This is a genomic window from Rhizobium sp. L9 (genome assembly GCF_002531885.1).
In the GTDB taxonomy this organism is placed as follows: Bacteria; Pseudomonadota; Alphaproteobacteria; order Rhizobiales; family Rhizobiaceae; genus Rhizobium.
The window spans coordinates 1-57,671 of the sequence record NZ_NWSZ01000032.1 but is presented as its reverse complement, the minus strand read 5'-3'; the positions used below and the strand labels follow the sequence as shown (position 1 = coordinate 57,671).

45 protein-coding genes, 15 pseudogenes and 1 other annotated feature (1 of these 61 running past the window's edge) are annotated in these 57,671 nt (G+C 58.8%); of the genes and pseudogenes, 32 read left to right on the top strand and 28 right to left on the bottom strand.

Going from position 1 to position 57,671, the window contains the following annotated elements:
* The 8 genes from CO660_RS27410 to CO660_RS27375 form a co-directional block, all read right to left on the bottom strand.
* Positions 1-1,915, bottom strand: the 5' portion of a protein-coding gene (locus CO660_RS27410; protein ID WP_167358583.1) for an AAA family ATPase. Its footprint begins 1,295 nt before the window's first position; only the first 1,915 of its 3,210 coding nucleotides appear in the window; its start codon is at positions 1,913-1,915; its stop codon lies off the left edge, out of view.
* Positions 1,916-2,073: 158 nt separating this feature from the next.
* A complete protein-coding gene (locus CO660_RS27405) occupies positions 2,074-4,146 on the bottom strand; it encodes a trypsin-like peptidase domain-containing protein (protein WP_064820001.1) in 2,073 nt (690 codons plus the stop codon).
* An 8-nt stretch (positions 4,147-4,154) separates the two neighbouring features.
* Entirely contained in the window at positions 4,155-6,947 is a 2,793-nt protein-coding gene (locus tag CO660_RS27400) for a S8 family serine peptidase (protein WP_125462012.1), read from the bottom strand.
* Positions 6,948-7,167: 220 nt separating this feature from the next.
* Complete coding sequence (gene dcd / locus CO660_RS27395; protein WP_016737368.1) at positions 7,168-7,764, bottom strand: dCTP deaminase; 597 nt, start codon at positions 7,762-7,764, stop codon at positions 7,168-7,170.
* Between the two features lie 5 nt (positions 7,765-7,769).
* Positions 7,770-9,020 (bottom strand): hypothetical protein, encoded by a 1,251-nt coding sequence (locus tag CO660_RS27390; RefSeq protein ID WP_016737369.1) that lies wholly within the window; start codon positions 9,018-9,020, stop codon positions 7,770-7,772.
* Positions 9,001-9,417, bottom strand: coding sequence for a hypothetical protein (locus CO660_RS27385; RefSeq protein WP_016737370.1), 417 nt, complete (start codon positions 9,415-9,417; stop codon positions 9,001-9,003). Before CO660_RS27385 ends, CO660_RS27390 begins: the two co-directional genes overlap by 20 nt.
* Before the next feature lie 462 nt (positions 9,418-9,879).
* The gene (locus CO660_RS27380) at positions 9,880-10,548 is read right to left on the bottom strand and encodes a Fic family protein (RefSeq protein WP_016737371.1); all 669 of its coding nucleotides are present in this window, start codon (positions 10,546-10,548) and stop codon (positions 9,880-9,882) included.
* Complete coding sequence (locus CO660_RS27375) at positions 10,541-10,723, bottom strand: hypothetical protein (RefSeq protein ID WP_009991623.1); 183 nt, start codon at positions 10,721-10,723, stop codon at positions 10,541-10,543. The genes CO660_RS27380 and CO660_RS27375 overlap by 8 nt, the downstream gene beginning before the upstream one ends.
* Before the next feature lie 452 nt (positions 10,724-11,175).
* On the opposite strand from CO660_RS27375, the gene CO660_RS32945 reads away from it, so the two are divergent.
* The 6 genes from CO660_RS32945 to CO660_RS27350 all read left to right on the top strand — a co-directional run bounded on the left by CO660_RS32945 (position 11,176) and on the right by CO660_RS27350 (position 18,188).
* Positions 11,176-11,415: a hypothetical protein gene (locus CO660_RS32945; protein WP_125462013.1), complete on the top strand. Its 240-nt coding sequence runs from the start codon at positions 11,176-11,178 to the stop codon at positions 11,413-11,415.
* A 75-nt stretch (positions 11,416-11,490) separates the two neighbouring features.
* Positions 11,491-11,697 carry a hypothetical protein gene (locus CO660_RS33455; protein ID WP_016737373.1) on the top strand — a complete coding sequence of 69 codons (207 nt, stop codon included), beginning with the start codon at positions 11,491-11,493 and terminating at the stop codon, positions 11,695-11,697.
* Positions 11,672-14,500, top strand: coding sequence for a peroxidase family protein (locus CO660_RS27365; RefSeq protein ID WP_199287286.1), 2,829 nt, complete (start codon positions 11,672-11,674; stop codon positions 14,498-14,500). The genes CO660_RS33455 and CO660_RS27365 overlap by 26 nt, the downstream gene beginning before the upstream one ends.
* A 10-nt stretch (positions 14,501-14,510) precedes the next feature.
* Positions 14,511-16,169 (top strand): cytochrome c, encoded by a 1,659-nt coding sequence (locus CO660_RS27360; protein ID WP_016737375.1) that lies wholly within the window; start codon positions 14,511-14,513, stop codon positions 16,167-16,169.
* Between the two features lie 16 nt (positions 16,170-16,185).
* Complete coding sequence (locus tag CO660_RS27355; RefSeq protein ID WP_009991263.1) at positions 16,186-16,773, top strand: hypothetical protein; 588 nt, start codon at positions 16,186-16,188, stop codon at positions 16,771-16,773.
* 50 nt (positions 16,774-16,823) lie between these two features.
* Positions 16,824-18,188 carry a hypothetical protein gene (locus CO660_RS27350; RefSeq protein WP_016737376.1) on the top strand — a complete coding sequence of 455 codons (1,365 nt, stop codon included), beginning with the start codon at positions 16,824-16,826 and terminating at the stop codon, positions 18,186-18,188.
* A 28-nt stretch (positions 18,189-18,216) separates the two neighbouring features.
* On the opposite strand, the pseudogene CO660_RS27345 reads toward CO660_RS27350, so the two are convergent.
* Positions 18,217-18,465 (bottom strand): annotated as a pseudogene (locus CO660_RS27345) (DNA polymerase IV); the annotation flags it as partial.
* 56 nt (positions 18,466-18,521) lie between these two features.
* Between CO660_RS27345 and CO660_RS27340 the strand changes: the two are divergent.
* Positions 18,522-19,754: pseudogene (locus CO660_RS27340) on the top strand (IS3 family transposase).
* Positions 18,807-18,923 (top strand) — a sequence feature (AL1L pseudoknot). (Overlaps the previous pseudogene by 117 nt.)
* A gap of 1 nt (position 19,755) precedes the next feature.
* Here the strand turns inward: CO660_RS27340 and CO660_RS27335 are convergent.
* Positions 19,756-19,947, bottom strand: a complete 192-nt coding sequence (locus CO660_RS27335) for a hypothetical protein (RefSeq protein WP_016737380.1) — start codon at positions 19,945-19,947, stop codon at positions 19,756-19,758.
* 544 nt (positions 19,948-20,491) lie between these two features.
* On the opposite strand from CO660_RS27335, the gene CO660_RS27330 reads away from it, so the two are divergent.
* The 4 genes from CO660_RS27330 to CO660_RS27315 all read left to right on the top strand — a co-directional run bounded on the left by CO660_RS27330 (position 20,492) and on the right by CO660_RS27315 (position 25,041).
* Positions 20,492-22,087: a M4 family metallopeptidase gene (locus CO660_RS27330; RefSeq protein ID WP_176536397.1), complete on the top strand. Its 1,596-nt coding sequence runs from the start codon at positions 20,492-20,494 to the stop codon at positions 22,085-22,087.
* A 63-nt stretch (positions 22,088-22,150) separates the two neighbouring features.
* Positions 22,151-22,549 (top strand): hypothetical protein, encoded by a 399-nt coding sequence (locus CO660_RS27325; RefSeq protein WP_016737382.1) that lies wholly within the window; start codon positions 22,151-22,153, stop codon positions 22,547-22,549.
* Between the two features lie 72 nt (positions 22,550-22,621).
* Complete coding sequence (locus tag CO660_RS27320) at positions 22,622-24,223, top strand: tyrosinase family protein (RefSeq protein WP_016737383.1); 1,602 nt, start codon at positions 22,622-22,624, stop codon at positions 24,221-24,223.
* A gap of 116 nt (positions 24,224-24,339) precedes the next feature.
* Positions 24,340-25,041: a DUF2182 domain-containing protein gene (locus CO660_RS27315; protein ID WP_225884162.1), complete on the top strand. Its 702-nt coding sequence runs from the start codon at positions 24,340-24,342 to the stop codon at positions 25,039-25,041.
* 203 nt (positions 25,042-25,244) lie between these two features.
* On the opposite strand, the gene CO660_RS27310 is transcribed toward CO660_RS27315, so the two are convergent.
* On the bottom strand, positions 25,245-25,970 hold the full coding sequence (locus CO660_RS27310; protein ID WP_016737385.1) for a DUF2726 domain-containing protein: 726 nt from the start codon (positions 25,968-25,970) through the stop codon (positions 25,245-25,247).
* Positions 25,971-26,568: 598 nt separating this feature from the next.
* Here CO660_RS27310 and CO660_RS27305 point away from each other — a divergent pair.
* The 4 genes and pseudogenes from CO660_RS27305 to CO660_RS34550 all read left to right on the top strand — a co-directional run.
* Positions 26,569-27,243, top strand: a complete 675-nt coding sequence (locus CO660_RS27305; protein WP_008534132.1) for a transcriptional regulator — start codon at positions 26,569-26,571, stop codon at positions 27,241-27,243.
* Between the two features lie 127 nt (positions 27,244-27,370).
* Positions 27,371-27,924: pseudogene (locus tag CO660_RS27300) on the top strand (hypothetical protein).
* Positions 27,925-28,059: 135 nt separating this feature from the next.
* On the top strand, positions 28,060-29,154 hold the full coding sequence (locus CO660_RS27295; RefSeq protein ID WP_012489416.1) for a GSU2403 family nucleotidyltransferase fold protein: 1,095 nt from the start codon (positions 28,060-28,062) through the stop codon (positions 29,152-29,154).
* Positions 29,155-29,321: 167 nt separating this feature from the next.
* Positions 29,322-30,160 (top strand): annotated as a pseudogene (locus CO660_RS34550) (HAD-IC family P-type ATPase); the annotation flags it as partial.
* 77 nt (positions 30,161-30,237) lie between these two features.
* On the opposite strand, the gene CO660_RS27285 reads toward CO660_RS34550, so the two are convergent.
* Positions 30,238-31,059: a universal stress protein gene (locus tag CO660_RS27285; protein ID WP_008534144.1), complete on the bottom strand. Its 822-nt coding sequence runs from the start codon at positions 31,057-31,059 to the stop codon at positions 30,238-30,240.
* Positions 31,060-31,188: 129 nt separating this feature from the next.
* On the opposite strand from CO660_RS27285, the pseudogene CO660_RS27280 reads away from it, so the two are divergent.
* A pseudogene (locus CO660_RS27280) lies at positions 31,189-31,644 on the top strand (pyridoxamine 5'-phosphate oxidase family protein).
* Between the two features lie 151 nt (positions 31,645-31,795).
* Here the strand turns inward: CO660_RS27280 and CO660_RS34040 are convergent.
* Positions 31,796-31,954 (bottom strand): annotated as a pseudogene (locus CO660_RS34040) (alcohol dehydrogenase); the annotation flags it as partial.
* Between CO660_RS34040 and CO660_RS27270 the strand changes: the two are divergent.
* From CO660_RS27270 to CO660_RS27260, 3 genes and pseudogenes are all read left to right on the top strand, one after another.
* Positions 31,953-32,195 (top strand): annotated as a pseudogene (locus CO660_RS27270) (alcohol dehydrogenase); the annotation flags it as partial. The pseudogenes CO660_RS34040 and CO660_RS27270 sit on opposite strands and share 2 nt — an antisense overlap.
* A 108-nt stretch (positions 32,196-32,303) precedes the next feature.
* Entirely contained in the window at positions 32,304-33,659 is a 1,356-nt protein-coding gene (locus CO660_RS27265) for a trypsin-like peptidase domain-containing protein (protein ID WP_016737390.1), read from the top strand.
* A 123-nt stretch (positions 33,660-33,782) separates the two neighbouring features.
* Complete coding sequence (locus CO660_RS27260; RefSeq protein ID WP_012489422.1) at positions 33,783-34,430, top strand: BON domain-containing protein; 648 nt, start codon at positions 33,783-33,785, stop codon at positions 34,428-34,430.
* On the opposite strand, the gene CO660_RS27255 is transcribed toward CO660_RS27260, so the two are convergent.
* A complete protein-coding gene (locus tag CO660_RS27255) occupies positions 34,396-35,274 on the bottom strand; it encodes a response regulator (RefSeq protein WP_016737392.1) in 879 nt (292 codons plus the stop codon). The two genes, CO660_RS27260 and CO660_RS27255, sit on opposite strands and share 35 nt — an antisense overlap.
* 774 nt (positions 35,275-36,048) lie before the next feature.
* On the opposite strand from CO660_RS27255, the gene CO660_RS33450 reads away from it, so the two are divergent.
* On the top strand, positions 36,049-36,186 hold the full coding sequence (locus CO660_RS33450) for a hypothetical protein (RefSeq protein ID WP_257784652.1): 138 nt from the start codon (positions 36,049-36,051) through the stop codon (positions 36,184-36,186).
* Between the two features lie 220 nt (positions 36,187-36,406).
* Here CO660_RS33450 and CO660_RS27245 read toward each other — a convergent pair whose 3' ends face one another.
* The gene (locus tag CO660_RS27245; RefSeq protein ID WP_008534153.1) at positions 36,407-37,459 is read right to left on the bottom strand and encodes a type III polyketide synthase; all 1,053 of its coding nucleotides are present in this window, start codon (positions 37,457-37,459) and stop codon (positions 36,407-36,409) included.
* Between the two features lie 270 nt (positions 37,460-37,729).
* Between CO660_RS27245 and CO660_RS27240 the strand changes: the two genes are divergently transcribed.
* From CO660_RS27240 to CO660_RS33445, 3 genes are all read left to right on the top strand, one after another.
* The gene (locus CO660_RS27240; RefSeq protein ID WP_008534154.1) at positions 37,730-37,939 is read left to right on the top strand and encodes a CBS domain-containing protein; all 210 of its coding nucleotides are present in this window, start codon (positions 37,730-37,732) and stop codon (positions 37,937-37,939) included.
* Positions 37,940-38,093: 154 nt separating this feature from the next.
* Positions 38,094-38,351, top strand: coding sequence for a BON domain-containing protein (locus tag CO660_RS27235; protein WP_008534156.1), 258 nt, complete (start codon positions 38,094-38,096; stop codon positions 38,349-38,351).
* Positions 38,352-38,390: 39 nt separating this feature from the next.
* The gene (locus CO660_RS33445) at positions 38,391-38,534 is read left to right on the top strand and encodes a hypothetical protein (protein WP_016737394.1); all 144 of its coding nucleotides are present in this window, start codon (positions 38,391-38,393) and stop codon (positions 38,532-38,534) included.
* Between the two features lie 598 nt (positions 38,535-39,132).
* Here the strand turns inward: CO660_RS33445 and CO660_RS27220 are convergent.
* The 7 genes and pseudogenes from CO660_RS27220 to CO660_RS34020 form a co-directional block, all read right to left on the bottom strand.
* Positions 39,133-39,527, bottom strand: a pseudogene (locus CO660_RS27220) (transposase); the annotation flags it as partial.
* A gap of 178 nt (positions 39,528-39,705) precedes the next feature.
* Positions 39,706-40,030 (bottom strand): annotated as a pseudogene (locus tag CO660_RS27215) (xanthine dehydrogenase family protein molybdopterin-binding subunit); the annotation flags it as partial.
* Positions 40,027-40,788, bottom strand: coding sequence for an N-acyl homoserine lactonase family protein (locus CO660_RS27210; protein ID WP_004674371.1), 762 nt, complete (start codon positions 40,786-40,788; stop codon positions 40,027-40,029). The pseudogene CO660_RS27215 and the gene CO660_RS27210, both read right to left, overlap by 4 nt.
* Before the next feature lies 1 nt (position 40,789).
* Positions 40,790-41,029, bottom strand: coding sequence for a 2Fe-2S iron-sulfur cluster-binding protein (locus CO660_RS34545; RefSeq protein WP_237358375.1), 240 nt, complete (start codon positions 41,027-41,029; stop codon positions 40,790-40,792).
* 225 nt (positions 41,030-41,254) lie between these two features.
* Positions 41,255-41,404, bottom strand: a complete 150-nt coding sequence (locus tag CO660_RS34030; protein ID WP_237353190.1) for a hypothetical protein — start codon at positions 41,402-41,404, stop codon at positions 41,255-41,257.
* 268 nt (positions 41,405-41,672) lie between these two features.
* Positions 41,673-41,891, bottom strand: a pseudogene (locus CO660_RS34025) (FAD binding domain-containing protein); the annotation flags it as partial.
* A gap of 278 nt (positions 41,892-42,169) precedes the next feature.
* Positions 42,170-42,250, bottom strand: a pseudogene (locus CO660_RS34020) (transposase domain-containing protein); the annotation flags it as partial.
* Between the two features lie 209 nt (positions 42,251-42,459).
* On the opposite strand from CO660_RS34020, the gene CO660_RS27195 reads away from it, so the two are divergent.
* The 4 genes and pseudogenes from CO660_RS27195 to CO660_RS27175 all read left to right on the top strand — a co-directional run.
* Entirely contained in the window at positions 42,460-42,927 is a 468-nt protein-coding gene (locus CO660_RS27195) for an avidin/streptavidin family protein (protein WP_004674376.1), read from the top strand.
* Between the two features lie 313 nt (positions 42,928-43,240).
* A pseudogene (gene tnpB, locus CO660_RS27185) lies at positions 43,241-43,372 on the top strand (IS66 family insertion sequence element accessory protein TnpB); the annotation flags it as partial.
* Positions 43,373-43,698: 326 nt separating this feature from the next.
* Positions 43,699-43,986, top strand: a complete 288-nt coding sequence (locus CO660_RS27180) for a hypothetical protein (RefSeq protein ID WP_008534161.1) — start codon at positions 43,699-43,701, stop codon at positions 43,984-43,986.
* 47 nt (positions 43,987-44,033) lie between these two features.
* Positions 44,034-44,701: pseudogene (locus tag CO660_RS27175) on the top strand (IS66 family transposase zinc-finger binding domain-containing protein); the annotation flags it as partial.
* 77 nt (positions 44,702-44,778) lie between these two features.
* On the opposite strand, the gene CO660_RS27170 reads toward CO660_RS27175, so the two are convergent.
* The 5 genes from CO660_RS27170 to CO660_RS27155 all read right to left on the bottom strand — a co-directional run bounded on the left by CO660_RS27170 (position 44,779) and on the right by CO660_RS27155 (position 49,357).
* Positions 44,779-45,171 carry a hypothetical protein gene (locus tag CO660_RS27170; RefSeq protein ID WP_004674379.1) on the bottom strand — a complete coding sequence of 131 codons (393 nt, stop codon included), beginning with the start codon at positions 45,169-45,171 and terminating at the stop codon, positions 44,779-44,781.
* A gap of 26 nt (positions 45,172-45,197) precedes the next feature.
* Positions 45,198-47,147 (bottom strand): multicopper oxidase domain-containing protein, encoded by a 1,950-nt coding sequence (locus CO660_RS27165; protein ID WP_016737399.1) that lies wholly within the window; start codon positions 47,145-47,147, stop codon positions 45,198-45,200.
* Positions 47,148-47,627: 480 nt separating this feature from the next.
* Positions 47,628-47,750 carry a hypothetical protein gene (locus CO660_RS34365; protein ID WP_009982859.1) on the bottom strand — a complete coding sequence of 41 codons (123 nt, stop codon included), beginning with the start codon at positions 47,748-47,750 and terminating at the stop codon, positions 47,628-47,630.
* 22 nt (positions 47,751-47,772) lie between these two features.
* Positions 47,773-48,474, bottom strand: coding sequence for a RibD family protein (locus tag CO660_RS27160; protein ID WP_008534164.1), 702 nt, complete (start codon positions 48,472-48,474; stop codon positions 47,773-47,775).
* A gap of 31 nt (positions 48,475-48,505) precedes the next feature.
* Positions 48,506-49,357, bottom strand: a complete 852-nt coding sequence (locus CO660_RS27155; protein ID WP_008534165.1) for an SDR family NAD(P)-dependent oxidoreductase — start codon at positions 49,355-49,357, stop codon at positions 48,506-48,508.
* A 467-nt stretch (positions 49,358-49,824) separates the two neighbouring features.
* Here CO660_RS27155 and CO660_RS34540 point away from each other — a divergent pair.
* The 4 genes and pseudogenes from CO660_RS34540 to CO660_RS27135 all read left to right on the top strand — a co-directional run bounded on the left by CO660_RS34540 (position 49,825) and on the right by CO660_RS27135 (position 53,752).
* Positions 49,825-50,602 (top strand): annotated as a pseudogene (locus CO660_RS34540) (SDR family NAD(P)-dependent oxidoreductase).
* Between the two features lie 11 nt (positions 50,603-50,613).
* Entirely contained in the window at positions 50,614-51,561 is a 948-nt protein-coding gene (locus CO660_RS34535) for an SDR family oxidoreductase (protein WP_029532352.1), read from the top strand.
* A 131-nt stretch (positions 51,562-51,692) separates the two neighbouring features.
* Positions 51,693-52,598 (top strand): LysR family transcriptional regulator, encoded by a 906-nt coding sequence (locus CO660_RS27140; protein ID WP_004674388.1) that lies wholly within the window; start codon positions 51,693-51,695, stop codon positions 52,596-52,598.
* A gap of 287 nt (positions 52,599-52,885) precedes the next feature.
* Positions 52,886-53,752, top strand: a complete 867-nt coding sequence (locus CO660_RS27135; RefSeq protein ID WP_237353186.1) for an ISAs1 family transposase — start codon at positions 52,886-52,888, stop codon at positions 53,750-53,752.
* Between the two features lie 409 nt (positions 53,753-54,161).
* Here the strand turns inward: CO660_RS27135 and CO660_RS34010 are convergent.
* Positions 54,162-54,342 (bottom strand): annotated as a pseudogene (locus CO660_RS34010) (hypothetical protein); the annotation flags it as partial.
* Positions 54,343-54,810: 468 nt separating this feature from the next.
* Here CO660_RS34010 and CO660_RS27120 point away from each other — a divergent pair.
* Positions 54,811-57,255 carry a glycoside hydrolase family 3 C-terminal domain-containing protein gene (locus CO660_RS27120; RefSeq protein WP_016737400.1) on the top strand — a complete coding sequence of 815 codons (2,445 nt, stop codon included), beginning with the start codon at positions 54,811-54,813 and terminating at the stop codon, positions 57,253-57,255.
* Positions 57,256-57,671 lie beyond the last annotated feature (416 nt).

The following is a 57,671-nucleotide window of genomic DNA, read 5'->3' as shown; positions in this document are numbered from 1 at the left end:
CTGCGGTCTCCTGGTTGGACAGCCCGATGTCCGATTTGTCCTCGCGGCGGAGGATTGCACGCGCCGCAAGCGGCATCGCGAAGACGTCTTCCCCGGCAAGGTCAATCAGGCGGCGCACCAGGCTGGGATCGGTGAGCAGTAAACCGACCTCGCCCAAGAAGGCGTCATGATAGGCTGCGAGAGTTGCAGCGTCCGGCTCGCCAGCCCCACCGCCAGCCCGGTACCAGTTGGCGGCAGCGCGATGGACCGCGCGAACCGTCTCGCGCATGGGGATCTCGGAATTTCCCGCCGGTGACAGGTCGCTGTCGAGCATCGGCAGCATGATGCGCCTGAGGACAGGAACGTGGCGTATTGCGTCATCGCCGGAGCGCTCGACCAGCCAGACTTCACGGGAGAGGGCCTCAAAGAGGTCTATAGATTTCTGCACATCGATTGCGCCAAGTGCTGTCGGACCGGCAAGGACCTCCCGGATAAGTGTGGGCGTGACCACCGTGAGCGCAAGTCCCGGATGTGCCAGTTTGGAAAGGTCGTCCCTGGAAATCAGCCGCTCCCCGGCAGCATCGGTGACGATATGGTCTTTCAACCGGTGCAGAAAGCGGGAATAGAGCACGCGCGTACTGGATGCGGCACCAAGAACCCCTGAGCCTTCGGCAAGCGTGGCAGCCTCCTCGATCTCCGCAGCCGTGCGCCCGCGCGAAAACGCAGCGAGCAACAGGAGCACGATTGGAAACCGCGGAATGGCGCCAACGAGGCGCCGGCTTCGCGCCTGTGTGAAGATTTGGCGATCTGCACGGCTCCTCAGGAACTCGACCGCGGCCTCGGGACCGAGCTCGCCGATCTCCAGGCGTGCTTCGAACCAACGAGCAGCATCACCATCATCGCCCTGGAAGGGATGCGCTCGGCCAGCGACTACCGCCCTTACATCCTTGAACAGCGGACGTCCGTCGTGGCACCGGAGCACTTCGAGTGAGTTCAAGAATTCGAGCACAAGGCCGAACGGCTCCTGGTCCAGAAAAGGGGCCTTCATATTGGAGCGTACCAGGACTTCCTCGAAGGTATCGACGAGGACAACGAGGGTTTGTTCGGCAAACATCCCGTCACCCAAGGCCCGTTGCATTTCCTCGCGCATGGATGAAACAACGTTCAAGCTCTCGGTACCGGAGAGCCGCTCCACGTCGCCGCTCTCTTGAGTGAGCCTGTGCAGATCGTTTCGAGCCGCGTTCCGGATCGCCGATAGACGCTCGGCCGCTGCTGGCCTGGCAAAGCCGATCTGCCGAGTAACCTCGTTCAGCCATTCGCGCTCGCCCCCGAGAGCAACGTTGCGCTGGTCAAAATCAATCCAGACGCAGATCGGACCTGACCAGTCGTCTTTCTGGGTGCGGCGCATTAAATCGGCGACAAGAGCCGACTTGCCCGAGCCGCCTATGCCGGTGACGAGCAGAGGACGAAGGCGTGCGAAGTCGCTTGGCGGTTTGGGGAGCGCGACCAGTGGCTGCTGCAAAAGGCCGCTTTCAATATACTGGTCGAGGGCATGTGCCTCGAGCGCACGGCCAAACAGCTTACGGGGGGCCACAAAGTCCTGCCGGCGTCGCTCGGCCTTGCGCGCCAACATCACGCGCGGGTCTACCGGCGGTTCCCTGACCGGCCAATCCGTCGGCAAGGAACGGACGAAATCGAGCGCCAAGGCCTGTAACATCAGGTCGTCCGTCGACATTTTGCGCGGATCGCCGGCTGCCGCCCCCTTTTTCAACATTGCCTGGAGGACTTGGCCGAAGCGATCAGAAACTTGCGGTTTGGTTTGCCTGACGGTCTGTTCCAGTACCCCCTCGGCGGCCATCTCCCTCAAAGTGTCGCGCCGTGGCTGCGGCCGCAGGCGCCAGAGCACGCGCTTGTCTTCGATGACCTCTTCCATCATCGGCGATAAGAATGCCAGGACACGGTCCTCGAAGGCCTCCTTGTCCTCCGCGCGGACCGGCAGCTGCAGGAAAGCCACCGGATCGAACGTGCCGACGACGGCGGCCCGCCGGCGAAGGACGAGAGCGGCGTTTTCGGGTGTGTCATGTTTGGTTGCGTTCATACACCCATCCGTTTCTTGAGATGGGGGTCGAGGTCGTTGCGGACAACCGCGGCGACGGCCTGCGTCATGCTGAAGGTCTCGCTGACCCGGCTGCTTGCGACCGACGAGACGACGGCGGCAAGGCATTCGCACGCCACGTCCGGCAAGCCGAACCGCCCGTCAACTCGATTGCCTACCCAGGAGGCTACCCGGCTGCTGTCGAGATGCGTCAGCGGCTTTTCGAGGCGTTTGGCCTTGATGCCTTGCAGTGACGGCAGATCGACGTCAACCAGGCCGAGCATGACGAGGCGAAGCGACGGTTCGACGGAGACGTCTGCATAAAGCCGGTCGAGGAGCGTTCGCGTAGTTGTGTCCGGCAGCGCGTGTTTTTCAAGTTCGTCGATGACGAGCCACAATGTTCGCTGGCCAGCGATCCTGACGAGCTCAGCCTTTAGTTCGCCAGCAACGCGCATGACAACGTCGTTGATCTCGGTCGATTGACGATCGGCAGGTAGGCTGCTGTCATCAACGGGGGTCAGGGCGGATGACCGGCCGGCGCTGACAGCCTCAAGGAGGGCGGCTGCAGTGCGGTACGCGTTCTGCATTAGGTTTGCGGCGCTGATCTCGACGATTTCGTGTTCGGCGAGATCAAGAAATTCCCGCAGGATGCGCCTTGAGAAACTTTTGCCGACGCGCTGGAGCGGCTTTCCGTCCACACCGAGATCGGCGCGAACGATGAGTATCTTGACCTTGCCCCGGCTTGCCTCCGCAATCGCCTCCTGCAACTCTCCGCGCCCAATCAATGGATCGCCATTTGACAGCGCTGGTTTGAGTGCTTGGAGAGCACCCATCCGGGCGATGATGGCCGGTCCGGCCTTGGCACGGATACGGCGCAACGGTATGGCGATATTGACGTTCGCGCTTGGCACGGGATCGCCGTTATCGTCGCTGATATCAGAATTGCCGCCATAGGTGACGCCCGCTTGGTGCAGCGCCACCGGCATCATGTCGAAATTGAAGCAAGGTGCGCCGGATGAGCCGCCGATGGAATTTGCGCTATGAAGGATCCTCGCAGATGTCTTCGCGGGAACGCCGCCGAGAAGGTTTGCAGCTGGTAGACCGAGATCGAAACTTCCGTAGGACAGGCGCATCGAAAATTCGCCCGGGTGATGCAGGAGGACCATATTGCCTCTTGGCATAGGCGGGTCTTCGGAGACGATATCATAAAAGCGCCGCTCCAGTCCTGCCGGCTCGGCGATCTCAATCACGGCGAAATCGTCGTACGGCTCGAAATCCGCGCCGTCTGCCGGCCAGTCGCCGGCACCTTCACTGCCGGTTCGCTCGGATCCTTCGGCACTGCTTGCCGCGACCAGCCAGTTCTCGATTACACCGATGCGGATAACACCGCCCGCCTGTGCGGCGCGTGCCGTGAAATCGAATTCCACGCCGAGCCTTGCCGCGCTGCCGGCGGCAGCCTTCCATGATTCTGCCGGGGCGAGCCCTGCGGCCGCAGCCTCTTCGTCGCTCATAGGTTCCAACAGCGAACGAACGACGTGCCAGTTCGTCAGCACGAGGCGCGGCCCGATCAGGAAACCCGTTCCCCGTGTACGCCGGGCACCATCGCGCACAACGATGCGACAGGTGCAGCGTTGTGCGCGCATCACCGCGGCATTGACGTCGTCGGGATCGCGAAAGCGCTCCTGGTCATTAACGATTGCCTCGAAGGTGACGAGCACGCTCGCGCGATCGCGCGCATCCGCAACCAGCGCGGCCGCCATGACCACCCCGCCAGTACCATCATCCTCGCTGCTTGCCTTGAACAGCGTTGCACCGCCTGCGGAACAGAAACCCTGCAGGAACCCTTTATCGCTCGCATAGCGCAGCGCAGCTTCGAAATCGGCGAAATCTCGCTCGCGGCCCGGGCCAAGGGGCGCTGCCCGCTGACGTTTCAAGGCGACGGCCTTGAACGGGATGCGTTCGTCAGGGCTCACCTCGGCAAAGGCGTCGAAGGCCTTTTCGAACGTCTCGCGGGTTACCTTGACCTGACGTGAGAGCCTGCCGGGATCGAGCTCATCAGGACCTTCTGACACGGCGCGCCCTATCTCCATACCATCCGTTCGGTAACATCCGCCCCGATAAATGGCGATTGTTTCACTGCGGCCAGAGAGTGAGCGTAATTGGCGGTCATCACCTGGCCTGCGAAATGCAGGCCAAGGATCGGAAGATCGTTTGAAAAGGTAATGATTGCGGAGCCTGACGAGCCACCCAGCGTTGTCGCGTCATGGCTGAATATCCAGTGATTGCCGTCCGCCTTCACGCCCCCGGCCGCTTGGACGATGGTGCCCGGGCTGAAATATTTCCGGCCATAGTCGAGACCGAAGATCATCGCCAGACGGCCTCCGATCGTCTCAGTAGCTTCCTTGCCGGAAGGATCCTCCAGAGCGGACCGATCAGGACGGGCAGGATAACCGACCACCGCGATATCCTGCAAAGTTGCGGCTTCGCCGGGATCGCCCGTCAGCCCCACGGTCGCGGGGAGCTTCGCGGTAGTGTTCTCCGTTTCGACGTCGAGCACCACCATGTCAAGATGAGCGAAATCGACGCTTCTGCCAATTTGGGCATCACCAGCAGCGGCAACCCCTTTGACCTTGAAACGCAATTCGTTGCCCCTTCCGTTGTCGCTGAAATTGATCGTGACACCGTCACGCATGAACCATTTCGATCCGCTACCTCTCTTGACGACGACGTCCGCGATGGCCTCTGCCACATGGCGGTTGGTCACGACGAGCCCGGGACCGGCGACCCATCCCGTACCGACATGTGCGCCCGCAACGTCGATGCGGCCGACGCTCGCACAAAGGGCGGGCAGATATTGCTTGGCCGCCGTCAGAAGCGCACTCCAATCGGTGAATTCGGCATGCTTCGAGGAGATCGCGCCATCCTCCACCTTGAAGGCTGGGCGGCCCTTCAGCCGGACAAGCGCCTCGGTCACGATTCTGCCTTCGATGGAAAGCGCCGCCTCGCCATCGCTGGCAAGCTGGCGGACGACCGCTTCGGTGCTGTTCAACAGATCGCGGCGTGCGGCGGTTGCCTCAGGGGTACTTTCCGTCTGGGATTCGATCTGCGTCAGCGTGCCTTCGATGAGATCTTGCAAGTCCCTCAGACCCGTCCCGGCAAGACTTGCGCGCGCGTTTTCTGCAGTGCTTTCCTGGCCAGGCTTCAACGGCGCAATTATTGTCAGAGGGTGGCGCGCAGGCGGTGTGGGCGCAAGAATCGGAGCTTGGAGATGTGGAACTGCATTCGCAAATCGCAGGCTTCGTTTCAAGACGGTGGGCGCCTTGGCTTGAAGCCCTGGTGACGGGAGCGGCCGGGCAGGGGTTTCGAGCAGCGCGGAGCGCCCGGCGTCGCCGCGCCTCCAGGCGTCGGCGGCAAGGTAGCTTGCCTCTGCGCCGTAACGCGCCCAAACCACATCCGTGCTCTGGGCATCGGCAAAGACTTGCGCAACGGCGGCGCTCTCCGGCGCATCCGGAACGGCTTCAGGTGCTATTTCATTCCCGGTTGCTGCCGGGATCTTCGCCAGCGCCAAGCGCAGCAAGGCAGCGGCATCGACAACACCGGCACCGTAAAGCCAGCTGTTCCAGCGGGCGGGACGCCGTGCAGTCGCCGTCAGTGCCGCGCGAAAGAGCGCCTGGACGCTGACGCCGCGGCGCTTGGCCTCCGCCCGAACCTTGTCGCGTCCGAACCGCGCAAGCCATAGCGCCGCCACGCCGGCGGTGGTCGTTACCGCGAAGGAGGTCCCCTGCCCACCGCTAACCGTGCCGATGCCGAGATCATTCGGTGTCCTGCGTGCCACGTAGACATTCTCCGCTGGAGCGGCGATCGTCACACTGGGCCCGGCGCTGGTTCCCTTCCACGGTTTGTCGTTCGAATCGACACCGGCCACAGCAATGACACGGTCGTCTGAGGCCGGATAGACGACGAAGTTGACACAATTTCCTGCCGCGGCAAGCACGATCAGTCCCCGATCGACGGCGACGCCGATGGCAGCCGAAATCGATCTTGAGAAGATCCCCCCGAGGCTCATGGTGATGATGTCGGCCTTGATTTTCACGGCGTGAAGGATGGCGGCCGCCACCGGGGTCCCGTCGAATATCTTGACGTCGGTCGTGCAACGGATCGGCACAAGGCTCGCTGCTGGTGCCGTTCCGACCATCTGGCCACGTTCACGGCTTACGACCACACTCGCCGTGGCCGTTCCATGTCCGGGATTGGCAAAAGACGGATCAAGGGGATCAGCGGGGTCCTTATCTCCACCAACGATGTCGATGGCGAGATCGAAGCGAAGCGCCTCGGTATCCAGTTCGGGATGACTGGCGACACCGGTATCGGGCTGAGCGACGATAATGCCCGCACCCTTTTTGGGCGAAATCGCCCAGGCTTCGGGCGCGCGCACCGCCTTTGCCGACCAGTGGAAATCAGTGGGGGCCGACGCCTTCGACCAGCAAAGGGCATCGACAGCCGCTGATTCCGGATTGGTCCGGTCAAGCCTATGGGCATCGGGCTCGGCGTAAAGTGTCGAGCCGATGTCGGGCGTGCAGGACACGAGTTCGAGTTCACCTGCAAGGTAGTCGGCAATCGCGAATAGGCGGTCCGGTGCGATGGTGCGCGCAACGCCAGGAAATTGCAGGACATAGAACGTCGGGAGCAAGGGATCGAGCGGCTGAAGGACGAAGCGGCCGTCTTTCAGCAAACCGGCGATGTGGGCCTCCAACCCGCCAGCGTCATCTGGCCGCTTCAACTCCAGTTCGAAGCGTATAATTCCTGGCCGGAGAACGGGATCTTCGGCGTCGCAGGCTTCACAGACGGAACGCAGGATATCAAGTTCAATCACCGTATCGCCCCCCAAGGATACTACTTTATGTCTCTTATTTTTCGATTTTGCAATGAGGATACGCTGCCATGGTTGTATGAATCAGCAATATAAACAATACTGCTGACATTCTTTACAGCAACGATTGCATGCCGGTTTCAACACGTCTTCCGGGTCTTGTCACATGACCAGCAAGATTATAGAGGCGGGCTCGCTTTCTCCCGTTAACCCTGGTGCCGTATCATTTGCTGCTGAGCCGCCTGAGTACGTCGTCGGACCGGACATTGCCGAGAACCGGCTTCCGGCGGCCGGTAAATTGGCTCTTTGCGAACTTTGCGTCCGGGCCGACGTCGTGGAGGAAGATCTGGCAGATCTCCATTCCCGGCTGCAGGGCGATCGGCACCTCTCCGACGTTACTCAATTCGAGGGCAAGACAGCCAGCAAACCCCGGCTGGATTCCGGCTGCCGTCTCGATAATCAGACCGCGCCGTCCGAGTGACGATTTCCCTGTGACATAGCCGGCGAGATCCGCCGGCAGGCGCATCCACTCCAAGGTCGTCCCGAGTACGAAATTGTGCGGGTGCAGGATGAACTCCTCGCCGAATCGAACGAAATGTTCCTTGGTCGGAACCGGATCCTCATCCGGTTCACTGACGCGCAACAGCGAGGTGCGCGAGTGCCGCAGTGTCCGAAACCATCGGCCGAGACGCAGATCGAGCGACGCGGCGCCCACGGCGGCCAGCCGTCCAAGATCAGGGCGCGGCACGATTGCCAGCATGCCTCCGTCGGCGCCAGGAGCGAGATTGAGCCGGCCGATCAATCCAGTGCTGCTCAACATAGAGATTACCTCGTGCGGGACTCAAATTCCATGACTTCCATGGTTTTGAACACCAGATCGTTGAGGATTTCCAGTCTAGTGTCCTCGCGGAAGTTGAAATTCTTCCAATGCGCCCAGTTGAGCCGGATCGCCCAACCTGCGTTGATCGTATCGCCGATCGAAGTCGTCGATGCTGCCGGTGACAGGGCGCAGAATTGTTTCACAATTCGATCGCGCTCGGCGTCGGAAGGCAAAGCCAGGCCGGTGCGGGCGACGTGACCACTTACGGCGGCGATCAGATCCTCGATCATCGCGGTGGACGCCTGATCTGCCATACGCAGGCAAAACGCCTCGTTGGCCTGTAGCCGCTTCGGCAAATCGATGAAATAGCCCGAGAAGGCCGGCGGCTCGGTGATCCCGAACGCTCTCGCTGCGCTTTCGAGTGCCGTGACCCGCGAGCCCAAGGACGGATAGTAGGCGGCGCGCTCGCCTGTGTGCGGCGCGATCAGGTAGATGAACGAATAAAGGTAGCTTTCACCGAACAGTCGCAGCCCGATGATATCGCAGAAAAGCTCTTCAATCTGGCGCGTGGCCAGCCGGTAGGAGCGCGCCCAGATGCTGCGCAGGAAAAGGTCGCTCAACAGGTCGGCCGGCTTGGTTTGGACGTCGAACAACTGCTGGAATTCACTCCAGCTGTTTTGATATTCGCCAACCAGGCGGCTCTGCAATGTTGCGTCAAGGGCAGAAAGGTGGGGGCTGCGGTGCGGCTTCTTGCGCCAGATGGAATGGCCGAGTTCATGACCGGCAAGAGGAACGATCAACGGGTTGCCGGATTCGGTCGCTGGCAGCCCTATGAACATGAGATTGGGGAATTCGTCAGTAATCGCGGGATAAGTAAACGGCGAAAAGCTCCATTCCGAGCTGACGATCAACTTGGCTTCCGGCCCGTAGATAGTCTGGCTCATGCGCAGAAGCGGATCGTAGATCTCGAACGCATTGCGCACGTTAGTCGAGCGCAGGATAAAGCCGAGAACGGTATAATAGCGCGCTATGTAGGCATTGACCTGCGCGGTTACCTGCTGGCGTATTGTATGGTCAGTCGTTGGCCCGATCCCGGAAAGCCGGTTCAGTTCCCGACCGTAAAGATCGGCCAGCAATTTAAGAGCTTCTCTCGATTCCTGATAGGGAAACTCCGATGTCTGCAGATGCTTGATCTGGTCAATGACCGACAGCAGCTTCTGCCGCACGAAATCGATGTCAAGCGACCCGTTCGTCATATGCCGGCATCCACTCGTCGTCGGGCGCGGGTGTCAGTTCCTCGAGAAGAACCTGATGCAATGACAGGCAGAAGCGCTTGAGGGAGCCAATCTCCTCGCTGCCGGTGCTTTCACCGGCGGCGATGGCTTTTGCCTGCGCGACGAGATCCCTGACCCACTGTTCAAGATCGTTGAAGTTGCTGAGTGAGGCGCCTTCGGTGTGAAAGATCGCTGAGTTGAGGATCTCGACGTTGACCGGGTTTTCACTCAGGGCGAAAAGACTGACAGGCCGTCCGCCACTCGGCGGCGCCTCAAGATAGTGACCGAAGCGCTGGATAGTCGCCAGATCAGCCGGCTGCCGCTTTTCCAACTTGTCGAGCTCGATGGCGGCGTCAAGGGCGAGCGATGGGAAGTCCATGAATTGATTTCCTCGGCTTTGCATTGGTCGCGAACTGTTCCGCCTGTGATATCATCGAAACGGTTTGGTACAGAAATCGAACCGGGACGGACCAGCGAAACTATGAATCCGCGGTGACTCCTCGTCAAGCGTCTAAAACGGACTATGGTGAACGGTGATGCGTACGAATGCTCAATCATCGACTCCCTCCATGGCGAAATCCGGACCTCGACGGGCAAATAGTGAGGACGTGGGGTGCCGAGGCGCCGCAGGCAGCACGACCGCGCCCATTTCACTTTCGGCTGGCAGGACGCAAGCCGGTCGGCCTCTGGAAGAACAGAGAACGTGGGTGCGCGGCGTCCCAAGTGTAGCTGGGCGATCCCCCGCACTGGCCGCGGCTGCTGCGCGCCGCCGCACTACAACAACCACGGTCAGGCCGCCTTTCGGAAGACTTGGTCTGTCGTCCCGGCCACGCCTCCTCGATCAGGAAAGAAAATGCTTTCCCGTCGCGGTCTCCAGGACGCTTGCCAACTGGGTAGCGAGCATGCCCTCAATGAGTTCTTCCATCTTTGTCAGATCGAAGGCACCGTCTTCTGAAGCCGCATCGGCCGCTTCCAAAGCGTCGAAGTACGGGCGCCGGTTATCGACAATCTGGTCCGGGATGGTCTTGACCCCGGGTAGGGGCAATTGAAGCTTTACGCAAAGAACCAAATAGGACACCATGCGCGATGTCCGCCCATTCCCATCACTGAAGGGGTGGATCCAGTTGAGCCGCCACATCACGAACGACGCAAGATGCACGGCTGTCTTTTCGGTCCAGTTGTCGTTGACATAATCGCACAAATCCTCAATGAGTCCAGGGACCTGAAATGCCCCGACAGGCTTGTGCTTACTGCCCTCAATTGAAACTTCAGCGGGCCGGAAGTTGCCGGCATAGATGCTAATGCCTTGCAATGCCTCACGGTGAAGCGACAGTAGCATCGAGGGACGAAGCTTCCATTTTTCCCCTTTGTCGATTGCATCGACAATCATGTCGCGCGCTAGGTCGAACTGGAGAAGGCCGTTGCGGGCTTCGGCTTCGGCGCGCGCCTTCTCATCCATGATCAAATAAGCTTCGGTTGCCACGCTGTGGCGGCGCGTAGCGTCAGTCATGTTTCTTTTGATCTGCCATCTCGTCGGCGACGCGATCGACCAACTCGCGGGTTATCATCTCATTTTCGAAATGAGTGTTGCCGTATGCAAAGCTGCGACGCTGGACTTCAATGTCACTCTTCGACAACTGCACTTTTCTGGCGGCTTCGAGGAGGTTTCTGAGCGGTTCGTTCATTGCAGGCGTCCTTTTTATTTAGGCGTCCATAAAAGCGGTTTTCCTTTGCAAGGCAACCTCGACAAGGATAGAAACATGGAATTGCGCCAAGCTTGTGGAAGAGTGTTGCAACTGCGCTAGCACCATAATGCCGATCGCGACGATTGGCGAGCAGCAAGAAGCGCGGGACGGGATTGGCAACGAGGCTTGGCGTTTCGTTCTTCATTTTTTCTCGCACTGATGCGGGCATCGGTCAGCTCTAAGACCGCCCCGCCCCGGGGGAATGGCTCCGGCAACTGACGGCCTCTGAACTGTTTCGGCTATTGCATCGAGAGGTGCTCCAATGGCCGCAACACTTCCGGCGCGTTGCCTCCCGCTACGAGCAGCGAAGTCTCTGCTTCACAGGTTTCATCGTAAGCGGCGTGCCACTCGCCCCTGACCGAATCGGATATTCGAAGGCAACGGTCGCATCCATGATGGATGCGGCAACTACGGGTCAATTGCGGTCATTCAGCTATCACGAAATCGGTGCACCTTCCCGACGGACAAATGAAAAAGCAGAGAGATTTCCGGATTGGAGCGCAAAGGCGGCAGAGCTGTGCCGCAAAACCTCGGCTGACTATGTCGGGAAGTTGCCGCAACCGCCTCTAACCCTGCGCAAGATGATCGCTTGGCATTTCCGATTGGCTGTATTCAAGCCGCCGACGCTCTGATCGCCTTTGGTTGAAGTCATTAGGCCAACCAGTGCCCCTTGCGATGCCGTCATGGGGAGAAAAAGGTCTTTGCTAATGGCACTTTATTTTCCCATTATTGGTGCTATCATCAAATTCGCAATTTATTCGAGTATCCTGACTGGCGATAAGCTTGCGCAGCCCTGCGTATTGTGTGGGGAGCTACGCCTGCGTTTGAAAATGGCCAGTCGCGCATTCTTGTTTTTCTTAGCAATGCTTTTTGTGCAGGGGGATGTGCATGTCTTCGGGCCATATCTGGCGTGAAAATTACGAGGGAGGAAACCCTGAGGCGGAAGCATTGCTTTTTGCAGAGCTGGCACGCGATATCATGGATGTGCAACTTGCCAATAGGGCGAACGCCCGAGCAAGCGACATAAGTCGCGCGTTTCACGCGAAATGTATACTTGGTGTCGACAATGCGAAACTTCAGATTCTGCCTAATATTCCAGAAGATCTCGAAGTCGGTTTTTTTGAGCGTGGCAAGCAATACGACGTGACCGTGCGGCTTTCCAACGCCAACGGTGTCCGTCAGGCCGACTTCAAGAAGGATATGCGTGGGATAGCGCTACGCGTTAAAGTATCCGAGAACGAATATCACGATTTCCTCGCAACGAATTTTCCGGTTTCTCATGCCCGCAACGCTTATCAATTCGTGGCGTTCGCCAAGGCGATGTCCGGCTCGAAGCTGCTGCTTTTGCCGCGCCTCGTCCTCGCAGTCGGCTTTTCCGAAACCCTCAGGATGCTCAGAAACGTCCTGAGGGGAGCGCGCGTCGTCGACAGCCTAGCCACAGAGGGCTATTGGAGCCGAGGCGCTCTTCTCTGGGGCAATGAAGCAGGTCCAGTTCGGTTCCTGCTGCGTCCAAGCGCCAAGACGACCGCGGCAAAGCCCGCCTCGGCAACTGACCCTGACTTTCTACATCGTGAGATTGCCGAGCGGCTTCGCGAAGGCCCTGTCGAGTTCGATTTCCTGCTGCAGCGCTATGTCGATGAGAAACTTACTCCAATCGAGGATGGTGCGGTCGAGTGGACGGAAGACGCATCGAGGCCGATCGGGGTCGCAACGCTGACCATTCCGTCGCAGGACATCGATGCGGCGCCTGGCAGGGCGATGGAGCGGCTTGTCGACCAGCTTGGCTTCAATCCTTGGAATACGACCGAGACATTTCGCCCGCTGGGCAATCTCAACCGTGTCCGCAAGGCAGCCTATACGGCCAGCTCCGCGCATCGCTTGAACCAACGGTTCCGGGAACGGAAGCCGCTACGCAACATCGTGATTGCCCGGGCTGTCGCGGCCCTGTTTAAGGCGATTAATGCACACGTGCCCTGGTATAGGTTCGGTTGGCGCATGAGCCTGCTTAACATCTCCATTCTCCGGGAAGAGCTACGCACAAAGAACTTGTTTGACACCGAATTGCCGGATGCACCACCGCAGGCGACCCCGCAGCCGCCAGTAATTCCCGAGGCGGTCCGCACTCAGCGGACATTCGACGGTACCTACAACGATCTCTCAAACCCGCGGATGGGTGCGGAGGGAGCGACGTTCGGCCGTACGATGCGAGCGGTCTACAAGCCAGAGCTATTCGGGCAGCCGAACCCAATCGAAGTCAGTCGCCAACTGATGACGCGAAAGGCTTTCATTCCGGCACGCTCGCTAAATGTGCTTGCCGCGGCCTGGATTCAGTTCCAGGTGCATGACTGGGTCAACCACAAGCGCCATAGTCTCGGGAATGCGGAGACCGACATTGCATTGCGAATGCCGAACGGAGAGCTCTGGAAGAGCACCACAGGCGGTCAGCCGGAGGCTTTTATGCGCATTGCTGGCAATGAGGTTTTCCGCATGGCTGCCGGCGGCTACCCCATTTTCAAAAATATGACGACACCGTGGTGGGACGGTTCAGAGGTTTACGGCAATACAGCGGAAAAAGCGCTGGATCTGCGAGACGGAGGTCGTCTTAAGCTCACCGAGGATCTCTATCTGCCGACCGAATTGAACGGCATGAACGTCACTGGCTTCAACGAAAGCTGGTGGCTGGGCCTCAGTATGATGCACACGCTGTTTGCTCGTGAACACAACGTGCTCGCCGAAGCATTGATGCGCGAATATCCGGACTGGGAGCCGGACCGGATCTACAACACCGCTCGATTGATTGTATCGGCTCTGATCGCAAAGATTCACACCATTGAGTGGACGCCAGCTATTCTGGCGACGCGGGCGATCAAAGTCGGCCTGCCGGCGAACTGGTACGGCGCGCCTAAGGACTGGCTCACGCAGCTCGGCATCTGGATGCTCGACACGCACGAACTCAAAGGCATTCCGCAGACTGTGCCCGACCATCACGGCATCCCGTACTCGCTGACGGAGGAATTCGTTTCGGTCTACCGTCTCCATCCGCTCATTCCCGACGATTATCAGTTTTTCAACTATGAGACCGGTGCGCGAACAGAAACATTGGGCTTCGCCGACATTCAAGGTGCGGGAACCGATGCCAAAATGCGGCACCTTCGGCTCCACAATGTCATCTATTCACTCGGAATCGCACATCCCGGTGCAATCACGTTGCATAATTACCCCAATGCGTTACGCCAGTTTAAACGGATGTCAGGCGACGTGGAGGAGATTATCGATCTTTCCGTCGTCGACATCGTCAGGGATAGGCACCGCGGAATTCCTCGCTTCAATGACTTTCGCGAGGCGTTGCACAAGCCGCGTTTAAGCAACTGGGAGGAATTGTCGTCGGATCCAGAAACGGTGCGGGCAATGCAGGTTCTCTATGGCAATATCGACATGGTGGACACCATGGTCGGCCTGCATTCTGAGCCTCCGCCGGACGGTTTCGGCTTCAGCGATACGGCTTTTCGCGTGTTTATTCTGATGGCCTCCCGACGGTTGCAGAGCGACCGTTTTCTCACCGTCGACTTTCGGCCGGAAATCTACTCGCCCCTGGGGCTCGATTGGATCGAGAACAACGGTATGACCAGCATCATCCTGCGTCACTGTCCGCAACTCGCCCCGGTATTGCCGCGCACTGCCAGTGCATTCGCCCCTTTCCGGCCTATCCTGTCTTGAGGGGCACACCATGCCAATTTCCCGCGACAGATTATACCGGCTCTTTCGCTTCCTCTTGGTGAGCGTCAACCTGCTTGTACTCATCACTCTTGTTGCAACGGGGATATTCATCAGGCTCGAAGGCGACTGGGTGCATCCAACTATCCGGGATCCAAAGGATGCGTTCGAAAATGGCACCATCGGCACGGAACTCATGCCGCTACCGGTCGCTTTGGTACTGCCCGACCTGTTTCCCGAGCATTTTCAGCCGGCCGGTGCGGATGCCGGCGATTGGGTGAAGCAATTCGGGTTCTTGCCGTATGACAACCCGGAGGCCAATAACGGTTTGCCACTCGGCTTTGCGACCAGCAACTACCGCCCCGGTTCCGCGGCGCCGTCGCCTGTCCCGTTCGTCGGCTTCAGTTGTGCTCTTTGCCACACCACGCGAATTCGCAAAAGTGAGGAGAGCAAGGGCGTCGTCGTCTACGGACCAGGCAGCGTATCGATCAATCTCTTCGCCTGGATCGATGCATTTCAGGCGGCGGTCTTGACCAGGGTGAAGCCGCAAAGAGATGGCGAAACGGACATGGAACGGCCCTATCGTCTGACCGTCGACAGCATTTGCGATTCGTATAGAGCCAAGACGGGTGAAACGCTGGGCTCGATACAACGCCTGTTGATTGGGCTATGGCTTCGCCAGGTTCGCGCTCGGATCGAGGCAGGATTGCCGCGCTTCGACGAACCGATCGGAAATTACCGATCCCGCGATGCAGACGTAACACCGACGGGTCCAACACGTACCCAACCGTTTCGCACTCTCGTTCGCACTGTGCTCGACCGGCCTGGCAACGATATGCCCGTCTACACGAAGATTGCCACGGTTTTTTCGGAGGATCATCGCGCGCGCGCCCAGTTCGATGGGTCGATCGGCGACATATATGCCCGCAGTTCGCTGGCGGCGCTCGCAGCCGGGGCCACGGTCACTAATATGGCTAAGCCGGAAATTGCCGACAATATCCGCAAAGCGAGCGATTTCACGAAGACGTTGCGTCCGTTGCGCTATTCCGACATGTTCCCGGAAGATGCGGCCTCGATCGATCCTGCACGTATCCTGCAGGGGCGCAAAGTCTACGGGCAATATTGCGCCGCCTGCCACGGCGATCGGGATTCGACCGGGGCTTGGGTCAACGGCGAGAAGACCGGCCAAGTCGTGCCGGCCGGTGAGCTCAACACCGATCCGGAACGCGTGCGGTTTCGTCATTATGGACCTCTCGCCGAAAAAATGTTTGCGCTCTTCCCCGACAAGCACCCGTTCCATTTTAAGCGAGAGGATATTTGGCCCCAGCGTGGACAAGAGGAGGAGACATCCATTAGGGGCTACGTAAACGCGCCGCTGGACGGGATGTTCCTGCGTGCCCCCTACCTCCATAACGGCAGTGTCATGACGTTGGCTGAACTGATTAATCTCAGGAAGCGTAGAGATGTCTTTTATCGGGGCGATAACACCTACGATCCGGCCGACGTCGGCTTTCGCTCTCCGGAAAGCGCTGACGATCGAAATTACTTCACGTTCGATACGACTCAGATCGGCAACTCGAACAGGGGACATGACTATCCATGGGCCTATGACGACCCGAAACGAAATCCGGACGATCTTGCCGCGCTGCTTGACTATTTGAAAATGCTCTAACGTCAGGAACGAGCCCATGAAGGCCATGCCTCCGAACAGTATAACTCTGCCGCAGTTCTCGCTGGCGTTCGTGACGTTTGGCGTACTGCTGGTTCTTGCGCTCCTCTGGCCGGAGACGACGCTGGACGACGTCGATCTCGGTCGCACGAAAGCCACTATCTGGGTGACAAGTCTCATGCTTCTCCCGAGCTTGGCGCTCTATCCCTACCGCACGCTCTCCCAACGCATGGCCAACGTCGTACACTTGTTCTGGACCTTCGCTTATCTGCTTTTTCTTGTTCACGCTTATTGGGCCATATTCGTAATATTCAACGGGCTTAAGGACACCTTCGTGCAGATGGGCATTCCCATTGCCAGCATAAATTTCCTGCTCGTTATCCTGTGGGGCTTGGATGTTTTGCTTCTATGGTTTGCGCCGAGCCGGACCCCGCCCGCGGCGCGCTTCCAGATCGCTGTACGCACGCTTACTTTTCTAATATTCGCGACCACCTTCCTGTTTTTGCGAAGTGGTCCGGTTCATATTCTTGGGATCATTTTTGCGGCCGTGATCTCGCTATCCCTGGCCATTCGGCTGTGGGTACGTGAGCGCGCCGTCCAATACTGAGACGGCCAAGCTGGGTCGTCGACGCCACATTCGGAGGCTGGGGAGGAAACATGAGCAGCGAGGAGACAAACAAAACCGGTTTTGAGCGATTGCTCGAGCGCCCATTAATCCAGACGATTCTTCAACGGCGTACGCACCGGATCGGCCGAGGTGTTCCCCTGATCAAAGCAGGCACCATGACCTATCAATCCACCCAAAAACCGGTGCCACTTACCGACCTCGAAGAGGCAATTTTAATCGCCATGACTGGCCTTACCGGCCTTACAATGCCGGACAGGCCGTTTGAGGATCCTGTCACCGGCGAGTTCGTAATGGCAAAGCCGAATGTCCATATGGAAGGGCGAACGGCCGGCAGCCCCGACAATGCCCAAGGGACATATTTCTTCCTCATCAACGATACCGGCACATACTTCATCGACAGGGTTCCGTTCACCCCACCATTATCGTTCGAACCGGAGGCACTAATCGCACATGCCAAACGAGCGAAAGTGAAAATTAGCAATGGCAGACTGGATACGGCAAACCGCGAATTCCCCGCCTATCTCGATTCCAATCGCTTGCTGTCGAACCTGCCCGGCACGACGGTGCTTTTTCCCGTCGTAGACCTGTCACATCAATATATTAACGGCCTGATGTATCTCTTGACACAGCCCGAAGGACACCGACCAACAATCGTTGACGATCGTAATTTCTATCTTAGGGCCGGCGTAGGAAAATGGGTCAAGAATCGATTTCTCAACGAAGAGATCAAGGTGCCGCTCGGCGTCATCGGTAGCCTACGGACCCAGATCGAAGCAGATTTATTGCTCCAGAATCTCATGTTGGTCGCTGATGCCATGGGCCTAGGAGCCTATATTCACGCCTCCATCAGCCCGCCGGTACTGCTCGGCGATCCAAAATTCCGGGACAGCTACGGTCCGATGCTAGGTTTCGATTTCGCTGTGCCGAAATGGCGACTGCTCGACATTTTACGCTGGCAGGTGCCGCTGCCGAAATACAGCAGCCTCAGGGCACATCCGGTTGGTCTGCGACTGGGAGACCGCGACCTTATCAAGGCGAAGTCCCCCCCGAACTATCAAAACATGAGAGAAGCCGTGGACGAAGTGGTTTCGGCCAAGTTTGGTTCACAGGGGATTTACAAGGATGCGGCCCTTTTCAAGGGAATTTACAAGGATGACTTTGGCGATCGTTACCTAACCGAGGCCGCCGAGTACAGTAGCGACGTGATTGAGTGCGTGACGGACATTTGCGAGTACATATATGATACCCATGGTCGCTTCCCCGCGCATGTCGATGCAATTCATGTTCCCGGCGTGTGGATACAGGTGCATCACGTCGACCTCGAATACTATAACCGTTATTTCAAAAACGCATTGACCGGCGCGCACCACGACCACGACAATCATTGGCATTGACGAGCTTTAGGCCAAATTTGCACGCCGGAACACAGCGAATGCCCTTTCGGGGCGGAAAGATCGGCACCAGCAGAAGGTTGACGATCTCCTTCAGGTCGGCGATTACCGGCAGCGGTGTGGGAACCGTTTTGCTGCGGGTGATCTGGGCGAAATCAGAATATTTCAACTTGAGCGTCACAGTCTTCGCGGCGATCCCGTTGGCCTCGCAATAACTCCACACCTTTTCGATTAGCGGCTCAAGCCCTTCACGGGCCGGGTCGTAGGTATGGAGGTCTTGTCAGAATGAACCGCGCCGAGTTTGCCGGAGCCCCCAACTCGTGAGAAGTAGGGTCTATGACAAGCAAGACGACGAACAAATTCTCTCCTGAAGTTCGTGCCCGCGCCGTTCGGATGGTGACGGAGCATGAAGCCGAACATCCCCCCCCGCTGGGCGGCGGTATCATCGATAGCGGCCAAGATCGGTTGCTCGGCGCATACCCTCCATGAATGGGTGAAGAAGGCCGAGGTCGACAGCGGCAAGCGTGCAGGTTTGCCGAGTGACGTGGCGGAGAAGATGAAGGCTCTGGAGCGAGAGAAACGCGAGCTTCGTCAGGCGAATGAGATTCTACGCAAAGCCTCGGCGTATTTTGCCCAGGCGGAGCTCGACCGCCCACTGAAGCGATGATCTCCTTCATCGACGAACACCGCTCGGTGCTCGGGGTCGAGCCGATCTGCAGACTGCTGCCGATTGCCCCGTCCACCTATTATGAGGTTATCGCCAAGCGCATGGACGTGGACCGCCTATCGGCCCGCGAACGGAATGATATTGCCATGAAAGTCGAGATACGTCGGGTGTTCAACGAGAACTTCCAGGTCTATGGCGTGCGCAAAGTCTGGCGGCAGTTGCAGCGAGAAGGTTACGACATCGCCCGCTGCACCGTCGCTCGGCTTATGAGAATGATGGGGCTTCAAGGCGTCATTCGCGGCAAGCCAGTCAAAACCACCGTGTCGGACAAGTCCGCTCCATGTCCGCTCGACCGGGTGAACCGACAGTTCTTCGCTCCAGCGCCGAACATGCTGTGGTTATCCGATTTCACCTATGTCGCGACCTGGCAGGGCTTCGTTTACGTGGCCTTCGTCATTGATGCCTTCGCCCGCCGTATCGTCGGTTGGCGGGCAAGCCGAACGGCCCATGCGGGCTTTGTGCTCGATGCCCTCGACCAGGCGCTTCATGATCGGCGGCCCGTTAAACGTGGCGCGCTGGTTCATCATTCCGACCGCGGCTCGCAATATGTGTCCATTCGCTATTCCGAACGGCTGGCGGAGGCGGGCACGAGCCGTCTGTCGGAAGCGTTGGCGACAGTTACGACAATGCTCTCGCCGAAACGATCAACGGTCTTTACAAGGCCGAGGTCATCCATCGGCGAGGACCCATGGCGCAACTTCGAAGCCGTGGAGTTCGCCACGCTCGAATGGATCGACTGGTTCAACCACCGCCGTCTTCTGGAACCCATTGGGAATATTCCGCCAGCAGAGGCAGAAGAACGATACTACGCCATGCTGGACGCACCAGCTATGGCCGCATAACTTAAACCAAACGGTCTCCGGCAAACCCGGCGCGGTTCAGTCCCCCCGCTCTTGCTCGCTTAGCAAACACATTCAAAGCCGCAGGAAAAATAGCCAAGATCTCCTCGTCGCCATCATGCTCAAGCTGCTCGTGCTCGCAAGTTGCCTGCTCTCCCAGACCCGCCTCTGAGCCTAAATCCGCCTTGCCGACCAATGCAGATTCTCATCCAGGCGGCTGGTGCGCGTTTTCTCCCTGCAAGGCCTAATGCGGCCACCTGCACACCTATGGATCCATCGTCCCTACAAGTAATAATGAGTGCATGAAATAATTGTACTATGAACGATAAAGCTCTTGATGGTTGCTTGCGTTCGTGTTTTAATAAAACCTATCGTTATAAGGGCATCCACACCATTTCAGTTCTTCCGGATCCTCTCTCGGAGGGGGACGCGACTATGTCGTGACCCTACTCGCGGAGCATGCTGTGCTTTTGTGACTTTGGCGTTGAACCGTAGACGCGGGCAGAACGAACAGGACGTGCGCTACAGATGGCGAGCCGACGAGCATGGATACCTCCGCGAACGATTTAGAAGGGTGTGAGCGATATCGGATTTGACCGAAGCAACACTGCATAGCCGGCGTGCCGCCTGCGACGCGGCTGCCTCTATGGGGATGGGGATTTGCCATGGCAGAGTCACACAGGCCCGGAAACGGGATGAAATCTTTTTCGATGCACGTATCGGACGCCGGATCGGCTCCTATGTTCGCCGCTCTCGCTAAAGAACAGTCTGACCTCCCGACCTTCGCGTTTGAGCCTGCTGCCACACAGGTGGTGGACCCTGAGACTGCGGCCCGTCGATATCTCGGCCATGCGCTCACAAGCAATAGCGTCCCCGACTTTACTGCGCCGTCTGCAGAAAACGCTGACTCTCAATTCAAGGTTATCGGCACAGAAACGGTTCCACTGACCCATACCCGTACCGTCAAATTTCGCCAGGCGTTCCACGACATCCCTGTCTACGGGTCGCTGGTGACCGTGGAGCTGGACGACGACAACAAACTCGTGAGCCTGAATTCGGCGCTGGGGGAGCCGACCAATGTTCCGCCTGTGGCGAAGATTTCGGCCACCAGAGCGGCGTCGGCGGTCGACAAGAAAGGCCAGTTCAAGAAGAAGATCGCCGGTGTCGCGCCCCGTCTCAGTTTCTATTACGAGGCCAAGAAGGACAAATGGCATCTGGCATATATTTTCGAGGACGTCGAGGTGACGATGCCGGAGAGTGCCGGATCCGGTCCGTTGAGGCCGCGTTATTTCGACTACGTGGTGGATGCGAATACCGGGAGGGTGATTGCGGAATTACCGCGTACCCCGACAATGGCCGCCGAGGAGCAGCTCGCCTTCGACGCCCGCAATGTTCAACGGACCATAAATGTCGAAAAAATTGGTGCCCGCGCCGTTCTGAAGGACACGGTGAACAATATCCAGACCTTCGACTTTCGTTTTCGGGATCCGAACGTCAACGATGCCCTGCTGCCGGGGGACGAAATAGGACCTGCCTGGCCGCCTGCCGCAGTCAGCGCGCATGCAAATGCGGCGGCCGTCGCGCATTTCCTCCGTGAAGTCGTGTTGAGGAATAATATCGACAATCGCGGCGGCCCGATGAACGCCAGCATCAATTGCGTCGTCATGCGCGAAAGCCCCGGTGGAAACCAGTGGTTCAACGCCTATTGGAATGGCGTCCAAATGGTCTATGGCCAGGTGCTCAACGGCAACCAGCTTCTCACCCTGGCCGCCGCGCTCGATATCGTCGGGCACGAGATGTTCCATGGCGTGACCGACAATACCTCACGCCTCGAATATGCAGCGCAATCCGGAGCGCTCAACGAATCCTATTCCGATATTTTCGGCATGCTGATCGCCAATAGAGGCAATCCCGATCCCCGCCAATGGGACTGGAGGCTCGGGCAGGGGTTCGCGCGAGGCGGCGGTCCCATCCGCGACATGTCCGATCCCGCGTCGCGGGGCCAGCCTGCACATATGAACCAGTATCGGATCATGCCGGTCACTCAGAATGGCGACTGGGGAGGGGTGCATGTCAACAGCGGTATCCATAACAAGGCGGCTTATCTCATGCTGGTGGCGGAGGAAGGCGGCAGTCTGGTCTTCACGCCAGACGAAGTCGCCGCGGTCTTCTATGTCGCGGTGACGCAGCTGCTCTCGCGCACCTCGCAATTCCGTGACAGTCGTCGGGCTGTCGTCAGTGCGGCACGCACCTTGTTCAGGACCGCTCCATCCGCTCAGCTTGCGCGACGGATTTCGGCGATCGACGCGTCATTCGACGGTGTCGGCATCGCCTGACGCGGGGGGACCCTCTGCCGCTCGCCACATGATTTGAGCATGCTTCACCGAAGGAGGACTATCATGGCGATAAGCTTTTCCGGCATCTGGAGTTATCGAAGCCTGGTGAACAACCCCGACCTTTCCGCATCTTTCGACAGTTTGCGCTTTGGCGCGGGAACGCTGATTTTGTCCGAGCCTGCGCCCGGCAAGATCGGCGGTTCTCTTGGCGGAACCGGCTGGTCTCTTTCCCTCGACGGGGCTGCCACGGACGGCGCGCCGGCGACGCTGAAATGGCAGGGGCGCGGCATGATCGACAACGAGGAATGGGTCTACGACTATCTCGGCTATCCCGTTCCCCGCTGGCCGAACGGCGTGGACCAGATCGACACCATCGTCGGTACGGTTATTCGGACAGTGACCCACTCCAATGGTCAGTCACCCGCGGGTTATACGGCCACGTTCTATGCGGTGCGCGTTTGATGCGGCCGGCCTGAGTGGTCGCGTGCAGTCTGCGGCCAGCAATTCTCGATCGTTTCCTGAGAGGACAGTGCGATGCGCAAACGGGAGAATATCTTTGAGTTGGGAAGTGACTGGGCCGACCCGATCCTCTGGTATGCAAGGGGCGTCAAGGCGATGAAGGCCCGCAAGCTGGAAGATCCGACAAGCTGGAACTTCTATGCGGCGATTCATGGGATGTGGCGCGGGCTCTGGGATTTCTATCAGATCACCGACAGTGCCGATGCGGACCCCAATGCATCCGACACGTCGACCTATCTCGACCAATGTCAGCACCAGAGCTGGTATTTCCTGCCCTGGCATCGCGGGTATCTCCTGGCTCTGGAAAATATGCTCCGGCACGAGATCGAACTGCTCAACGGACCAAGCGCCAGCTGGGCCTTGCCCTATTGGAACTATTTCGGAACCGATCAGGACGTCCTGCCGCCGGCATTCCGCACGGCCAATTGGCCGGATGGCACCGGAGACAATCCGCTGTTTGTCGAACAGCGGTGGGGGGTGCTCAGCAGCAGCACACCATTCGACGTCAGCTCGCAAACCAACCTGAATGCGATGCAGGATCCAGAATTTGCCGGACCCGGCGGCGGGGGCAGTGCCGGATTCGGTGGCGTTGAAACGGGCTTCAGCTGGAGCGGCGAAGAAAGCGGCGGAATCGAATCGGATCCGCACAACATCATCCATGTGCTGGTTGGTGGTGGTCACCCAACCCTGGTGTTTCCGCCAGGTTCGCCTCAGGCCGGGCGCCCATTGCCGGGCCTGATGTCGACTCCGACCGCGGCAGCGCTCGACCCTATCTTTTACCTACATCACTGCAATATCGATCGGTTGTGGGAGAGCTGGAACAAATTTCCCACAGGCAAACCCTTTACTTCGCCGACGGATTGGCAAAATCCGACAGACTCCAAATGGTTGGATGGGCCGGCGAGCATCGGTGAGCGCGAATTTACAATGCCGAACCCAGATAAGACCAAATGGGTTTATACTCCGACGAAAATGCAGGACTTGGCCAGTCTGGGCTATGAATACGACGACCTGACACCCGGCGCGGAGGCCGGACCGATCGTCACCGTCGCCGCACGCATGGAGAGACTGGGCATTGCGCGGAGTTCCGTTGCTGCCACAAGAGGTTTAGACATGCCGACACAGAACAAGGTGGAACTGGTCGCGGCCAGCGACAGCGGCATGTCGCTCGCCGGCAGCGGCACTATGCGCAGCTCTGTCAAGGTCGAGCCGGATGCGAGGGCCAGGGTGAGCCAAAGCCTGAGCGCCAACAGGATCGCCCCGACGGCGCCCGACCGCGTGTTTCTCAATCTCGAGAATGTCACCGGCGTGCATGACGCCGTGATATTCCAGGTCTATGTCGGGCTGCCCGAGGGGGCCGATCCCGCCGGGAACAAGAAATATCTGGCGGGCAGTGTCGCGCTCTTTGGCGTGACGCAGGCGAGCGATCCGGCAGGCAAACATTCCGGAAACGGCATCACATACAAGCTGGAAATCACAGACATTGTCGATAAAATGCACCTCGACGGCGAATTTGATGTCGCCCGCCTGCCGGTAAGTTTCGTCCCGCTCGAAAACATCCCGGATGCGGCGAATATCAAAATCGGCCGGATCAGCATCTATCGGCAATTCGAGTGAGCGTCTTGCGCAGCACCTCTCCTGCGGTGCGCGAGTGGCGCCGCGGTTTTGCGCCACTCGCACTGGCTGCCGGCTCGGCATGGATTCCCCTGGCTGTCGGCGGCGACAGCACCTCCATGCCGACGATCTGTTCCGCTGCTTTCGTCTGGTCCACTCCCTCACCGAAGACTTATGCCTTTTTCTTCAGTTACGTCTCACCTTTGCAGCTGATCGTCAGCTGGGCGATGATGGTGATGGCAATGATGCTGCCGACGCTCTCTGTTCCACTGAGGCATGTGCGCGAGCGCAGCTTCTGGCGCGTGCGGCCGTGGGCCGAGCTGTTGTTTGTCGTCAGTTATCTCGGTACATGGATGGTGGCGGGTATTGCTCTCCTCGGCGTCGCGATCACGCTGCGCCTAGCTTCAACCAGTTCCGCCCTGCCTCTGGTCGCGTGCCTGATCATCGCGTTTATCTGGCAGATTTCACCCTGGAAGCAGGTCGCCCTGAACCGGTGTCATCGCCGCCCCAGCCTGGCCGCCTTTCCGCCGGCGGCCTATGAAAATGTGCTGGCATGGGGGATGACACACGGTCTCTGGTGCATTGCAAGCTGTTGGGGCTTGATGCTGTTGCCCTTGCTTGCGCCGTCGCATCATCTGCCACTCATGGCAATTGTCGCCGTCTACATCTGGGCGGAGCGACTGGAGCCGGCCTGTGCGCCTCGCTGGCAATTCCGGGTGCCTTCAAGGGCCATCAGGCTCATCGCCCGGAACGTTGCGGGATGGCGACAAAGTTCTGGCAGTACATCGATTACGATGGCTTGCGACGAATGCGCCTTGTAGGCTTGGATTCGATTGGTTCGATCACGATGCCAAGGGAACGCCTGCAAGTCCTCGATCGCTGCGCGACTGGCCGGAAACAGATTTTCGCGAACCGCCTGGAGATCGGAGATCATTCCGGGTGTGCCTCAATTACATCGCGGCAAGACAATCGTTTCTTCCTGTCGAAGAGGCTCGGCCGTGCATAGGTTTGTGATGATATCGCTTTAAGTGACACGCGGGTTGTCCACCAGCTTCTCGACCAATCGCCTGAGTTCCGACGGCGTCGTTTGGCCAGCCACCACCTCATAATAGCCGATCCCGGCGCGTCGCAGCGCCTCCTTCTTTACCGCATCACGCGCGGCCGCGGTGCCTTGGTGGTGTGCTCCGCCCTGGTATTCGATGACGTGCCTCGGTTGGCAATTGCCGTCGACGAGGAGCAAGTCGACACGTTTGGAGTTGATGCAACTGTAGGCGTCTGGGTCGGCACTTCGAAGGATCTCGCCCAACGAAACCTGAGCCATCACCTGCCAGGTGGAATTGCAGCCGATCACGACGCTGTCGAGTTCCCGAAACACCCGGGCTTCGCTCTTGTTCAACAATGGCTGAATGGTGAAATTGGAGCGCATCACAATACGCAGTTGATCCGTGGCGTCGACTGGACGCAATGGCTCAGCAGCTGGCGTCTGAAGCCTGGGTTCCTGTATGATGCGCTCGTTCCAGCGCCTTTCCTCCGATCGTGACCTGTTTCTCTCGCGCCACGCCTGTCTGCTCGTCCTGGTTAGGAACTGCTCAACGGACATGCCGATGATAAGGCCGACAAGCAGGGCGGCGATTAGCAGTTCCGGCTTTTCGAAGTCTGCAACAGTTACACCGCTCGAAGCGCCTACTACGGCAGCTCCGATGATCAGCCAAGGTGCCGCAGACAGCACCGACCTTTGGCGATAATGCATGCCCCTCTCCGAATTTCCCGCCAAGATAGTATGACGCTTTTACGATGCGCGGAAAGTCATCCAAAAGAATGAGGGCTCGCACGCATGAAGCTTCCGCCGGCGCACCGATATTGGCTCTAGCGGTCAGTCGCAATCCGCTCGGCCCAGGACATTCCTACGTCGCTGGTACTGGGAGAGCTTTCGAGGCCAGCGGCCGGCTTGTTGCTATGGAGTTCACGTTTTGGGCCAGGAAGATCGCATAATGGATCGAAGGGAACTGGCCCGGCAGGCGAGCAAAGAAAGACAAGGTTGACAGGCGCATTGCTTCTTCGATTGAGGGTTCGGCAGTTAAAATCTTTTAAGACTCCGGCGATGCACAACAAGGAAGCTCGCCGATAAGTTGCCCACGTGCAACTTTTGAATCAGTACGGTTTGACTTCGTTCAGGGCCAATGTAGCCTCACCCGTCTCATCCCCCATTCGACTGGCCACGAATTCTGCTCCTGGAAAGGTGAGGTGGACATTCGAGCGTGGCTATAGACGGGCAGTCCGGTAATCGTTATTTCGGATACACCACCCTATCACCAAATCATCCCGTGAATTTTTCAAGGGCTTTTATATTGAAAAAAGTGCAACGCAGTTTTGCCGTCGAGTACAAAAGCGGCAGACGAAAACTCGATACTAGGTCGAACTCGATCTGGGGCAACGTGGACCTAAAATCCGTCGCTCGCGACCTAGACAAAGAGGCAATGCCGTTTCTGTCGGATAGCTCTCAGAGTGGCAAATCCAACAGCGAAATTTCTCTACCAAAACCAGATCAGGCTGAGTCGTTGTTGACACCGCCTCTTGAGCCGTCGACAACTGCATCAGATACACAGGAGACGAGCATGGCCGACGAGACTGATACTGCAACCAGTGCCGATGTGCCGGCCGTTGTCGAAACGCCAATTACGCCGAAGAAACAGCGCAAACCCAGGGCCAAGAAAGCCGCGGCACTCGAAACCGCGTCAGCTGACACTACGGCAGAGCCAGCAGCTGCTCTGGCCGGCGCCGGTGGTGTGAAGAGGAGAGGGCGCAAGACAAAGGTGGTCGAAGCTGCGGCGAGTGCCAAACGCGCACCGGTGCGCCGCGCTCCAAAGGCTGTGCAGCCGGCGCCTGCCGCGCCGATGACAGCGATCGATGAAATGGCGGACCTCCTGCAGTTAGAAGAGGAAAATCAGCGGCTGCGCAAGCTTCTGGCTGAAAAACTTCGCGCTGAAAATGCCGATCTGCGCAAACGGCTCAAGCTCGATTGATAAAAGCAGCTGGTCAATCGCCGGCCGCATTTCCATGCTTATCAAGAGATAAAATTTGGCGACGGTGAGCTGTTGCCGGAATGAAGACTTACTGCCTGCTTGCGGGATAAAACGCGAGGTCGGATAGATGGCGTCTCCCTGGAAATTTCTTGCCCGACTGGTCTCACCGGGACGCGAACAAAAGCGAGAAAGCGGCTCGACCGAGAAGGTTTCGCCGGAGGCGTTGCCTAGTTCTGGTCCGACTGAAACGCCTGCCGAGGACAGCCTGAATAGCGATGGTCGGCCGGCAGGCGCGGAGCTACCTCGTCACGGTCAACCCGGTGCAATTTCCCTCAAGCCTGTGCATTCCGAAGAAGCCGAAAGCGATGTCCACGACAAGGTCGACGGCGAAGTTGCCGAAATCGTGGAGGTCGCTGATCCCGCTATATCAGGTGGTACTGGTTTCGACGTCACCGCTGCGAATGATGCCGCTAGGCTCAAGCGAATTGCCGAGTCGCACCGCGCGAGCAAAGGAGCCGCAGCAAGGAAGCGGTGGCGATTGCAGACGATCCCCAATTTATCCAAACTGCAAACGGGATGAGCCTCGATGACGAGATCAGGATGCTCAGGGATCAGCTGGCCAGAAAGCTAACGTTGCAAAACGCGCAGTTGAGAAAAATGCTGGAGCGGTTTGAACGATGAGCGTGACGCGCTGCCTGCCTTTTAAGCTTGTTGCAGGTGTCCTTTCAAGGCGATAGAGGCGGCATCCTATCTTGCGACCTATCCTCACGACCGTTATACTGTTTTTGAAAAACAGTATAACCCTGGAGTCGAGCTATGAAGTCCATCGACCTCATGTATCAGACGATGCTCGCTGAGCTCGGTCAGCGCTCGCTCGACGCCGCTTGGACGGCCGATTTCCCTCCGGAGGGTCGGTTCACCCCGGCAAACATCAAGGGGCGCAAGTACTGGTATTTCGACATCCCGGATGGACATGGTGGTACGAAACGTCGTTACGTCGGTTCCGCTGATGATCCGGTTATCGCACAGCGCGTAGCTGATCATAAGCGGGACAAGGACGATCTACGCGCTCGCAGGCGCTTGGTAAATACCCTGACCCGCGAAGGCGGGATGATCGCCCCTGACGCCATGTCGGGCGATATCGTCGAGGCTCTTGCCGATGGCGGTCTCTTTCGGCTCCGGGGTATTCTCATAGGCACGGTGGCCTTTCAGTGCTATTCAGGACTGCTCGGTGTCCGTCTTCCCATGGCTGCGATCCTGACCGGCGATGCTGACATCGCCCAGGACTATGCCATCAGTCGGGAGGTCGAAGATAGTCTGCCTCCGATCCTTGAGTTGCTGCAGGGCGTCGACGCCAGCTTTCGTCCAGTTCCACATCGATCGGGAGCCGCGGTATCGTCAGCGTTTCAGAATGCCGACGGCTACAGGGTTGAGTTCCTGACGTCGAACCGTGGTTCGGATGACTACATCGATCAGCCGGCGAAGATGCCCGCTCTTGGTGGCGCCAGCGCGGATCCACTGCGCTTTCTCGACTTCCTCATAAGGGAACCCGTCAGGACAATGCTGCTCCACCGAAGCGGTGTTCCGGTCGTCGTCCCTGATCCGTCCCGGTATGCCGTCCACAAGCTAATAGTCGCCAGCCGCCGAAACACGGACGGGCAGGGGCCGGCGAAGCGTGAGAAGGACATCCGACAAGCTGCGCTGCTCTTCGAAGCGCTGCAGCAGACAAGGCGATCTACCGACTTGGCGCTCGTCTACAACGAAGCATGGAGGCGCGGGCCTACATGGCGAGAAGGTATTCGAACCGGGGCGGGAATGCTGCCAGCACAAGATGCCGAGCGGCTCAACACGGTCCTGACCGAGGGCGGAAAAAGAAACGGCGAAGAAATTGAACTTCCGTTTGGAGAATAGGCCGTCTTTCAAGGCTAAGCAGTTGATTTGATTCGAAGTCGTGAAGACAATGAAGATGAATATGGTCCTGCGGGGTCCTGTGCCGAATATCTGCATCGCACGGTCTCAGATCTGGCCCCGGCCAGCGCCGGGCAGGCGAAGCGCTGATCTACATAGCAAGGGGGTCAATCGAGAAGATCGCGGTCGGCGACGTGCTCCTGATACGCAAGGGCGACGTCGTACCGGCCGACGGGGCTCTCGTCAGCGAAGTCGCGACGATCGACCAGGCGGTCCTGACCGGAGAGCCTTTAAGGGTGCGCATCGCGAGGGATGGCAACATTTCAAGTGGCGCTACGAACGAGGGGGACGTGATCGAAATCCGCGTTCTAAGTCGCGCCGAGACAGCACCTATGCCGGAATACCGGAATAGTGAGGCTCGTGGAAGCATCGAGGCGCTCCAAGGCGAAGCTGATGCGACTGGCCGACCGGTTCTCGGTGTGGTTCTTGTTCGCCACGGTAGCGATTGCAGGCGTCTCGGCGTTCATGTCCGGAGACCTGTCAAGGATCGTGGCCGTGCTGGTCGTCGCCACGCCCTGTCCGTTGATCCTGGCCGTACCCGTCGCACTTGCGAAGGAGGGCGTTCTGGTGAAGGGTGCGGGACCTCTCGAGGCACTCGTCCAGGCCACCGTGGCGGTGTTCGACAAGACGGGGACGCTCACCGCGGGACAGCCCGAAGTCGGCCACATCGAGGGATCGGAGCATCCTAACAGGATCCTGCGGCTGGCCGCCTCGCTGGACCAGGCGTCGGGCCATGTGGTCGGACGCGCGCTGGTGGACGAGGCGCATAGACGTGGGTTGGGAGTGAGCCGCCCATCGGAGGTGACCGAGACCGCGGGATCCGGAATCGTCGATGGCGTGCGCGTCGGCGTCGGAGGAGACGCCTAACGGGTCAGGCAGCGCAATGCGTGTCAAGGTAGTGTTTGACGGCACGCCGGCTGGCACGATCACGCTCGAAGACCGGCTTCAATACCTTCCGCCAGTCGGCGGGGCATTGCTTTAGGAGGCCATCGACGTCGCGGTCATTCTAAACGCCCTTCGCGCCCTCTAATGGGCGAGAAGCACTAGTAGCTCGGCCTTGACGAGAAGTTCTCGAGTGACGCCGCCGAGGATGAACTCACGAAGCCGCGAATGGCCAAATCCGCCCGCGACCAGAAGGTCCGCCTTTCGTTCCAGCGCGGCCGATTGGATGGCGCCTGTCGCGGTCTCGCCGCCTGCCTGGATCGATACGTCATCCACGTCGAGTCCCGAATGCTTCAACGAAGAGATCAGGAGGGCGCGGTTCGCCTCGTCGATCTCCTTGTCGTCGGTGATCGAGATGACCTGCACCTTGATCGCGCGTTCGATGAAGACCCGTGCGCTGGAAAGGGCGCGCGCTGCGGTGGCGCTGCCGTCCCAGGCGACGGCGATCGTGTCCACACGAGAGTAGACGCTGGTGGCTGGAAATAGCACGAGCGGACGGCCGCTTCCGAATAGCAGCGTTTCGGAGAGTTGCCGGGAGAGCTCCGAGGCTTCGACGATGGAAAGGTCGTAGCACTTGGCAATTTCAGAAAAGCGTTCATAGACGAACGGTTCCCTGACCTCGAATCCGTGGATTCGCACCTCGAAGCCAGTTTCCGAAATAGCGTCGGCGATGTGTCCCCGCAGCGAAGTCCCGCTGTCCCGGCTATACCGTTCTGCTTGTCCCCGCCATGTCTCGACATCGATAACGGTGGGAAAGGGCGGATGGACCTGGGGGATCCGGACTTGTGGGATACTGGCGACGAGATGGGCGTCATTCTGCCTAGCGAGGCCGATAGCATTGTCGATTATGGCGAAGGAACTCGCGTCGGGATAGGTCGACAACGGGAGATGGAACTGCGGCTTCATGCTTGCCTCCTGAGGTTTAACTTCCGTCATGATGCATGCCGCTGAGAGAGTTCGCATTGCGCTTGGTCAAGGCCGCGGCGCAATGAAGCTCCTATAATCGCGCCTTCATCGAAGCTGGAGGACACGGCCATGACGATCAATCTGACGGAGATCAACCCCGGTGAGTGCTACCGCATCCTGGAGAACGAGCGTTTCGGTCATCTGGCATGCTGCAAGGATGGGCAGCTCTACGTGGCGGCGATCTATTTCGCCTTTTCCAACGGCGTCGCCTATAGCTTCACCATGCCCGGCAAGAAGCTCGACTGGATGCGGGGAACGACAAGGTCTGCCTACACATCGAGCAGCGTTCGAGCGCCGGCGGGTGGACGAGCATCGTCGTCGAAGGCAGGTTCGAGGAATTTCCTGACAGCGAGGCGCGACAAAGCGAACGGCTCCACGCGTGGTCTTCTCCAAAAGTATTCGGACTGGTGGGAAATCGGCTCTATAAAGCCCCAGGAGTTCCCCATGCCCGATGGCTCTCCTCATGTCTTCTACGGCATTGCCGTCACGGCCGTGTCGGGACGCAGTGCAGTCAGAACGGAATGACCGTCGATGCTCGAGCCGAACCCGCATCCCACAATCGGAGCACCACATGCCATATCTACGCGGCCTATATCCAAGCGCCACATCTAATTTCACCTCGCACCCGCGTTTCGCGCGGGCGCTCTGATTCAAGACGAGATCTTTGCCGGTCGGCAACCGTTCCGCCCTTCCGCACCACGTCGAGCGCCATTGGCACGAGCTCGCCGGCCGGCGCGAAGATGATGGCGGCGTCGAGCGGCACCGGCGGCCTTTCACCGGAAAACCCGGTCCAGACGGCGCCAAGATCAAGCGTGAACTTCCGTCCGGCCTCGTTGGTCTGCGGCGGCATCGACATGTCAGACATTCCGAGCATGCCCTATCGTCTGCTCTGGGGCGAGCGGCGGGTCGTCTCGGTGGCGAACCTGACGCGGAGCGACGGGGCGGAATTCTTCTCGATCGGGAAGGCGGCAGGGGTCAGATGCTTCACCAGCGTCTACCCCCTCGAGCATGCGAACGAGGCTCTCGACGATCTGCGCGCAGGCCGTGTCTCTGGAGCCGCCGTGATCGTTCCGTAGCCGATGTTCCCCTTGACAAGGATCAATGCGCTTTGCTTGCGCTACACAAAAGCTTCTTCGTCAAGACGTCCGCCGACAACCGGCGGCGCTTCCGCAAGGAGATCAGAGATGTCGCGTTCGTTGCTCGCCTTGGCGGCGCTCTTCATCGCAGGTGAGAGCCTATTGTCGGCTCCAGCCGTTGCAGACAGCCTGTCGCTCGCGCCGATGCTCCAGCGTGTCGTGCCGAGCGTCGTCAGCATCTCGGTGCAGGGCAGGGAACTCGACGACGCGGATGCAACGCTTGCTGATCCCTTCTACAGAAAGTTCTTCGGACTACCTGACGACGCTGCGCCGGCAGAGCACAGCTTCCAATCGGCCGGATCGGGTGTCGTCATCGACGAGGTCCACGGCTACATCGTCACCAACCAGCATGTCATAGCAAGCGCCTCAAAAATCGAGGTGGCGCTCTCCGACGGCCGACGCTTCCAAGCGAAACTTGTCGGCGCCGATCCCGAGACGGATGTCGCTGTCGTTCAAATTCCACCTGATCATCTTGTTCAAGCCGAGTTTGGAAGCGCGTCCTCGCTTCACGTCGGCGACGTCGTCGTGGCGATCGGGAATCCCTTCGGCCTGGGCCAGACCGCGACGATGGGCATCGTAAGCGCGCTTGGGCGCCGTGCCGTGGGATCGGAGGGGTACGAAGGATTCATTCAGACGGACGCGTCGACCAATCCCGGCAATTCGGGCGGCGCGCTTGTAAGCGAGGACGGCGTCGTGGTCGGGATCAATAGCGCGATCATCGGCCCCGCCGGAGGAAGCATCGGCATCGGTTTTGCGGTCCCAGCCGAGACTGTCGGCATCGTGATGCGGCAGCTCATCCTGACCGGCAAGTTGGTACGCGGCGAGGTGGGAATTTTAACGCAGGACCTGACGCCCGGTCTCGCAAAGGCGTTCGGCGTCGATGAAGGGGCGGGCGCGCTGGTCAGCGAAGTCCTTCCGGGTTCACCGGCGGCAAATGCAGGAATTCAGCCGGGCGACGTCATTCGGATGGTCGACGGAAGGACGGTGCGCGGCGCGTCCGACGTTCGAAGGCTTGTGGGATCGCTACCGTTGCAGTCCAAGCCGTCCTTCCAGATCGACCGCGCGAGCCGAAGGATAGAAGCATTTCCCGTGGTGTCCGACGCACCGGTTGCCGAACCGGCTGCTTCGCGTACCATTCATATCGCCCGCGGCCCTCTCGCCGACGCCGAGATGGCGAACTCTCCCGATGGTCCCGGCGCCCGCGTCGTCGTCGTCGCCGAGGGTTCGGTCGCGGCACAGGCCGGCCTGCAGCCGGACGACGTTATCGTCGCTCTCGACCAGCAGCCGGTGACGGACGTCGGGCAACTCCTCTCAATACTCGTGAAGGAGCATGCCCGTGCTCTCATCACCGTCGTGAGGAACGGCCACCGCCTCTTCGTGGCCGCTGACGTGCAGACCCAGTAGCAGCCCGCAGACCGTGTTCTGTCCGCTGAAATTCCAAGGTCGCTCTCGTGCTTGATGAAGATCAACGACGAAAATCTGCGGCGCTGTCACGATCGGCACGTCGCAAACCTGAAGGAGGTTGTCATGAACGACATTCAACTCAGACAGAACATTCTCGACGAAATGGAATTCGAGCCCAGCATCGACGCGGCTGATATCGGCGTCGCGGTCGATAGCGGGATCGTCACACTGACTGGTCACGTGCGCACCTACGCGGAGAAAGAAGCCGCAGAGCGCGTGGTTAGTCGCGTCAAGGGCGTGCGCGGAATAGCTGCCGATATCGAGGTCCGGATTTTCGGGCCGAAGGAAACAGACGACGACGACATCGCCCGGCGAGCTGTCAAAATGCTCGACTGGAACGTTTCCGTGCCAAAGGATTCGGTGCAGGTGCGGGTCCTCAAAGGGTGGATCACCTTGCGGGGAGAGGTCGAGTGGCAATATCAAAAGAACGCGGCCTACGACGCCGTGCGGGATCTCGCCGGCGTAGTAGGGGTGTCCAACCTAGTGGAGCTGAAGCCGCATATTACGGCGGTGGATGTCAAGAAACGCATCGAGGATGCTTTCCAGCGCGACGCCGCTCTTGAGGCCGATGCAATCAGAATCGACGTCCAAGGCAGAAAGGTAATCCTCTCCGGCAAGGTGAAGACCTGGTCGGAACGGCAGGCGGCGGAGCGCGCTGCATGGTCCGCTCCAGGGATCAGCACTCTCGACGACCGACTGACGGTCGGGTGATCGAATATCGGGATTGGCTAGACATTACTGCTCTGCCCACACTCAGCAGCAAGGGCGCCGCTGAGCGCCCTTCGCATAGAGCCCAATTTCCTTGATCGACTTGCGCGCAGATCTCGTCTTCGGAACGAAATTCCGCACCACCCGTTGCAGAGCCTCCGTCGCGAGCACAAGGCGACCATTGATGTTCTTGGAGAGCGACCTTGGGTGGCGACGTAGGCTGGGATCTTCCGCGAAGAAAGATATGAGTCCCCGCAACGGCAGCGCGATTGAGGTTTGGGTTTGATTTTTCTAAATTGAAATCCTGCTGTCGAGCAGAATCGCTATTAGGCCTCGTGGCGAGCAGCAGCCTGAGACGTGTCGACATCTCCGATGCAGTGTACGGCTTCTTCAGCCAGCCGGCGCCCGCTTCGATCTCCTTGTCCGCGGCATGGGGTTCAGAAAAGCCCGACGTCAGGAGAATTTTCACCCTCGGCCAGCGCTCCCGGACATTCCGGGCCAGTTCGTCGTCGTTCATTCCCGGCATGGCCACATCACTGAACAGGAGCGCTACGTCATGCCCCGCCTCCAGCTCCTTCACCGCGTCGATCCCGTTCGTAGCTTCGATCACGAAGTAGGCAAGCGTCTGCAGGCGGCTGACCGTCACTCGGCGAACTCTCGCGTCGTCCTCGACCACCAGGATAGTTTCCGTGCCCCGAGGCGGGGCTTCCTCAGCCCGCTGCTCGTTCGGATGAGAATCCTTTCCGGCGTCGGCGCGTGGAAGAAAGAGGCGCACCGTCGTCCCTTCGCCAAGTTCGCTGTAGAGCTGCAGGTGCCCTGCGGATTGCTTTGCGAAACCGTAGACCATGCTCAGCCCAAGCCCCGTTCCCGAGCCCGTCGGTTTCGCGGTGAAGAACGGTCGAAAGCCCTCTCCATCACATCGGACGTCATTCCGGTGCCGGTGTCGGTCACGGAAATGAGGACGTAGCTGCCGGGGCGGATCGCCGGGTACATCAGGACATAGTCGGAGTCGATCTTGCAACAGAGCCCTTGCAGGCGGGCACCTCAAAGCAGACAGGAGCTGCGATGGAGGACAAGGCTTCGCAGGTTCTATCGAGCACGAAATACAGCACTGCTACCAAGCAGTTGGCAGGATCCGTGCTCTCACAATCCAACAAAAAGCGCTGATGAACGAACAAGAACTTTCGAACCAGTTTCTGTTGTTTTTCCCGGGCTTCTCGTCAACCAGTCTTATTCCGTTTCCTGCCACCTTAACTCATCATCTTCCGGAAAAGCGGCAGTTGGTTGCGAACATCCAGTGCCTCGGTCGGTGGACTCCGCTGAAGCGCCTATTTGAAGTCACTCTGCCCCAGATACGCTTCAATGCAGCTAGGAATGGGAAGCGATGAGCAAAGTGCGTAGGAGATCAAAGTTTCCCACTCCTTGTGGCCTGCCGAGGTCGGCGATCGATGACAGGCGTAATCGAGAGACACTGGCCCCCGAGACATCAATCCCGCTTGGGGGAGACGTATCTGACAACGTTGGTTGTAAATCCGCTTTTGTTTGCCGATGCACATTCAGTGCCATGGCTGGATCGCATGGTTCAGATACACGCAGATAGACATCGCGACCGATCGCGCGCGTGCCCGGCCTCGCCGAAAAGGTGCCAGATGTGACGGCAGCCTTGCATGCAAAGCTCGACGAGCACCGGGCGTTCGTGCGGGAGCGTGGAGAAGACTTGCCGGAAATCCAGAATTGGCGCTGGGCACGCTCCTCCTAGTGCGACAGAGGACCGGATTGGGTAGCGACTACCACCAGCCATACTGCCGCAGCTACGCCGGCACGCAAGAGAAAGGATTCGAGTGCGAGGTGGCAACCTCGCCTTCGACTTGGGGTGTCCCACGGCAATCGCAGCCTTTGCAGCGTCAGCTACGTGTTTCGAGTCCTGTTCGTTCTGCAAACGATGCGATCTTAAAACGTCCTGGAGAATGATCGCCGGGTCATGCTGCAGCCGTCAACGAGAGGCAGCTAAGGGTGAAGCCCGGTCCCATCGCCGTCAGGACAGTTCTCCTGGGTAGTCCTTGCGCAAGAAGCTTCTCGAGTACGAACAGCGCGGTTGGCGAGGACATGTTCCCATAGTCCGAGAGAACCTCACGTTCCTGGTCGAGGGTTCCCTGGCTTAGTTTAAGCGCCGATTCCAAGGCGGTGATAACCTTTGATCCACCGGGGTGGCACGCAAACCGGTCAACGTCGGCAGGAGCAAGATCTGATCGGGCGAGTATGGACGTTACGCCCTTCAGCACATGAGTTTCGGCGAACGGTGGTATCGCACGATCGAAGATCACGCCCAGACCCTCCGGATCGACGCTCCATCCCATGATGTCTAGCGTGTCGGGCCACGTATGCTGGCCTGCAAGTTCGACCTCGGCCAGACCGGTCTCACTAGCACGCACCACGCAGGCGGCGGCCCCGTCGCCGAAGAGGGCGGTCGCCACGATGTTCGCCTTCGTAAGCTTGTCCATGCGAAATGCCAACGTGCAGGTCTCGACGGCGACCACCAGCACGACTGAGCCTGGCCGGGATGCCGCCAGCCGTGACCCGATTGAAAGCCCAGAGACTCCGCCGGCACAGCCGAGGCCAAACACGGGAACCCGTTCGACATCGTCCCGGAAGCCCAGTTCTCGGCTTACCCTCGCTTCCAGACTAGGTGTCGCAATACCAGTCGAGGAGACGGTTACGATCGTGTCGACATCGCCTGCTGCAATGCCCGCCGACACGAGAGCCTTGCTGGCGGCGGCGACGAACATTGCACCAGCGCCCTCGATATGAGCGAGGTTTCGTTCGGGCCATCCCGACGTCTCGAGATACCACTCGATCGGCCGGACGGCATAGCGGCGCCGAATTCCCGAGGTTTCGAACACCCTTGCCAGCTTTTCGAAATCGCCAAATCGCGATGAGAACGCGGTGTGCGAGGCTCGCGCCGCGTCACGCTGGTCGATGACATGTGGCGGAACGGCGGTGCCGACGGATACCAGCTTGACGGGTTGCTGCATAAGACTCCTTGCGACGGCGCGGGAAGAATTTGGTACGCCGCGCGAGGACGAGACCGAACCGTAACGCCTCGATCCTCAATAAGTTGCAATGCGGGCGAGCCTGACGCCGCACTTCGTCGGAAGGCTTCAGAGACGACGACGCGTGAAGGATGCCTCCCGCGGCTTCGTGTCTGCCTTGATCCACGTCAATGCGCTCAACAAGTTGGCTCCGTAATTGTCCGATCGAAAAGGAGACAGCGCGATGCTTGCTAGAGACATCATGACGACCCCGTGACGACGCTCGACGAGGGACACAACGTCAGGGAAGCCGTCGAGATCGTCAACGCCAGCAAGATCGGCGCGGTGCCCGTCATCGATGGCGAAGGGCGGCTCACCGGCATCGTCACCGGGGAGACCTGCTGCGCCGGGTGGCGTCATCCTGGGCGAGACGGGCGGTACCGCATACGCGCGACCGCGAAGATGCACTGGCGGACTATGTGAAGGCCCGAAGCTGGCGCGTCAAGGACGTGATGTCGACGCCCGTCGTCAGCGCCGCCCCGAGCGCAACCGCGAGCCAGCTCGCAGAACTCCTGCAGGCCCACGACATCAAACACCGAACGGCAGACTCGCCGGCATAATCAGCCGTCACGACTTGATGCGAGCGCTTCTCGATGTTCGACGGCAGTGTACTGCTTCCGGCGACGAGGCCCTAGGGACGGCCGTTCGTGGCCGCCTGGAAACCGAGTTCGAAATAAGGTTCCCCATCGTCAATGCGACCGTCTCCGACGGGGCAGTGACCCTGAGGGGAGAGGTCGAGACGGAGCTGGAATGCTCGGCGGCCAGGGTGGCGGCGGAAAGCATCCGCGGCGTCGGCGGCGTGGTAAACAACATCACCCTGGATACCGCATGGTGAGCTCTCTCAAACTATGAAATCGTCCCTGGAGTTTCCGTCATGTTTGTCAGGGTCATCGCAGACGCCGTCGTGTCGAGGCTTCTCCTCGTCATCCTGATCCTCATGGTGGGGACGGTCGTGAGCGTCCTACTGGTGAGGCCATCCGACGACTCCCGAACCGGGCGCGTCGAGCGCTCTCTCTGACCCGTGAGTGCGCGATGAACATCTGGCCCTCCAGGATTTAATTGTCCGGCCGCGTCCCGCAAATGGCGCGACGGATTCGATGCTCTCCGAACTATTCGGCTTCATCTGGCTGATGGGAAGGCGTCATCAGGCGTTGGTCGCAGGGCTGTCCCTGGCTCTTTTCGTTATCGGCGCGGCGCCTCTCGAACTCCAGCGCCGGATCGTCAATGAGGCGACCGAGCAAGCGTCATACCGGTCTCTTCTCTTTCTCGTCTCCCTCTATCTCGCGGTCGCAGTGTTGAAGGGCGCGATAAATTCACCTCCAACCTCTAAAGAAGCTGGGTGGGCGAAAAAAGCACGCTTTGGCTCGGGGCGCGCGTTCTGCATCGGGCCGAGACGCCGCCATCGGAATCCACGCTCGAGGGGGTTGAGCTGTCGATCGTCTTTGCGGAAGCGGAACCGGTGGGCAGTTTCGTTGGGACCAGCATCTCCGAGCCGCTACTCCAGATCGGCATCCTTGTCACCGTGGGCGGTTATCTGATCTATCTCCAGCCGCTGATGAGGATGGCCGTCGCAGCCACCTTCGCCCCGCAGATTGCGTTCGTCCCGATGTTAGGCTGCTCACCTGGCTTTTGGAGATGCCGCTCATACCCATGGCCTTGACCAAGTCGTCGACAGAACGAGTCGAGATTCCCTGGATATGCGCTTCCTGGATAACGGCCGTCAGAGCTTTCTCTGCCATGCGGCGCGGTTCAAGGAAGCTCGGAAAGTAGCTGCCTTTGCGCAGCTTCGGAATGCGAAGCTCGACGGTGCCAGCCCGCGTCTCCCGATGTCACGGTAGCCATTGCGTTGTGCGAGCCGCATCGAGTTCTTCACACCGAAGTCTGCACCCGTAGCCGAGCCTACTTCCAGCTCCATCAGCCGATCGGCGGCAAGGCCGATCATCTCACGCAACAAATCTGCATCGGCACTCTTCTCAACAAGGGAGCGCACGTTCATCATGTCATTGGTCATCGGTGATCTTTCCGTCAGGTTGGTCTTGAACAACCCGACCCTAGCGGAAAAACACTGATGGCCGCCCGCAAAGCCGGTCACCCGCTACAGCGCAACGAGAAGCGCGCGGGCGCTCGGCTTTACTCCCTACCGTCACCTACGCCACGTACTGGGACACGATCCGATAGAACGGCCACCTTTTCCCGCGTGCAAGTGGCCATATGGGGGTGGCGTAATAACCAGGCATACGCGAGGTCGGTATGGCAGGTTTGATCTCTCCTTCCAGGTCGCTCGCGTTATAGATCGCGACGACGCCGGGCACCGAGAACGCATCGCCGACATCGATGTTCAGGATTCGGGCATGTGGCTGGTCGGAGCGTCGCAATGCGATATGCAACATACCGCGGCGCCATGTCATCGACATACTGACCAACACCCGTCAGCAGACGTGGATCTTCGGTGCGCTTGTCCCGCTTGCCGACAAGTTTGGGCCGCAGCTCGACGGAATGGTCCTGCTGGCTCATTCGTAGAACTCCACACCCTTTCGCAACTCTTGCCATTGCGCGTCGTCGTGGCCGAAAATGATAGAAGCTCCCCGCTCCCGAAGAGCTTTCAGGCGAGCGAGTGCCTCTGCGGCGAGTTCGATGTTCCAAGTATTTCTCGGAGCGATACCGGTGTCGACGCTCGCCTGGAGCGGGGCAGCATCTGAAGCGAGTATAAATGAACCATCTTTTTCCAGCTCGACACGGGCGACGGTCATTCCGGGGGTATGACCCGGCATGGGCAGCAAGACGATGCGCCCGTCGCCAAAGACGTCATGCTCGGCATTGAAGGTCTGGAAACCCTGGGGCTGGTCCCATTCTCCTCGAAGATAGCCTTGATTTTCTGCACCGCTTGCCGTGGCGGCCTGCGCCTCCGCTTCGTGGCAGAGGATCGTTGCGCGCCGAAAGTACGCGTTGCAGCCGCAATGATCGGGATGCAGATGTGAACAGATCACAACATCTATGTCCTCGGGATCGAGAGCAAGAGTCTTCAACTGATGAACGACCGTCCGCTCTGGCGAAAAGATCGGGGTCATAACCTTGCTTAACCCACCCCATCGCGCGCCTGGATCGATGGCGGCCTCTGGATTGCATCCGCTATCGAACAGCGCGTTGCCTTGGGGATGGCGCATCAGGGTGGCGTGAACCGGCAATTCAATCGCTTCTTCCTTCAGCGCCCCAGGGACGTAGATGGACCGGCGCATACGAAGGCGGCCGGCCTCGAGAAAATGCATCTTCATCTTAAGGTCCTCTCTTGCTAGCCAGTTCGCGGACGGCGTTGACGATGTTTTCATAGCCCGTACAACGACAGATGTTTCCTGAGAGCGCTTCCCTGATCTTATCATCGGTTTCCAGCGGATGGTGGCGAAGAAGGTCGATGATCGCCAACGATGAAACTGGGCCTACAAATTCGCATTGCAGGCCATGATGCTGGCGGAACGCTTCTTGGATTCGTCCGAGTATCGACGCTTCCCTGGCCATGGTTTCGATTTCGCTCCCGTCTGCCTGCACTGCAAGCATCAGACAGGAGCGTGCGCTCCTTCCATCGAGAATGACGGTGCAGGCACCGCAAACGCCATGTTCGCACCCGACATGGGTTCCGGTCAGGCAAAGGATCCTGGCGCAGGAAGTGGCTCAGCAGCGTTCGTGCTTCGATCGTGCGCGTCATATACGCTTCGTTGACGCTGACGGTGATCGTCTTCTCACTCATCTTGCTTGAAGCCTTTCGTGGTTCGCGCGGCTCCAGGCGGCGCGAAGGGCCCGTTTGGCAAGGACGCCTGAGAGATGCCTGCGGTAATCTGCAGAGGCATGGATATCCGTGTTGGGCGTGAGGATTCCAGCCAGGCGATCCGCCACCGTATCGAGAGCCGGCTCGGAAACATCCGTCCTCGATGATCTCTTCAAGCCGCAGCGGGGTTTCACCAACGCCCATCATGCCAACGCGAACGTCAGACGCCCTGCCATCTACACAATGCAGCGTCGTCGCAAAGCAAGCGAGTGCGAAGTCCCCGTGGCGTTTTGCAAACTCCTCAAATCCCCATCCGGCATCCGGTCTCATCGCGTCGAGCTCGACGCGAATTACAAACTCGTCCGGTTCCAACGAGTTGACCAGCGATCCGACAAAAAAATCGGCTGCAGGTATTTCGCGTCTGCCGCGCTGAGAGGAGGCGATGACCGTCCCACCGAGGAACCGTGTCATCATCGGCATCTCGGTCGCTGGATCCGCATGCGCGACGCTGCCGCCGAAGGTGCCGCGGTTGCGCACGGTCATATGGGTGACGTGATGCATCGCCTCATGCACGATCGGCAAGTGTTGGCGGATGATCGGGTCTGTCGCGGTCATGTGATGGCGTACCGTCGGCGCCGATTCTCACCCGATCTCCGTGCAGTTCGATCCGATCTCCATGAACCGACGTTACTACGCGCGGCGCCCAAAATCCCGCGGCCCTGCTCGGATGGATACGATCTCTCTGAGCAGTTCGAGGTTCTCGCCGGTCATGGTGGCCACGTCTTCGATCGTGCAGATATGCATCGAACGAGCCATCAGGCGGCCTTTTGCGCAGTGGAGACCGTCGGAAGCATATTCCACGGCAACAGGTCTTCAAGCCTATCTACCGGTTAATCTTTGATCTGGGTTAGGACGTCCGTGAGGTAGCTCTCGGGGTTGCGGCCATGCAGTTTGTCCGTTCCAATGATGGTCAAATATTAGCGTTGCGCTATCCCGTTCGTAATTTGCATCGTGTAAGTCTTCACTCCTGATGCTCGTTCTCGGGCCGCGCCACGCAACGCGCGGCCCGTCTTTCGGTTTTCTCAACCCGGGAAATTGCTACTCGGATTGATTGATTATTACGAGTTTATATGCAACCTTCGGTACGATCGCCGACGGTCGGCGCACATCAGGAGGAAAAACCATGATCCGTACTAATGCAGTTGCAGCACTTGTGTTTGCTGTAGCAACCTCAGCTCTTGCTTTCGATGCAAGCAACTTCAAGGATTTTTCAAGCATCGCATCGGCTTCCAGCAGTTGGCAGAACCAGTCCGGCTCGACGATGATCATTCAAGTCGACTCGTTCGGAAATGTCTCCGGCCAATATGTAAACAGAGCCCAGGGCACCGGATGCCAGAACTCGCCCTATCCGCTAACAGGAAGGGTAAACGGGACGTTCATCGCATTTTCGGTCGGCTGGAACAATTCGACGGAGAACTGCAATTCCGCAACCGGATGGACCGGCTACGCACAGGTCAACGGCAACAACACTGAGATAGTCACGAGCTGGAACCTCGCTTACGAAGGCGGCTCCGGTCCGGCCATTGAGCAAGGACAAGACACTTTCCAGTACGTGCCGACGACTGAGAACAAAAGCCTCTTGAAGGATTAATCTCCTCTGCCCTGCCGGCGCTGGCCCGTCAGAGATTGTGGAGCAAGAATTCATCGAATATGGCCAAAGGCTTAGACGAAGCTGCTTTCCCTGCCGAATAAAAGCGCCGCGTGCTCGTCCGCGCGGCGCAAATCCTTATTTGATGAGTTCAATGCGGCCAAAACTTTCCGGACAAAAGTAAGCATCCGAGGATGCGCCGCCTTGGGGCAAACGCGGCGATCTGATCAAGGTCGTTTGGCACGATGGCCAGGGGGCCTGCCTGTTCACGAAAAAATTGGAGCGAGGAAGGTTTATCTAGCGTGACGGCCAGGGCGCTTGTCTGTTCACGAAGAAGCTGGAGCGCGGCCGCTTCATCTGGCCGTCAGCCGCTGACGGCACGGTGGTGATCACACCGGCGCAGCTCGGTTATCTGCTCGAAGGTCTACAGAAATATCCCTGCTTGTGAGTCTGACGAATCATCACCGGACAAGATCGAGGTGCTGGATCCGAGCCATCCGTTATTTGGACGCCCCTTTAATGTGATGCGTGAGGTGGGACGTAGAGGCGGCAACTTCGCGCCGTCGTATGAGGTTGAACATCGTGGTGGATCGACCTTGCTGATACCCGTGTCTGCGACACAGGGATATGTCGAAGCCTGAAATACTGACGCGCGAAGGACACCATTCGCCCAATTGTGAGGAGAAGGTTTTGCCAATCACTGTGCAACGCCTCCGCCTTGCAGCGGGCATCTAGGTAAAGGCACAGCGCAACAGATGGACACACGAACCTAGTTTGCTCAGCGCCGTACAACTTGCCGCCAGGCTCGATATTCCCGTCAATTGGATTTACGTTCAAATCAGGCGGAAGCGCCTGCTCATCGACCAGCAATCAACCGGAGCATATTTGTTCCAAAATTCCCCAGCGGTCGTCAACGCGGTTCGCGACCTTCGCAACCGTACCATTCATCAACTCGATCTGAGAATCATTCAGCCTCACCAGGAGGGGCATCAACATGCGTTGTCGCTGGAGGGAATTGACTGGCGCGCACGGCAGGAAACCTGGCGCCCCAGCCGGGTTTGACTCAATTTTTGCATTGAAATTGTTGAGAAATCTGATTCAATGTCGTTATGACATTGCCGCCGCTTACCCTGCCATCGGACCTTGCCAGCGCTCATCCGGCGCTGCTGGCCGAACGTGCTGCGCGGCTGCAAGCTGAGGCGGACGCGGCCAACGCGAAGGCGCGGCTGTCGAGCATTGAGGCGCTCAACGTGCATTTGCAGTTGCTGACCGGCAAGCTGGAGCGCGAGAAGCACGGGCCGCGCCGCGAGCGCACGCAGCGGCTGATCGATCAGTTGGAATTTGCAGCTCGAAGAGCTCGTGGCGTAGGCCGCCGAGGACGAACTGAGCGTCCAAGAGGCCGCGGCCAGAACGCAGTCCGTGCGCGCCTTCGCCCGCAAGCGTCCAGTGCGCAAGGCGTGGCCCAAAGACGTCGAGCGCGCACGCATCGTCATCGAAGCGCCGACGGCATGTGCCTGCTGTGGCGGCTCGCGGCTGTCGAAGCTGGGCGAGGATGTGACGGAAACGCTGGAGGATATCCCGCGCCGATTCAAGGTGATCGAGACGGTGCGCGAGAAATTTACCTGCCGCGATTGCGAGGCGATCAGTCAGGCTCCCGCACCGTTCCATGCGACGCCCGCGCGGCTTCATCGGCCCTCAGTTGCTGGCGACGATCGTGTTCGACAAGTTCGGGCAGCACATCCCGCTGAACCGCCAGAGCACGCGGTTCAAATGTGAGGCATCGGTCCGTCGACCTAGACCCTGGCCGGTGAATGTTGATCCGAATGTCTTCGAGCTGCGGCAAATGCTGGAGCATCACTGTCGCACGGCATACCAGGAGGCAACGTAGCCGGCTGCGGCGACCCCATGCGAATGCGGGACGTCGCGGACGATGCTACCGACAATGGCGTCCCTTTGATCGACGCCATTCGGCCAGTTCGGCACGATGTAGCCGCGATAGCTGTAGATCCAGGTCTCGCCGGCCACATCGCCCTTTCCAGTGAATTGCAGCTCGACAGGGTCTCCCGGACGCACCGTACCGGTCAATTCCAGCGACCACCCGGGCCCACCAATGGTTCCGCCGACCTTGCGCCGAGCCAACTCGGTCAGCACCAGCGTTCCCTGGCCAAATTCCAGTGCATTGAAATCAACCGATAAATCGGGATTGTTGATCAGGCTGCGATAACTCCAAGTGCCAGTGAAGCTCATAGTTCCTCCCAATGGCGATCGACGCCCTAATGATGGCCGGAAACGGTGCCACCCTGGCCGTCCGGCAGGGTGATCCTGATGTTCTGCATCATGCCCTGGTCCTCATGATCGAGGATGTGGCAATGCAGAACGAACTCGCCGATATAGCGCTGGTAGTGCGTCCGCACGGTGATCGTGTAGCGCGCCGACGGATCGGTGCCGGGATTCTTGATCCACAGCGTGTCCTTCCAGACATTTTTCAAGCCTGGATATTGCGGATCGCCGTCGTCATCGGCGCCAAGCGCGCTGACATCGTTGCCGGCCGCATCGACAATTTTGATGATCTGAAACGGATTGACATGGATATGGAATGGGTGGCTGACGAAATCCGAGCGGAGCGTCCATTCGTCGACTCCGCTCAGCGGCAACGTCCGGTCGATGCGGTTGGGATCATAAGGTTTGCCGTCAACCTCGAAGAAGGTGGCACCCGGCTGTTTCACATCGATGTTAAACACCAGTTGCTGCTCGCCGGTGACCTCGCCCGCGTCGATGTCCGGATGGGGAATAAAGCTTGAGAGCGACATCTCGTTCTTGAGGTCATCGATAACCTTGCCGGCGACATTCTGTGACATCGTGCGCTCAGCCGCCGAAATCAGCCAATCCTGAAGATAGGTGCCGATCTCGCCATTGACGGCATGGCCGCCTACTGCAGTGACTATGCCGAGAAGCCGTCGGCTTGGAGCCTCCTGGTTGACGCTGGCCGCTGCCGGTGCGGCGCCATCGATGATGCAGTAGTCACCCGCTCCTGGCAACACCACCAGCGCGTCAACGCGGTAGCCCGGTTGCAGGATCGCTTGCTGCCGCATCTGCACCTGCGCCATTGTCAGCCCGTCCTGGGCCACCACCCCATACGGAATAGTATCCTTGCCGCAATTCTGGTCGATCCATCTGTCGGTGTCCGCTGCCGCAAGCGTGCGGAACGCGGTCGTCCCGGTCTTGCGCCGGATTTCGAAATTGATGGTGTCGCGAACCCCGGCGTGTATCATCCGCCACCGCTCGACCGAGCCAGCCTCCGCTGATGCCAACTGACCAAGCACCTGGCCGTTGACGCTGGTGAAGCGGCCCGAAGCCGGCCAACTGCCAGGTCCGAACTGATCGTAGCTTTCGATGCCGCCCACCTGTCCTGGCTGGCAATCATAAGTGATGTCGCCATTGTTATCGGTGCAAGCATATTGAATCTGCTGTAGCACCAAAACCCGTTCGGCGATATCGGAGCCGCCCGGCTGCTTCAATAGGCGGTCTATATCGCCAGTCTCGGTCGGTGTCGGCATGCGATCGCCACGGATGATCAACGCCCCGGACATGCCACTCGACACCTGCAATGCGGTTGATCCGTGTAGGTGTGGGTGATACCAGAAGGTGCCGGCGGGATGCTCAACGGCGATGTTGTATTCATATTGGAACGAAACGCCGGGACGGATTGAGATCAGCACATTATCGCCATTGCCAGACGGATTTACCCAGAGACCGTGCGAATGCAGGTTGGTACCGTTGAAGCAATGGGGGGTATTGGCACTGCCACCGCCGATGCCGCAGGTGGAATCCTGAGGGAACAGGTTGTGAAGCGTTACCCGCACCGTCTGACCGGGCCGTAGATCGATGGTCGGTCCAACCAATGGCGTGTCGGCACCGGATAAGCCGGTCTGGCGGGCGTCTTGATAGCCGCGCAGTTTAACGTGGTCGTAGCGCGCCGTGGCCGGATTGTAGATCTGTCGGTCGAGATAGGTAGCGTTCATATCGAGCAGAACCTCGCCCGGAAATGTCTCCCGGCTTTGTTCGAAGGTTTTCAGCATCCCCTGGGATTTTGTGATAGGTTGCAGCATATAGGCCAGGGGGTTAGTCACGGCCCTGGCCTCTTGAGCGACTGCGAATAGCGCATGGGTGACCGAAAAAACGCTCGCCATACCGAAGATCGCAATTTTGTCAGACACAGACAAACAACCCTCCCAAACCTCTGCCCGGAGTTTTGTTCTCCCCGGGTCGAACCGCATCCACAAAGTTCTACTGCGTCACCATGCGTTCACCTGCAATTCGACTTTGACTCGCGCGCTTTCTCGGGAGAAGACAGCTGCCGCCGCGCGACGAGAAAGTTTCAAGACTCATGCCACTCTGGCCGGATCGAGCCTCAGAAGGAATCTTGTGCCTATGCTTCAAGGACTTCCACGAGAGCGCGGTAGGAAGTCGGGCGGAACAGCACCATGGCGCGCACCTGACAAACCTGACAGCAGGTGTAGTAGGCCCGACATTTTTGTGGGGAGCATCGTTACGTGCGGCAATACGCGTCTCACCTTGTTTGTTTGTCGAGCTGCACTCGAGCAACGCCTTGACGCTCATATCGCGGTCACCGCCGCGGGCATTAATGTCGGCGTCACATACCGTTCATCACACCGCCTAATCGGAGAGACACCACGGGCAGACTACGCCAGTTCTTCCGGCTCTCTGCGCTGCGCGATGATCTCGAAACAAGGTTGCTTGCTCAGGAGTATCGCGCCCTGCTCCTCGACGATCATTTCGACGACGGCAGGAGGGAGCCCTTCCACAATCTTCTCCTATGGACGTCTCTTATGGACGTCCAACGCGATATCTCAGATGCACGGAGCCGAGGCCAGCGGCTTCGGCGCTGATAAACGTGAGCCTCGCCCTGCCGGCAAGCCCATCCTCGCCGCCCTCGAATATGGCCGGTGTATTCGACTTGCCTCCGATCGCAGGGAAGATGACCAGGCTGACCTCGTCAACAAGACCCGCCTTCAAGAAATGGCCATTGGTTTGCGCCCCGCCTTCCAGCATCAAGCGCTTCACACCGAACTCGGTTCCAAGAAGGTCAAGCGCGTTTTTCAGATCGACGCCATCTTTCTCCGAGACGATATAGGAAACGCCAGCCTGGGTGAGGCCCGCCAGGTAAGCATCATCCACGTCAGATCCTGTCAGGACCACAAGGTGAGCTCCGTCAATGTCGCTCTTGTCCCAGCGTAGCCGACCGTCCTTATCCACGATGACAGCGAACTCGCCGGCGTCCGGGTTGGCGATATGGATCGGTCGCGCGGCTGTGCCGGTTGCTTGATAGGGGCGGTCGACGGCGTCCGCGAACTCTTCTCCCGTCGCTCTTCCCGAAAGCCAGGCGTCGGCACCGATCTTCTCATGCAGGCCGTCATAGATCTTCACGAGCTCATCGACCGAATGGCCGGTTGCCTCGGCCCAATCATTGACGATCAATCGGCCATCCAGCGGCGACATCATGTGACAGATTACATAGGGTCTGGGCATTGGATTACTCTCCTCTACAAACATTCCACCGTCAGTGACCTGCCTTCAACCAGGCTGCGAATTTATCCATCCAGTCGGGGTGCCAGCGTGAAAGCGCCGGCCGGTTCAGGATCATGTCGTCGGCCGCCCAGCGGATCCTTCTGGCATCGATCGCAGACGTAACCGCGTTATCCGGACAGATGATGTAAAAATTCTCGTCGAGCAGACGGACCAGGAAGTATTCCACCAGTTGCTCTGCGGTCCATGCCTCATCGGGTTTCGCAATGCCCTGCGGCTTGAGTGCGATGTTCATGGGTGTCCACGTGTAGCCAGGGACGAGGAGATGAGCCGAAACACGACCTCCCGTCTCCTTCAGAAGCTCGTGCGACAGCTGTTCGGTCAGGACTTTGACAGCTGCCTTCGCCACCGAATATGCGGCGTTACCTGGAGGAGTCGTAATACCTTCCTTGGAGCCGAGGTTGACAACGGCCGACTGGCGACCGGCTTCGATCATGTAGGGCACGAAGACGTGTTGCGCGGCCTGAACACCTCGGAAGTTTACATCGATCTGGCGTCGCCACTTTGCAGGATTGTCCCAAGGGCCGGCTCCTTGCGTTATGCCCGCGTTGTTTACTAGAACGGCCACGTCGCCAAACCGCGAAATCGTTTCGTCCCGCAACCTGGTCAGTGCCGACAAATCTGATACGTCGCCGCTCACGATCAGGATGTCCGTGTCGAGTGTCGAAGTAACATCCTCAAGTGCGTCGGCGTCGAGATCCAGCAGCGCGAGCTTCATGCCGCGGGCCGCGAGAGCCCTCGCGATTGCCAAGCCGATGCCCTTCGCAGCTCCCGTGATGACCGCAACGCGGCCAGGAGCAACGACGCTGTTCATTCTCTCGCTCATTTTTTGTCTTTCCCGTCATTGGACCGTCACCGCTGGAAGGTGTGCCGGACAAGCCGTCGCCGTGGAATTTTTCTCCGAGAAGCGTGCCGGCCGATGGCACCAGCGCAGAGAAGTCCATCAACGCTACTCGGGCGCTTGGGTCGTCGGATCATATCCGCGGGCTGCGAACGACCGTTCGATCGCACTATAAGAATAGGGTAGCGCGACGGCTACTTGAAGTGAGCGGGATCGCACGCACCGATGAGCCGTGTTCACTCAAGGGCCTTCGTGACGTAGGGAATGCCTGGCCAGTTCGACCGCGGACGGGACCAAAAAGGTAACGCACTCCTGGTCCCTGCCAGATCGGTGGATGATTTTCACTCACCGCCCCGATCAATTTTGCTCATGTAACCAATCGGCTCCACGGGCATTTGGTCACCAGCGCCTCGAGACGATCGTGGTGCTGACCAAACCAAAGGAGTGAAATCATGACAGGGAATAAACCACTCGCAATGATCACGGGCGGCTCATCTGGAATAGGCTTCGAGCTTGCCAAACAATTCGCCAAGAATGGATTCGATGTCGCCATTTCAGGCTCAAGCGACAAGGTGAACGAGGCCGCCGATGCGCTACGAAGCCTTGATGCCGAAGCATATCCGTTCAAAGCGGATGCCTCGACGTACGATGGCGTCGAGAGGTTCTGGACCTTTACGCACGGGCTGGGGCGCCCCTTGGAAGCCGCGGCTCTGAACGTCGGTATCGGTATTGGCGGCGCCTTTGTCGATAACGATCTCGAGGATGAGCTTCGCCTGCTTGCGATCAATGTAACCGGGACCGTCCATATGGCCAAACGCGTCGTCCAACATATGGTCAAGAACGGCCGCGGCAGGATTCTCATCACCTCCTCGGTTTCGGCGACCCTGCCCACGCCATACGAAACCGTTTACGGCCCGTCGAAGGCATTTGGTTATATGTTCGCGTCTGCGCGAGGAGTTGCGCTCGACCGGGGTCACGGTGACGGCACTCCTTCCGGGCGCCACCAACAGCGACTTCCACGCGAACGCTGGAATGGGCGGTACGAAGCTCGGTGGCCAACAAAAAAACGACAAGACGCTCGTCGCCCAGCAGGGGTTCGAGGCTCTCATGAACGGCATCGACCATATCGTCGGCGGAGATCAGGAAACCAAGCGCCAGGTGTTGGAAAACCGGACGACCCCCGAGCCCGTCAAAGCCGCGCGGCAAGCCGAATTGACCCAACCGCAGTGAAGGAGCACGTCATGTCACATCTGAAAAACAAGGTCGCCATCGTCACAGGGGCTTCCTCGGGCATTGGAGCGGCGACCGCCAGAGGATTGGCGGAAAAAGGTGCGCGCGTCGTCCTTGCCGGCCGCAATGAGGAACGCCTCAGTCAGATCGTCGAAGACATCACCGGTTCGGGAGGTATTGCCAGCTACAAGGTTGCTGATGCCACGGATTTTGAGAGTACCAAGGCCCTCGTCGCGTTCGCCACAACGACGTACGGCCCGGTCGATATATTGGTCAACAATGCCGGCCTCATGCTCTTTTCCTATTGGAAGGATGCCGCCGTCGGCGATTGGAACAAGATGATCGATACCAATCTGCGTGGCTATCTGCATGCGATCGCCGCGGTGCTGCCGTCGATGTTGGAGCGCCGGTCCGGCCGCATCCTGAATATGAGCTCTATCGCCGGCGTTCATGTCGGCGAGGCGGCAGGGGTTTACGGAGCCACGAAGTTCTTCATACGCGGTATTACCGAAAGCCTCAGGAAGGAGGTGGGCGTGGGTAGCGGGATCCAAGTGTCTATGATCAGCCCTGGCGTGATCGATACCGGCTGGGCCGACAAGGTTCATGACGAGACGGGCAGAAAGATCGCCGGAGAGCTCAACAAGCAGGGTATTCCGCCGTCGTCGATGGCTGAAGCCGTGGTCTATGCACTAGACCAGCCCCCGGAGATCACGATCAACGACATTTCGTCCATCCAACCCGGCAGGACTGGTAGCCCGCGTTTTCGAGAGCTCAGAACTAGAACCTCCGGGACTGTTAGACCGCCTCGCGGAACCAACCGGTGCCGTCTCTCGTGGCTGTGGACACGAAGATCTTCATTGCATGACGATCTAATCCCGGACGTTTTCGTTTTTCAGCGACCGGGCCATCTCCGCCGTCCTTCGCAGGATCCAACATGGATCACTAGGTCAAATTTTTGACTGCTTCCTCGGCCATCACATACCAAATACAGGGCCAGTTAAATAAGGATTGAAGGTGCCGGCCGGCCTGAAGCAAGGTCGGCGCCGGCAAGGGCGATCTTTTTCAGTACAAGTGCGAGTATCCATAACTCATGGTATCAACGCGGGCCGATCTGGCCGACCTTGAAACTTTCGTCGCGATCGCGCGTGCGGGGGGGTTCCGAAAGGCCGCCGCGCTTCGCGGCGTTTCCGGGTCTGCCCTCAGCCACTCGATCAGGGGTTTGGAGGCCCGTCTGGGCGTCCGTCTGTTTCATCGGACAAGCAGGAGCATCAGTCTCACCGCCGCCGGCGAAGTGCTGCTTGCCGAACTGGAGCCCCGTTTCCTCGGCATTCAAGCTGCGATGGATCTCCTAGACAGTTTCAGGAGCGGGCCTACGGGCAGAGTGAGAGTGACCACCCTGCGTGACGCCGCCGAGCTGCTGATCGCTCCTCGACTGCACAGTTTTCGCAAGAGCTACCCAGATGTCGAGGTCGAAGTCAGCGTCGAGGATCGCTTCATCGATATGGTCGCCGAAGGTTTTGACGCGGGCATCCGTTATGGGGGAACGGTTCCCGAGGGGATGATCGCGTCGCGTCTGACATCCGAACTCGAATGGATCGTAGTCGGTTCTCCGGCCTATCTCAACGAACGAGGGCGGCCCGCGCGGCCGGAAGATCTCTTGACGCACGAGTGCATCCGGATCCGAACCGGTACAGATCACCTCTGCAAATGGGAACTTGGCGACGGCGATCGCATGGTTTCTCTCGACGTTCCGGGACTTCTCACGCTCGGAGATTCGGAACTATCTATCCGCATGGCGGAGGAGGGAGGCGGTCTCTTTTATTGCCTGCAGGCCCGGGTCGAGGACAAACTTGCGGCCGGTTCACTCGAAGTCGTGCTGCCGGACTGGACCTCTACCGGGCCGGGTTTTCATGCATACTACGTTTCGCATCGACAGGTGCCGTCCGCTCTCCGGACGTTTCTCGACTACCTTAAGGCGCCGGTTGCGGGCGATTGAAGTGACGACCAGACGAGACAGCTTCACCAGGCAGGAGAATCGCACATGGATGGTAAGGAGTTGTTTTGCTGAGGCAAATCGACTCAAGAACTCTCCGATAATTTGGAGGTTCGGATGAATCGATTTGCCACCTGTTTTAAAAGATCTGCCCGACCCTCGGGGCGCAACACACGTCATCCGCTGATGTCGATCCTGTTCATTGCCATTGCCGCGATCGTTTGCGGCGCCGAAAGCTGCGCCGACATGGCCGATTCGGCGTTTCCAAAAAGAAGTGGCTCAAGACGATCGTGCCGCTGCCCTATGGCATCGCCGGCCATGGCACCTTCTCCACCGTTTTCCGCTGCCTCAATCAGGTTGCCTTCGAAGCCGCTTTACCGAAGCCTTTGCAAAGGGCATGGAAGGCGTGGTGGCGGTCGACGGCAAGGCGGTACGAGGCGCCGCCGCTGCCCCTCGTCAAGGTCTGGGCTGCCGGTTGCGGCCTGGTCATCGGCCAACAGACCGCGCCGGGCCGCAACGAGGTCCAAGGGGCGCTCGATGCGCTTGCGCTTTTGTCGCTGGAAGGTGCCATCGTCACCGCCGATGCCCTGCATTGCCGCGCCGATACCGCTCATGCCATCCTTTCCGCCGGCGGCGACTATGCCCTGGCGTTGAAGGCCAATCAGCCCGGCCTCCTGGCACAGACGATTGCTCGTCTGGACGACGTCGAGCCACTCGGCGTCCAGACCGCCGCCGAGAATGACCATGACCGCTGCGAAAGACGCCGTGCCTGCATCGTCGCCGTCAATGACATCGACTTCCCCGGCCTGCAGGCCATCGGATCCGTCGAGGCCACAAGCCGTCATGCCGATGGCCGTCTGACCAGCCATGTCCGCTACTTCCTGCTCTCCACCATCATGTCGGCTGCCGCCCTGATCGAGGTAACCAGAACTCATTGGCAGATCGAAAACAAACTGCACTGGGTGCTCGACGTCCAGTTCCGCGAGGATGCCGCCAGAAACCGTAAGGATCACGGACCGGCAAACATTGCTCTGTTACGAAAGATTGCCCTCAACCTCATCCGAGCCCATCCAGATAAGGCCTCCATTCGTCGAAAGATCAAGAACGCAGGGTGGGACGATCAGTTCCTCATCTCTATCATCGCTCATATGCGATAGCCCTGCTTCACCAGGGGAATTTGAGTGCCGGCAGAAAGCGGTCGCTCGCAGCCAGAAAAATAATTGGCAGCAAGATCGCCTGGCATCCTTTAACATGCCGAAAGCGGAAAAAAATACGTGACAGCCTCCGATCCCTCTCTGAGCGGAGGCCATCCATGATGGTAGAGAATCCGCAAGTCTTCGGCTGTCTGACACGACCAGCCGGTACGAATGCGGTACTGCCACGGCTCTCCTCCAGGCGCCCGTTTTTGATCTCTCGATATCTAAATTTGTGCAGACGAGCAGGCAAAGCTATAACGGCAGGATCAACGAATACTGGTAGCTCTCAGACAATCTGGATCGATATCAACCGGGAATGCCTGCATATGTAGGGAGGATTCAAGCACGGCGTGAGGGCGATGCAGACGGACGAGGCGGAGACGTCACGGAAACCCGAGAGCACCTGCATCACCTCGCTCGAGGTTTCCAGGCGGCCTTGTAGGAGACCCGCGGCGTAGTGCCCCGAAAACCCCACCGCGCAAATGCTGATTATGAAAGACAGTACGAAAATGATTACTCTGTAGCCGGAAACGGGACAACAGCCTGTCCATTGTGGTCGATCCTTGTCCATAGGCGGCGAAGAAACTTCATCAATCGGGATCCGCCTCCGAGGGAAGCATCGAATCATCAATGACGACACGAAAGCTGCGCGACCGAGGTTGTCTGTCAACAGATTGTCTGATAAAGCTTGCTAAGGTTCAAACTGTCTCACAAACTTGCGGAGGAATAACTCCGTAACAGAACCGGCGCTGCCGCAGCCGGCACAACTTTCACTGCTGAAATCGATTGCCGCGATGTCCCTTGTTTTCAATGGAAAGCGGTGACCGCATCTCGGCTATGTGAAGGCTTCGAACATGTCGTCGTCCTCGCGACGGCGGGACGCGACGCCTTGATGAACAAACGGGCGTCCTTTTTATGGATGGACGGCTCCATGGCGCCGAGATCACCAGCTTCCCCAATATGCATCTCGAGATGCCGATCTGGGACAGGTAAGTATCGAGATTCAAGAAGCAGAGAAGATGATTGATAAGAAAGCATTACTCGATAATATGACCTTGGCGGAGCAGGTCTCGCTACTTTCCGGCGATACGTTCTGGTCTTTACCGCCCATCGACCGCCTAGGGATAGGGAGATTGCGCTTGACCGACGGCCCCAACGGCGCCCGCGGGGCGGGGTCTTTTGTCGGAGGTGTGACTGCAGCGGCTTTCCCGGTGGGCATCGCCATCGGAGCGAGTTGGAACCCGGATCTAGCCAAGGAAATCGGCAGTGCCCTAGGTGACGAGGTTCTTTCAAAAGGTGCCCACGTCTCGTTAGCCCCCACCGTTAACATCCAGCGTAGCGTCACAAACGGCCGCAACTTTGAGTGCTTCTCTGAGGATCCGATCCTGACGGCGGAACTTGCAGTCGGCTATATCGAAGGTCTGCAGTCCACGAAAGTCGGTGCCACGATAAAACATTTCGTCGGCAACGAGTCCGAGATTGAACGTACAACCATCTCTTCAGATATCGATGAACGCACGCTGCGCGAAGTCTACCTGATACCCTTTGAGACGGCGGTGAAGCGGGCAAAGGTCTGGGCCGTGATGTCTTCGTATAACAAGCTAAACGGTACTTACACGGCGGAAAGCCATTGGCTGTTGAACGAGGTTCTGCGCGGTGACTGGGGTTTTAACGGCGTGGTGATGTCGGACTGGTTCGGCTCGCGTTCGACCGCACCCACCGTGAATGCCGGGCTGGATCTGGAGATGCCGGGCCCGACTCGCGATCGCGGCTCCAAGCTACTGGCTGCGGTCGAAGGCGGCGAGGTTAGTGTCGAGACGATCCGCGCCTGTGTGCGCAATATCCTGACTTTGATGGAACGCACCGGCGCTATCAACGATCATCGCGAGTTTAAGGAGTACGCCATTGATCGACCGGAACATAGGGCATTGATCAGGCGCGCGGGAGCGGAAAGCGCAGTTCTGCTACAGAATGACGGGGTCCTGCCATTGGCTCAGCAAGGTATGGTCGCCATCATTGGACCCAATGCTAAGGTCGCGCAGGTGATGGGAGGCGGCTCGGCGCAGTTGAACCCTCACTATGTCATCAGTCCGTGGCAGGGGCTGGTGGACGCGCTGGGTGAGGAGAATCTGTGCTACGCTCAGGGTTGCAACAATTATCGGTTTCAGCCGCTAATCGAAAACCCCACAACCTTCGAGTTTTTCCAAGGAAGGGAGCTAGCTGGCGAACCGGTGAAGGTCGTCGAGGAACCGTCGAGCCTTGGTGTATGGTTGCCCCCCGTGGCCGAGGGCTTTGTCGATCCCCTTCGCTTTTCGGCTAGAATGCGCACCATCTTCACAGCCTCGGAAGCCGGCATCTATCGCGTCGGACTAACCTCGGCCGGGCTTGGCCGGGTCTATGTGGACGGCAGACTTGTGGTGGACGCTTGGGCTTCCTGGATACGTGGTACCACATTCTTTGAAGAAGGCTGCGAAGAGGTCGTGGGTGAAATCACGCTCGAAGCCGGCCGTACATACGAGGTCGTCGCCGAGTACGCCCGGCACGACCACGTCAACCTCTATATCGCTGCAATTCGGGTAGGAATAGGCAGATTTTCGGCCGAAGCGGAGATTGCCGAGGCAGCAGCCGTCGCGGCAAAGGCTGATCATGCGGTAGTCTTCGTGGGCAGAACGGGCGACTGGGATACCGAGGGCTCCGATCTTCGCGGTATTGCACTTCCCGGTCTGCAGAACCAGCTTGTTGAGGCGGTAATTGCGGCCAATCCGAACACGATCGTCGTACTACAAACCGGTGGACCGGTGGAAATGCCCTGGCTTTCCGGTGCTCGTGCAGTACTGCAATGCTGGTATCCCGGACAGGAGGCTGGCAACGCGATCGCCGATGTGCTCCTCGGCAAGGCCGAGCCCTCGGGCCGACTGGCACAGACCTTCCCCGTGCGCTGGGCTGACAACCCCACACATACCGAGGATGACGCGGTCTATCCAGGTAAGGACGGCCATGTGCGATATGACGAAGGTGTGTTCGTCGGTTATCGGCACTACGACCGCCACGGCATTAAGCCGCTGTTCCCGTTCGGTCATGGTCTCGGTTATTCAAGCTTTGCGATGTCGGACCTGACGGTAGGGCTACCGGACGCTGCCGGCGCGGTGACAGTGACACTGGAATTGACCAACATCAGCGAGCGGCCAGGTTCGGCAGTGGTGCAAATCTATGTCGGCGATGTTGAAGCATCTATACCCAGACCGGTTAAAGAGCTGAAAGCCTTCTCGAAAATTGCCCTGGAACCCGGTGAGAAACGAAGGTTGCGTTTCATACTTGACGCCCGAACATTTGCCTTCTTCGACACGACCGAGCGGCGTTGGCGGATAGAGGCGGGGGAATTTGCAGTGATGGCTGGGTTCTCGGCCACCGACATCCGTTTGAGTTTAACTGTCACGCAAAAGGGCGCTGTCTTGGCGCTCTGAATGTGCCGCAAATCAATGACCATATTGGGCAGTGGTTGAGTTCCAACGTATGCAGTTTTGGCGGTGAAGCTGGGTGAGTTGAGTGAGAGAATGCCTCAAAACCGGTACTTGGTTAATGGCCCGGCCAAACACCGCCTGCGCCTCCAAAAACAGGCAATGTTTTCTGAACGATCGTAAGCGCGATTTTCTCCGCACCTTCTGCAATTGAGTGAGCTTTGGCATGAGGTGTCCACCCAAATAGGTGGACACCAAGGGATGGAAGAGGTGACCTGCCACTGAATTTTCATCCGGCGGCGATTAGAGCCTCGGCGGTTTTGAATACGCCAAGTGGCGCGGTGTGAGTGTGTTTCGGCGTGCAAATTTGACCCCCTTGGCGGGGTAATCGGCGTCCAATTTTGACCCCCCTCAGATTTCAT

What these genes read in the sequence shown, in the direction of transcription:
- CO660_RS27315 (WP_225884162.1), top strand. Translation starts at nt 24,340, where the DNA reads ATGCCGACGATCTGTTCCGCTGCTTTCGTCTGGTCCACTCCCTCACCG.
- CO660_RS33455 (WP_016737373.1), top strand. Translation starts at nt 11,491, where the DNA reads ATGGCACTTTATTTTCCCATTATTGGTGCTATCATCAAATTCGCAATT.
- CO660_RS27255 (WP_016737392.1), bottom strand. Translation starts at nt 35,274, where the DNA reads ATGGTCTACGGTTTCGCAAAGCAATCCGCAGGGCACCTGCAGCTCTAC.
- CO660_RS27365 (WP_199287286.1), top strand. Translation starts at nt 11,672, where the DNA reads ATGTCTTCGGGCCATATCTGGCGTGAAAATTACGAGGGAGGAAACCCT.
- CO660_RS27260 (WP_012489422.1), top strand. Translation starts at nt 33,783, where the DNA reads ATGAACGACATTCAACTCAGACAGAACATTCTCGACGAAATGGAATTC.
- CO660_RS27265 (WP_016737390.1), top strand. Translation starts at nt 32,304, where the DNA reads ATGTCGCGTTCGTTGCTCGCCTTGGCGGCGCTCTTCATCGCAGGTGAG.
- CO660_RS34535 (WP_029532352.1), top strand. Translation starts at nt 50,614, where the DNA reads ATGTCACATCTGAAAAACAAGGTCGCCATCGTCACAGGGGCTTCCTCG.
- CO660_RS27120 (WP_016737400.1), top strand. Translation starts at nt 54,811, where the DNA reads ATGATTGATAAGAAAGCATTACTCGATAATATGACCTTGGCGGAGCAG.
- CO660_RS27360 (WP_016737375.1), top strand. Translation starts at nt 14,511, where the DNA reads ATGCCAATTTCCCGCGACAGATTATACCGGCTCTTTCGCTTCCTCTTG.
- CO660_RS27155 (WP_008534165.1), bottom strand. Translation starts at nt 49,357, where the DNA reads ATGAGCGAGAGAATGAACAGCGTCGTTGCTCCTGGCCGCGTTGCGGTC.
- CO660_RS27285 (WP_008534144.1), bottom strand. Translation starts at nt 31,059, where the DNA reads ATGAAGCCGCAGTTCCATCTCCCGTTGTCGACCTATCCCGACGCGAGT.
- CO660_RS27380 (WP_016737371.1), bottom strand. Translation starts at nt 10,548, where the DNA reads ATGACTGACGCTACGCGCCGCCACAGCGTGGCAACCGAAGCTTATTTG.
- CO660_RS32945 (WP_125462013.1), top strand. Translation starts at nt 11,176, where the DNA reads ATGATGGATGCGGCAACTACGGGTCAATTGCGGTCATTCAGCTATCAC.
- CO660_RS27195 (WP_004674376.1), top strand. Translation starts at nt 42,460, where the DNA reads ATGATCCGTACTAATGCAGTTGCAGCACTTGTGTTTGCTGTAGCAACC.
- CO660_RS27160 (WP_008534164.1), bottom strand. Translation starts at nt 48,474, where the DNA reads ATGCCCAGACCCTATGTAATCTGTCACATGATGTCGCCGCTGGATGGC.
- CO660_RS27295 (WP_012489416.1), top strand. Translation starts at nt 28,060, where the DNA reads ATGAAGTCCATCGACCTCATGTATCAGACGATGCTCGCTGAGCTCGGT.
- CO660_RS27390 (WP_016737369.1), bottom strand. Translation starts at nt 9,020, where the DNA reads ATGACGAACGGGTCGCTTGACATCGATTTCGTGCGGCAGAAGCTGCTG.
- CO660_RS34545 (WP_237358375.1), bottom strand. Translation starts at nt 41,029, where the DNA reads ATGGCCAGGGAAGCGTCGATACTCGGACGAATCCAAGAAGCGTTCCGC.
- CO660_RS27385 (WP_016737370.1), bottom strand. Translation starts at nt 9,417, where the DNA reads ATGGACTTCCCATCGCTCGCCCTTGACGCCGCCATCGAGCTCGACAAG.
- CO660_RS27325 (WP_016737382.1), top strand. Translation starts at nt 22,151, where the DNA reads ATGGCGATAAGCTTTTCCGGCATCTGGAGTTATCGAAGCCTGGTGAAC.
- CO660_RS27235 (WP_008534156.1), top strand. Translation starts at nt 38,094, where the DNA reads ATGCGAGCGCTTCTCGATGTTCGACGGCAGTGTACTGCTTCCGGCGAC.
- CO660_RS27310 (WP_016737385.1), bottom strand. Translation starts at nt 25,970, where the DNA reads ATGCATTATCGCCAAAGGTCGGTGCTGTCTGCGGCACCTTGGCTGATC.
- CO660_RS27320 (WP_016737383.1), top strand. Translation starts at nt 22,622, where the DNA reads ATGCGCAAACGGGAGAATATCTTTGAGTTGGGAAGTGACTGGGCCGAC.
- CO660_RS27350 (WP_016737376.1), top strand. Translation starts at nt 16,824, where the DNA reads ATGAGCAGCGAGGAGACAAACAAAACCGGTTTTGAGCGATTGCTCGAG.
- CO660_RS27210 (WP_004674371.1), bottom strand. Translation starts at nt 40,788, where the DNA reads ATGAAGATGCATTTTCTCGAGGCCGGCCGCCTTCGTATGCGCCGGTCC.
- dcd (WP_016737368.1), bottom strand. Translation starts at nt 7,764, where the DNA reads ATGTTGAGCAGCACTGGATTGATCGGCCGGCTCAATCTCGCTCCTGGC.
- CO660_RS33445 (WP_016737394.1), top strand. Translation starts at nt 38,391, where the DNA reads ATGTTTGTCAGGGTCATCGCAGACGCCGTCGTGTCGAGGCTTCTCCTC.
- CO660_RS27245 (WP_008534153.1), bottom strand. Translation starts at nt 37,459, where the DNA reads ATGCAGCAACCCGTCAAGCTGGTATCCGTCGGCACCGCCGTTCCGCCA.
- CO660_RS27355 (WP_009991263.1), top strand. Translation starts at nt 16,186, where the DNA reads ATGAAGGCCATGCCTCCGAACAGTATAACTCTGCCGCAGTTCTCGCTG.
- CO660_RS27140 (WP_004674388.1), top strand. Translation starts at nt 51,693, where the DNA reads ATGGTATCAACGCGGGCCGATCTGGCCGACCTTGAAACTTTCGTCGCG.
- CO660_RS27330 (WP_176536397.1), top strand. Translation starts at nt 20,492, where the DNA reads ATGTTCGCCGCTCTCGCTAAAGAACAGTCTGACCTCCCGACCTTCGCG.
- CO660_RS27375 (WP_009991623.1), bottom strand. Translation starts at nt 10,723, where the DNA reads ATGAACGAACCGCTCAGAAACCTCCTCGAAGCCGCCAGAAAAGTGCAG.
- CO660_RS27170 (WP_004674379.1), bottom strand. Translation starts at nt 45,171, where the DNA reads ATGAGCTTCACTGGCACTTGGAGTTATCGCAGCCTGATCAACAATCCC.